The sequence below is a fragment of the Arthrobacter senegalensis genome (assembly GCF_059091765.1).
The window spans coordinates 515050-572397 of the sequence record NZ_JBNHGZ010000001.1 but is presented as its reverse complement, the minus strand read 5'-3'; the positions used below and the strand labels follow the sequence as shown (position 1 = coordinate 572397).

General features: G+C 66.2%; 50 protein-coding genes and 1 tRNA gene (2 of these 51 cut by a window edge). 28 read left to right on the top strand and 23 right to left on the bottom strand.

All coding sequences use genetic code 11. The features are described from left to right. Together AC5RVG_RS02585 and AC5RVG_RS02580 are read right to left on the bottom strand one after the other, a co-directional pair. Positions 1 to 450, bottom strand: partial view of a DUF3090 domain-containing protein gene (locus AC5RVG_RS02585; RefSeq protein WP_494012615.1) — the 5' portion only. The gene continues 102 nt to the left of window position 1, outside the view; only the first 450 of its 552 coding nucleotides appear in the window; it begins with the start codon at positions 448 to 450; its stop codon lies off the left edge, out of view. Between the two features lie 24 nt (positions 451 to 474). Further along, a complete protein-coding gene (locus AC5RVG_RS02580; RefSeq protein ID WP_494012614.1) occupies positions 475 to 1167 on the bottom strand; it encodes a histidine phosphatase family protein in 693 nt (230 codons plus the stop codon). Between the two features lie 261 nt (positions 1168 to 1428). Here AC5RVG_RS02580 and AC5RVG_RS02575 point away from each other — a divergent pair, with 261 nt between their 5' ends. Then, positions 1429 to 2088: a Type 1 glutamine amidotransferase-like domain-containing protein gene (locus AC5RVG_RS02575; protein ID WP_494012613.1), complete on the top strand. Its 660-nt coding sequence runs from the start codon at positions 1429 to 1431 to the stop codon at positions 2086 to 2088. A gap of 87 nt (positions 2089 to 2175) precedes the next feature. On the opposite strand, the gene AC5RVG_RS02570 is transcribed toward AC5RVG_RS02575, so the two are convergent. The 10 genes from AC5RVG_RS02570 to torT all read right to left on the bottom strand — a co-directional run bounded on the left by AC5RVG_RS02570 (position 2176) and on the right by torT (position 12624). Further along, positions 2176 to 3501, bottom strand: coding sequence for an aminotransferase family protein (locus AC5RVG_RS02570; protein WP_494012612.1), 1326 nt, complete (start codon positions 3499 to 3501; stop codon positions 2176 to 2178). A gap of 177 nt (positions 3502 to 3678) precedes the next feature. Beyond that, positions 3679 to 3921 carry a biotin/lipoyl-binding carrier protein gene (locus tag AC5RVG_RS02565; RefSeq protein ID WP_494012611.1) on the bottom strand — a complete coding sequence of 81 codons (243 nt, stop codon included), beginning with the start codon at positions 3919 to 3921 and terminating at the stop codon, positions 3679 to 3681. Beyond that, positions 3921 to 4553, bottom strand: a complete 633-nt coding sequence (locus AC5RVG_RS02560) for a GntR family transcriptional regulator (protein ID WP_494000345.1) — start codon at positions 4551 to 4553, stop codon at positions 3921 to 3923. The genes AC5RVG_RS02565 and AC5RVG_RS02560 overlap by 1 nt, the downstream gene beginning before the upstream one ends. A gap of 87 nt (positions 4554 to 4640) precedes the next feature. Next, a complete protein-coding gene (locus AC5RVG_RS02555; RefSeq protein WP_494000344.1) occupies positions 4641 to 5423 on the bottom strand; it encodes a LamB/YcsF family protein in 783 nt (260 codons plus the stop codon). Beyond that, a complete protein-coding gene (locus AC5RVG_RS02550; RefSeq protein ID WP_494012610.1) occupies positions 5423 to 6391 on the bottom strand; it encodes a 5-oxoprolinase/urea amidolyase family protein in 969 nt (322 codons plus the stop codon). Before AC5RVG_RS02550 ends, AC5RVG_RS02555 begins: the two co-directional genes overlap by 1 nt. Before the next feature lie 10 nt (positions 6392 to 6401). After that, the gene (locus AC5RVG_RS02545) at positions 6402 to 7418 is read right to left on the bottom strand and encodes a carboxyltransferase domain-containing protein (protein ID WP_494000342.1); all 1017 of its coding nucleotides are present in this window, start codon (positions 7416 to 7418) and stop codon (positions 6402 to 6404) included. Then, on the bottom strand, positions 7415 to 8821 hold the full coding sequence (locus AC5RVG_RS02540; RefSeq protein ID WP_494012609.1) for an acetyl-CoA carboxylase biotin carboxylase subunit: 1407 nt from the start codon (positions 8819 to 8821) through the stop codon (positions 7415 to 7417). The genes AC5RVG_RS02545 and AC5RVG_RS02540 overlap by 4 nt, the downstream gene beginning before the upstream one ends. Then, entirely contained in the window at positions 8818 to 9879 is a 1062-nt protein-coding gene (locus tag AC5RVG_RS02535; protein WP_494000340.1) for an ABC transporter permease, read from the bottom strand. The genes AC5RVG_RS02540 and AC5RVG_RS02535 overlap by 4 nt, the downstream gene beginning before the upstream one ends. Before the next feature lie 8 nt (positions 9880 to 9887). Next, positions 9888 to 11414 carry a sugar ABC transporter ATP-binding protein gene (locus AC5RVG_RS02530; protein ID WP_494012608.1) on the bottom strand — a complete coding sequence of 509 codons (1527 nt, stop codon included), beginning with the start codon at positions 11412 to 11414 and terminating at the stop codon, positions 9888 to 9890. Between the two features lie 64 nt (positions 11415 to 11478). After that, positions 11479 to 12624 (bottom strand): TMAO reductase system periplasmic protein TorT, encoded by a 1146-nt coding sequence (gene torT, locus AC5RVG_RS02525; protein WP_494000338.1) that lies wholly within the window; start codon positions 12622 to 12624, stop codon positions 11479 to 11481. A 403-nt stretch (positions 12625 to 13027) separates the two neighbouring features. On the opposite strand from torT, the gene AC5RVG_RS02520 reads away from it, so the two are divergent. Beyond that, entirely contained in the window at positions 13028 to 13681 is a 654-nt protein-coding gene (locus tag AC5RVG_RS02520) for a GntR family transcriptional regulator (protein WP_494012996.1), read from the top strand. Positions 13682 to 13785: 104 nt separating this feature from the next. Here the strand turns inward: AC5RVG_RS02520 and AC5RVG_RS02515 are convergent, their stop codons facing one another. The 3 genes from AC5RVG_RS02515 to AC5RVG_RS02505 all read right to left on the bottom strand — a co-directional run bounded on the left by AC5RVG_RS02515 (position 13786) and on the right by AC5RVG_RS02505 (position 19633). After that, positions 13786 to 15276 carry an NAD-dependent succinate-semialdehyde dehydrogenase gene (locus AC5RVG_RS02515; RefSeq protein WP_494012607.1) on the bottom strand — a complete coding sequence of 497 codons (1491 nt, stop codon included), beginning with the start codon at positions 15274 to 15276 and terminating at the stop codon, positions 13786 to 13788. 62 nt (positions 15277 to 15338) lie between these two features. After that, on the bottom strand, positions 15339 to 18353 hold the full coding sequence (locus AC5RVG_RS02510; protein ID WP_494012606.1) for an FAD-binding and (Fe-S)-binding domain-containing protein: 3015 nt from the start codon (positions 18351 to 18353) through the stop codon (positions 15339 to 15341). An 8-nt stretch (positions 18354 to 18361) separates the two neighbouring features. Continuing rightward, positions 18362 to 19633, bottom strand: a complete 1272-nt coding sequence (locus AC5RVG_RS02505) for an aspartate aminotransferase family protein (protein WP_494012605.1) — start codon at positions 19631 to 19633, stop codon at positions 18362 to 18364. A gap of 157 nt (positions 19634 to 19790) precedes the next feature. On the opposite strand from AC5RVG_RS02505, the gene AC5RVG_RS02500 reads away from it, so the two are divergent. Next, the gene (locus tag AC5RVG_RS02500; RefSeq protein ID WP_494012604.1) at positions 19791 to 20405 is read left to right on the top strand and encodes a biotin transporter BioY; all 615 of its coding nucleotides are present in this window, start codon (positions 19791 to 19793) and stop codon (positions 20403 to 20405) included. Positions 20406 to 20543: 138 nt separating this feature from the next. Here AC5RVG_RS02500 and AC5RVG_RS02495 read toward each other — a convergent pair whose 3' ends face one another. Both AC5RVG_RS02495 and arfB read right to left on the bottom strand, forming a co-directional pair. After that, a complete protein-coding gene (locus AC5RVG_RS02495) occupies positions 20544 to 21341 on the bottom strand; it encodes a CPBP family intramembrane glutamic endopeptidase (protein ID WP_494012603.1) in 798 nt (265 codons plus the stop codon). Between the two features lie 127 nt (positions 21342 to 21468). Beyond that, on the bottom strand, positions 21469 to 21909 hold the full coding sequence (gene arfB / locus AC5RVG_RS02490) for an alternative ribosome rescue aminoacyl-tRNA hydrolase ArfB (protein ID WP_494012602.1): 441 nt from the start codon (positions 21907 to 21909) through the stop codon (positions 21469 to 21471). An 84-nt stretch (positions 21910 to 21993) separates the two neighbouring features. Here arfB and AC5RVG_RS02485 point away from each other — a divergent pair, with 84 nt between their 5' ends. The 4 genes from AC5RVG_RS02485 to AC5RVG_RS02470 all read left to right on the top strand — a co-directional run bounded on the left by AC5RVG_RS02485 (position 21994) and on the right by AC5RVG_RS02470 (position 23768). After that, the gene (locus AC5RVG_RS02485; protein WP_494012601.1) at positions 21994 to 22431 is read left to right on the top strand and encodes a VOC family protein; all 438 of its coding nucleotides are present in this window, start codon (positions 21994 to 21996) and stop codon (positions 22429 to 22431) included. Between the two features lie 58 nt (positions 22432 to 22489). Continuing rightward, positions 22490 to 23071: a dihydrofolate reductase family protein gene (locus AC5RVG_RS02480; protein WP_494012600.1), complete on the top strand. Its 582-nt coding sequence runs from the start codon at positions 22490 to 22492 to the stop codon at positions 23069 to 23071. A 2-nt stretch (positions 23072 to 23073) separates the two neighbouring features. Continuing rightward, entirely contained in the window at positions 23074 to 23199 is a 126-nt protein-coding gene (locus AC5RVG_RS02475; RefSeq protein WP_494012599.1) for a hypothetical protein, read from the top strand. A 281-nt stretch (positions 23200 to 23480) separates the two neighbouring features. Beyond that, positions 23481 to 23768, top strand: a complete 288-nt coding sequence (locus AC5RVG_RS02470; protein ID WP_494012598.1) for a hypothetical protein — start codon at positions 23481 to 23483, stop codon at positions 23766 to 23768. A gap of 26 nt (positions 23769 to 23794) precedes the next feature. Here AC5RVG_RS02470 and AC5RVG_RS02465 read toward each other — a convergent pair whose 3' ends face one another. Further along, complete coding sequence (locus AC5RVG_RS02465; RefSeq protein WP_494012597.1) at positions 23795 to 25252, bottom strand: amino acid permease; 1458 nt, start codon at positions 25250 to 25252, stop codon at positions 23795 to 23797. A gap of 341 nt (positions 25253 to 25593) precedes the next feature. Between AC5RVG_RS02465 and fdh the strand changes: the two genes are divergently transcribed. The 3 genes from fdh to nrfD are packed head-to-tail and all read left to right on the top strand — an operon-like array spanning position 25594 to position 30970. Continuing rightward, the gene (fdh, locus tag AC5RVG_RS02460) at positions 25594 to 28896 is read left to right on the top strand and encodes a formate dehydrogenase (protein WP_494012596.1); all 3303 of its coding nucleotides are present in this window, start codon (positions 25594 to 25596) and stop codon (positions 28894 to 28896) included. Further along, complete coding sequence (locus AC5RVG_RS02455; RefSeq protein ID WP_494012595.1) at positions 28893 to 29891, top strand: 4Fe-4S dicluster domain-containing protein; 999 nt, start codon at positions 28893 to 28895, stop codon at positions 29889 to 29891. Before fdh ends, AC5RVG_RS02455 begins: the two co-directional genes overlap by 4 nt. Beyond that, the gene (gene nrfD, locus AC5RVG_RS02450) at positions 29888 to 30970 is read left to right on the top strand and encodes an NrfD/PsrC family molybdoenzyme membrane anchor subunit (protein ID WP_494012594.1); all 1083 of its coding nucleotides are present in this window, start codon (positions 29888 to 29890) and stop codon (positions 30968 to 30970) included. Before AC5RVG_RS02455 ends, nrfD begins: the two co-directional genes overlap by 4 nt. Positions 30971 to 30987: 17 nt before the next feature. Here the strand turns inward: nrfD and selD are convergent, their stop codons facing one another. After that, entirely contained in the window at positions 30988 to 32001 is a 1014-nt protein-coding gene (gene selD, locus AC5RVG_RS02445) for a selenide, water dikinase SelD (RefSeq protein WP_494012593.1), read from the bottom strand. 42 nt (positions 32002 to 32043) lie between these two features. Between selD and AC5RVG_RS02440 the strand changes: the two genes are divergently transcribed. From AC5RVG_RS02440 to AC5RVG_RS02415, 6 genes are all read left to right on the top strand, one after another. Beyond that, positions 32044 to 32138: transfer RNA gene (locus AC5RVG_RS02440), tRNA-Sec, on the top strand. A gap of 34 nt (positions 32139 to 32172) precedes the next feature. Further along, positions 32173 to 33504 carry an L-seryl-tRNA(Sec) selenium transferase gene (gene selA, locus AC5RVG_RS02435; protein WP_494012592.1) on the top strand — a complete coding sequence of 444 codons (1332 nt, stop codon included), beginning with the start codon at positions 32173 to 32175 and terminating at the stop codon, positions 33502 to 33504. A 1-nt stretch (position 33505) separates the two neighbouring features. After that, positions 33506 to 35311, top strand: a complete 1806-nt coding sequence (selB, locus tag AC5RVG_RS02430) for a selenocysteine-specific translation elongation factor (RefSeq protein WP_494012591.1) — start codon at positions 33506 to 33508, stop codon at positions 35309 to 35311. A gap of 381 nt (positions 35312 to 35692) precedes the next feature. Then, positions 35693 to 37480 carry an ABC transporter family substrate-binding protein gene (locus AC5RVG_RS02425; protein WP_494000320.1) on the top strand — a complete coding sequence of 596 codons (1788 nt, stop codon included), beginning with the start codon at positions 35693 to 35695 and terminating at the stop codon, positions 37478 to 37480. Between the two features lie 211 nt (positions 37481 to 37691). Then, positions 37692 to 39233: an ABC transporter permease gene (locus AC5RVG_RS02420; RefSeq protein ID WP_494012590.1), complete on the top strand. Its 1542-nt coding sequence runs from the start codon at positions 37692 to 37694 to the stop codon at positions 39231 to 39233. Then, complete coding sequence (locus AC5RVG_RS02415; RefSeq protein ID WP_494000318.1) at positions 39230 to 40258, top strand: ABC transporter permease; 1029 nt, start codon at positions 39230 to 39232, stop codon at positions 40256 to 40258. Before AC5RVG_RS02420 ends, AC5RVG_RS02415 begins: the two co-directional genes overlap by 4 nt. 40 nt (positions 40259 to 40298) lie before the next feature. Here AC5RVG_RS02415 and AC5RVG_RS02410 read toward each other — a convergent pair whose 3' ends face one another. Beyond that, positions 40299 to 40922, bottom strand: a complete 624-nt coding sequence (locus AC5RVG_RS02410; protein ID WP_494012589.1) for a PH domain-containing protein — start codon at positions 40920 to 40922, stop codon at positions 40299 to 40301. A gap of 80 nt (positions 40923 to 41002) precedes the next feature. Here AC5RVG_RS02410 and AC5RVG_RS02405 point away from each other — a divergent pair, with 80 nt between their 5' ends. From AC5RVG_RS02405 to AC5RVG_RS02370, 8 genes are all read left to right on the top strand, one after another. Next, positions 41003 to 42823 carry an ABC transporter ATP-binding protein gene (locus tag AC5RVG_RS02405; RefSeq protein WP_494012588.1) on the top strand — a complete coding sequence of 607 codons (1821 nt, stop codon included), beginning with the start codon at positions 41003 to 41005 and terminating at the stop codon, positions 42821 to 42823. A gap of 131 nt (positions 42824 to 42954) precedes the next feature. After that, entirely contained in the window at positions 42955 to 43491 is a 537-nt protein-coding gene (locus AC5RVG_RS02400; protein ID WP_494012587.1) for a hypothetical protein, read from the top strand. A gap of 267 nt (positions 43492 to 43758) precedes the next feature. After that, positions 43759 to 45405, top strand: a complete 1647-nt coding sequence (locus AC5RVG_RS02395; RefSeq protein ID WP_494012586.1) for a peptide ABC transporter substrate-binding protein — start codon at positions 43759 to 43761, stop codon at positions 45403 to 45405. Between the two features lie 124 nt (positions 45406 to 45529). Continuing rightward, positions 45530 to 46456, top strand: a complete 927-nt coding sequence (locus AC5RVG_RS02390) for an ABC transporter permease (RefSeq protein ID WP_494000313.1) — start codon at positions 45530 to 45532, stop codon at positions 46454 to 46456. Further along, positions 46449 to 47417 carry an ABC transporter permease gene (locus AC5RVG_RS02385; RefSeq protein WP_494000312.1) on the top strand — a complete coding sequence of 323 codons (969 nt, stop codon included), beginning with the start codon at positions 46449 to 46451 and terminating at the stop codon, positions 47415 to 47417. The genes AC5RVG_RS02390 and AC5RVG_RS02385 overlap by 8 nt, the downstream gene beginning before the upstream one ends. Further along, positions 47414 to 49105: a dipeptide ABC transporter ATP-binding protein gene (locus AC5RVG_RS02380; RefSeq protein WP_494012585.1), complete on the top strand. Its 1692-nt coding sequence runs from the start codon at positions 47414 to 47416 to the stop codon at positions 49103 to 49105. The genes AC5RVG_RS02385 and AC5RVG_RS02380 overlap by 4 nt, the downstream gene beginning before the upstream one ends. Before the next feature lie 159 nt (positions 49106 to 49264). Continuing rightward, the gene (gene typA, locus AC5RVG_RS02375; protein ID WP_494012584.1) at positions 49265 to 51187 is read left to right on the top strand and encodes a translational GTPase TypA; all 1923 of its coding nucleotides are present in this window, start codon (positions 49265 to 49267) and stop codon (positions 51185 to 51187) included. Positions 51188 to 51197: 10 nt separating this feature from the next. Continuing rightward, a complete protein-coding gene (locus tag AC5RVG_RS02370) occupies positions 51198 to 51692 on the top strand; it encodes a hypothetical protein (protein ID WP_494012583.1) in 495 nt (164 codons plus the stop codon). 24 nt (positions 51693 to 51716) lie between these two features. On the opposite strand, the gene AC5RVG_RS02365 is transcribed toward AC5RVG_RS02370, so the two are convergent. Then, positions 51717 to 52211, bottom strand: coding sequence for an ArsR/SmtB family transcription factor (locus tag AC5RVG_RS02365; RefSeq protein WP_494012582.1), 495 nt, complete (start codon positions 52209 to 52211; stop codon positions 51717 to 51719). A gap of 68 nt (positions 52212 to 52279) precedes the next feature. Between AC5RVG_RS02365 and AC5RVG_RS02360 the strand changes: the two genes are divergently transcribed. Beyond that, a complete protein-coding gene (locus tag AC5RVG_RS02360; RefSeq protein WP_494012581.1) occupies positions 52280 to 53596 on the top strand; it encodes an MFS transporter in 1317 nt (438 codons plus the stop codon). Here the strand turns inward: AC5RVG_RS02360 and AC5RVG_RS02355 are convergent. After that, positions 53584 to 53832: a putative acetyltransferase gene (locus AC5RVG_RS02355; RefSeq protein WP_494012580.1), complete on the bottom strand. Its 249-nt coding sequence runs from the start codon at positions 53830 to 53832 to the stop codon at positions 53584 to 53586. The two genes, AC5RVG_RS02360 and AC5RVG_RS02355, sit on opposite strands and share 13 nt — an antisense overlap. A 91-nt stretch (positions 53833 to 53923) precedes the next feature. Between AC5RVG_RS02355 and fdxA the strand changes: the two genes are divergently transcribed. The 3 genes from fdxA (at position 53924) to AC5RVG_RS02340 (ending at position 56825) form a co-directional block, all read left to right on the top strand. Beyond that, positions 53924 to 54247: a ferredoxin gene (gene fdxA, locus AC5RVG_RS02350; RefSeq protein ID WP_127511272.1), complete on the top strand. Its 324-nt coding sequence runs from the start codon at positions 53924 to 53926 to the stop codon at positions 54245 to 54247. 5 nt (positions 54248 to 54252) lie between these two features. Continuing rightward, positions 54253 to 55380, top strand: coding sequence for a succinyldiaminopimelate transaminase (dapC, locus tag AC5RVG_RS02345; protein ID WP_494012579.1), 1128 nt, complete (start codon positions 54253 to 54255; stop codon positions 55378 to 55380). Between the two features lie 161 nt (positions 55381 to 55541). Continuing rightward, positions 55542 to 56825 carry a citrate synthase gene (locus AC5RVG_RS02340; RefSeq protein WP_494000304.1) on the top strand — a complete coding sequence of 428 codons (1284 nt, stop codon included), beginning with the start codon at positions 55542 to 55544 and terminating at the stop codon, positions 56823 to 56825. Between the two features lie 66 nt (positions 56826 to 56891). Here AC5RVG_RS02340 and galE read toward each other — a convergent pair whose 3' ends face one another. Then, on the bottom strand, positions 56892 to 57348 hold the 3' end of the coding sequence (gene galE / locus AC5RVG_RS02335; RefSeq protein WP_494012578.1) for a UDP-glucose 4-epimerase GalE. It continues 557 nt past the right edge of the window; only the last 457 of its 1014 coding nucleotides appear in the window; the start codon falls outside the window, past its right edge; it ends in the stop codon at positions 56892 to 56894.

The following is a 57348-nucleotide window of genomic DNA, read 5'->3' as shown; positions in this document are numbered from 1 at the left end:
GGTGAATGCGCGGGCGGTGCCGACCGGCATGCGCACCAGCAGCATTTCGGCCGCCTGAGCCCCGCCCTCATCAAGCGATTCGTCGTCGTCGGCATCGACGTCGGTGATGGCGTGGGCCTCTATCACGACCTGCGCGGTTGTCGGGTCCCAACCTAAGCTCATGGAGCCGGTGCGAAACTGCTCCTGAACTGGCTCGAGCTGGTCGTTGTCAACGAGTTCAGTGGGAGTACTCGCGGGAACGCTGAAGGGGTTGCCTTCGAGGGCCATGAGCTGGTCGAGAATTTCGTCGATCTTCTCTGCGAGCAGGGCCGACTGCTGTTTCTCCAGGGTAATACTCACGATCTGCGTCGCCGCACGCACCTGCAGATAGAACGTACGCGCCCCCGGAAGGCCTATGGTGCCAACGACGACCCGATCGGGCCAGGCGAACTCGTGAACACGTGCAGGCATGTCAGTATTTTAGGCACATGAGGTTCATGGCTCCTGCTGCCCTGCACCGCCGCCCACCGGCGCATCGGCAGAGCGGATGCCGTTCGACAGCCACGACAGATCACCGGCGTCGGTGTTGGTCGCGTAGACGCTTGGCCGACTGACGCCGTAACGCACGATTGATACGGACCCCGGGCCCACGGTGATTCGCTGGAACAGGTCAAGGTGCATGCCAAGCGCGTCGGCGAGGATCGACTTGATAATGTCGCCGTGACTCACCGCCACCCACACGGCCCCTGGCCCGTACTCCGTCTCGAAGGCTGCATCGTGGCGTCGAATCGCTGCCACCGACCGAGCCTGCATCGAGGCCAGGGATTCACCGCCGGGAAAGACGACGGCGGACGGCTGCGACTGCACGACCGGCCACAATTCCTCGGTCTCAAGATCACTGATCGTGCGGCCCTGCCACTCGCCGTAATCGCATTCGGTGAGATCGAGGTCGACCGGCGCGTGCGGCGACCCAGCCTGGCGATCGAGGATGAACTGCGCGGTCTGCCGACAACGCTCCAGAGGGCTCGACACCACCCCGACTGCGGGCACCGCTGCGAGCCGGTCTCCGGTCAGCGCCGCCTGATCGCGCCCGACCTGGTCGAGGCAGACGCCGTCGGCACGACCGGCCAGCAGTCCGGTGGCATTGGCTGTGGTGCGGCCGTGCCGCACGAGGATGACTGTCGCCATCCACCCAGCCTAACCACCCGTTCAACTACGGTGTGAACCGCAGAGGGTCGCGCGTCGAACAGACCAATCACGCTTTCATGAAGGGACAGACCAACCTGAGGTCTGCGTCCACGTCGAACTGTGGACAAAGTTTGACTGGGTGTGTACCTATTGAAGGTCCGGGCAGCAGACGGGCGTTCTTACCGGATCTGTCGGTGAGTTCCAGCCGGTTCCCACGGCTCCGGGCTCATTCACCATCCACGCGGGGACTCTGGAGGCACGTTGAAGCTCTTGCTGACTTCTGGCGGCGTGACGAACCCGAGCATTCACTCTGCGCTCGTGCAGCTTCTCGACAAGCCGGTGTCGCAGTGCCGCGCCCTGATCGTCCCGACAGCGCAGTGGGGTCACCCGCTGTGCGGACCGGCATCGGTGCGGAACCTCCTGGCCGCCGAGAATGACTTCCGTCATTTATCCGGCCTGGGCTGGGCGTCGCTCGGGGTTCTCGAGCTTACCGCGCTGCCCACCATTGGCGCGGATCGGTGGGTCCCGTGGCTTCGGGAGGCCGACGTGCTCTTGGTCGACGGCGGCGAGGCGACGTACCTGTCCCACTGGGTGCGGGAGTCCGGGCTGGCCGAACTGCTCCCGTCACTTCCCGACATGGTGTGGGTGGGAGTGAGTGCCGGAAGCATGGTGATGACGCCCCGGATCGGGGAAGTCTTCGTTGAGTGGCCGTCCGCTCCGGATGACCGGACTCTGGGGGTGGTGGAATTTTCAATCTTTCCGCACCTGAACGCTTTCCCGAGCAACACCCTGGCCCACGCAGAGCGGTGGGCCGCCGACATAGGCGCCCCTGCCTACGCCATCGACGAACAGACAGCGATCAAGGTAGTCGACGGCTCCGTCGAGGTGGTTTCCGAAGGACAGTGGAAGAGGTTCGAGTGATAAGTGCCCAGCATTTGTGAGGTCGCGTGGCTTTTGCCCAGCAGGGACGGGACGAACAGGAATTGGCGAAGGACTAACGGTTTAACATCATGTTCCCGACAGCTCTGGTGATGCAGGCCGGGTACTGGTGCGTGCGTCCAGAACCTGCCCGATGGTCTTCGCGATCAAGTGAACGTCCTCGTCGCTCACGACGAATGGCGGGCTGATTTGGAGGGTGTTGCCGCGCAGGGGCCGCACGACGACGCCGTTGTCGATGCATGAGTTGGCCACAGCCTCGGCGTCCGCCTGGTCTGCGAGCTGAACGCCGGCGAGAAATCCAACGCCGCTGCGGATTTCCTGCACGAGAGGATGCGAGGCAAGAGGTGCAAGGGCCTTATCGAGGACGGATTCCAGTTCCAAGGCCCGCGCAACGAGATTTTCGTTCTCGAGGATGTCGAGGTTGGCGTGTGCAACTGCGCAAGCTGTGGCGTGCCCCGAGTACGTCATGCCGTGCCTCGATACGGGGGCGTCCTGTCCCTGATAGAACCGTCCCCAGATCCGGTTGGAGAGGAGGACCCCGCCCAGCGGGGCGTAGCCGGATGTTATTCCTTTGGCCAGCAGAATCATGTCGGGCTCGAGGTGGAACCTTTCGGATGCGAACATTAAGCCTGCCCGGCCGAATCCGGTGATGACTTCATCGACGATCAGAAGAATGTCGTTCTTCCGGGCGATTTGCTGCAGGCCTTCAAGATAACCGGGGGCAGGCGGAATCACCCCACCGGTCCCTATGATTGGCTCGGTGAAGATGGCGGCAATATTCTCCGGCCCGATGTCGTCGACGACTGCCTGTACGCCTTCAAGATCGTTGGTCGGAACGAGGGCCGTCTCGGGGACGAGGGAATCCGTCCCGTAGCCGTCCCTATTGAAATCAAGCCCCGCGATACTGGTGCCAAAGGCGTGGAGCCCGTGGTACGAGTAAGTACGGCTGAGGATGGTTTTCTTGTCCGGTATGCCCTCAAGCTGCCAATGGCGCCGCGCAATCTTGCAGGCCAGGTCGACGGAGTCAGACCCGCCGCTGTTGAAAATTATCTTGGCGTCCGGGATCGGCCCCAGGGCCACGAGCCGGTCGGCGAGGGAGAGTGCCACATCGTTCGAGAACCGGCCAAAAACGTGGTAAGTCTCCAGTTTGCACATCTGGTCATAGGCCGCTTTCGCCACTGATTCCCTGCCGTGGCCGATGTTTGCGTGCCACAGTCCGGCGGTGGCATCCAGCAGGCGCTGGCCGTCCGAGGTGGTCAGGTATGCGCCGTGGCCTTCGGTAATGACGATGCGGCGTTGCAGAACCGAGGGCATGTGCGCCTGGGCGCTCCACAGTGACTCGCCGACGAGCTTGGTAGGGTTTGCCGGATCAAGAACGGTTGCGTCGGTAGCCATTGTTTTCTCCTAGGCAGGCCAATAGGGGTCGATTCCATGTAGAAGACACCGCCGGACTGCCCTGTACCTCGTGGGCAGCCCCCGATTTTGCATCGGTTGCGGGAGTCAGGGGCGGAGCCAGCTTTCGTTCAGGTGAAATTGCACAGGAACATCCGGTTGCGGCATGTGCCGCGCCGGCTAATCGAGGACGGCGAGCAGCTGCCCTTCCGTGACCGCGTCTCCTTCGGACACGGAGATGTCCGCAACAACACCCGATTCGGGCGCTTCAACCGGAATTTCCATTTTCATGGATTCGAGGATCATGATGGTTTCGTCTTCCTCAACAGACGCTCCCGGCGCCACAAGGATTTTCCAAACGTTGGCAGCCAGATCCGACCGTACTTCGCTCAATTTTTGTTCCTCCTCGAATAGCCCGGCCATTAAGGTGTTGTGTTCGTCGTGGACCGGCGGCGCTGGCCCGTGTGGTCCATGTGTTTCTTAATCTGCTCGTCCAGGTCCTCAATGTTTCCTCCTTCCACGTTTGCCAGGAGCTCCTGGTGTTCGGCCGCTATCTCTTCCGGATGGGGATACAGGTTCTCCAGCATCATGAGCGACAGGCGCGTTTCAGTGAGGAGGGTCTGATAGAAAACCGTGAGGCGTTTGTTACCGAGACTCCCGACCAAGACCGTGTGGAACGCCAGGTCCAAGTCGACCAGATCCGACCACGGATGACCTCTTTCCGAGGCTTCCTTCATGTCGACGACGATGCTGCGAAGTTCATCGAAAATCTGTTTCCTTGGATTCTTCGCCAGCTCCTCGGCTGCTGCCTTTTCAACGGAATGGCGGGCGACGGATATGTCATCCATATCCGCCTCGGACAGTTCCAGGACAAAAACCCCGCGGTTGCGTACCCGGTGCAGGAGACCTTCCTGTATGAGCCGCTGCATTGCTTCGCGCACCGGCGATCGGCTGACGTTCAGCTGCCGGGCAAGACTGGTTTCGCGCAGCTGTTGGCCGGGCCTGTAGGCGCCCTTTTCGATCGCGCCCCGCAGCCGGTTGACAATGGTGTCCACCGTCCCGTCGATGAGGATCGGCTCCAGTACAGGCTCACTCAACTCTTGCTCCTACCCATCCGGCGATCAGCTCGATGCACACCGGGATCAGTCCGGTGCCGGCGCCGCGTTTTCGGCTTCCGTCAACGGACGCACAGATATGCCGGCATCCTTCAAGGACTGCCAGACCGTGCGGATAACCTCCACTGAGTTCGGCGCGTCCCCGTGCAGGCAAATGCTTTCCGGGGAGATTTCAAGATCCCGCCCGGAGACGGTGGCTACTTTCCCTTCCCGCACGAACCTGATCGCACGTGAGGAGACGAGTGCCGGGTCCCAAGCGAGCTTTTCCCGCTCGATAAGGAGGTTGCCGGCGTCGTCATAGCCGAGGTCGACAAATCCTTCCTGGACCAACCGGACGCCGTAGCGGGCGGCGAGCTCCGTATGGCGCTTGTCGAAGCAGTAGAGAGGCAGGGAGCTGTCTATTTCGGCGACCGCCGCGATGACAGCTTCGGCCAGCTCTTCGTCCTCCAGCGACATCAGGTACATGACCCCGTGCGGTTTCACATGCGATAGTTTCGCCCCTTCAGCCTCAACAAAGCCCTTCAGGGCGCCAATCTGATACAGCGTGTAGTCCTGAAGCTCTTCTGCTGAGACCGCTATTCGTCGTCGTCCGAAGCCCAGAAGGTCCGGCAGCGCGACGTGCGCCCCGATCTGGAGGCCCTGGTCGACCGCCGCCCGGACGGTGCGGCGCATGGTTCTTGGGTCCCCGGCATGGAAGCCGCAGGCGATGTTGGCGGCGCTGATATAGGGCATGAACTCCTCGTCCGGCGCGAAGCGCCAGCGGCCGTAACCTTCTCCCATGTCGCAGTTGATTTCGATGGCTGTGTTCATTATCCGGTTCCTCCTGCTGCAGACATGAGCATCGAACGTTCCTCATCCAATGCATAGGCGTCGTCGATGGAAATGGGCTTGAACCGGATCCTGTCGGTCCCCGGCCGCATCTGGCCGGTTTTCCATAGGCTCGCCTTCGGCACGACTCCGAAGACGACGAAGCCGCCGGAAGTGGGCCCGTCAGGTCCGAGGATCACGGGAGTGTCACCATTGAGGTTGATTCCGCCGACAGGGTAGCCGGTGTCGAGGATGTTGGATGGATGTCCGCCGGCAATCCCGCCGTCGGGCCGGGCCCACTGCAACCTCACCGGGTCCAGCCTGATACCGGTACGGTTTGAATTCTGGTCAACCGTCCAAGAGCGAGCAAAGAAGTTTTGTACGTCCGTTTCCGTAAAGAACTCGGGTGAGGCAAATGGCCCTGGCACTACTTCCAGTTCCCAGTCGTGCCGATACTCGGGGATCCGTTCCTGCGGCAGTTCCGCTACGGATGAGGTATCCGAGCTTCCGATGTCCAGGACGTCTCCCTTGACGAGCGCCCGTCCTTCCACCCCTCCGAGTGAACCCATGGTGTAGGTGGACCGGGAACCGAGGATTTGGGGGACATCGATTCCTCCTCTTACCGCCAGATAAAACCTGAACCCGGATGACGCCAAACCAATTTTCAGTTCCGCACCCGCGGGAACGTCAACGGCAGCCCATTGTGGCACCGGGCTTCCGTCGACGGTCACTTCACCTGCGGCGCCGGTTACGGCCACCGTGGCGGGGGACCGGAACCGGAATTTGGTCTTGCCCAGTGTGATTTCCAGGCCGGCAGCGTCGGGGCTGTTGCCGACGGCGACATTGCCGAGCCGGAACGCGAAATCATCCATCGGACCGGCGGGGAAATAACCGCGTGACAGCATTCCGATTCGTCCAGGCCAGTCCTGGACGGTTGTCTGGATGCCGGGTTGCGCAACTTCAATGGACATATGTGGCTCCTCACGGGACGGCGGTTGCGGCGGCAGCGGTGTCCCGCTTGGCGGTGAAGTCTGCGGCCTCGGCCACGAGCGAAGCGCACCAGGCGTTATAGCCGGCGACGTCAAAGTCTTCGTCCTGTATGTCGTAGACGTATTCGCCCCGGTGCACGGCTTCGAAGGAATCGGTCAGTTCCTGCTCGGAAACGGCATGGAATCTGACCCGGTCGCAGGGGCGCAGCAGCAGAGGCGACTGGGCGAAAGCAGGGTTGCGCTGTTGGATGTCGTAAACGGGCAGGGTTCTGCCGAGCAGTTGGTATCCGCCAGGCGATTCCACGGGGTAGATCGAGTAGCACGGTCCGCCCAGGCCGATAGCTCCTTCCGCTGTCCAGGTACGGGTCGGGTTGTATTTGGGCGCGAAGAGAACCTTCCGCGGATCCAAAGGAAACGTGAAGGGCAGCCCGGGGAAGAACCCGATGAATCCGACCCAGAGGTCGGTCCCGGTGACGACTTCGACCAGCTCGTCGACGTCCCGAAGCCCGTTGTAGGCGATCGTGTAATCGACGTTGTTATCGTTCATGCAGTTGGGGGCGTCGGAGCGGATGCTGCGCACATAGCGGGCAACGGCTTCCTTGGAGGTCGAATCGTGAAACGCGGCAGGAAGATTCACTCGTCGGCTGGGAAGGACCAGGTTTTCCGTACCGGCTGCGTTGTCATAGGCCTCGTCCAATGCCGAAACGAGGTTCGCCACGTTTGTTTCCGCCGGGTTGTAGGAGAGCAGTATGGAACGGAAACCGGGGGATGTTTCGACCAGTCCAGGTGGGCGGGACCGGTTCACCTCGGTGTTGATGTTGTGGACAAAGAAGTTCAGGTTCAGGTCAAAATGCATGTCACCGAACTCGGCGAGGAGGTAACTGTCGCCGGCGAGGCGGTACGTGAGCGCGGGTTTGCCATCGGTGGCCGCCCGGCGCTCGTAAAGTGCGGACGGGACTCCTGCCCAGCGTTCCGAGATGTACTGTTTGGAAACCTCGTGCGGCTTCATCGTGCGTGCTCCTCCTGACCTGTTTCGCCCCGTGCTTTTGATTCGGCGGCCCGGTGCTGGACTTCGGTCACGATGCCGGTGCTGTAGCGGCCCGACTTGAAGGCCGGATCGTTGAGAAGCATCCGGAAAAATGGAAGGTTGGTTTTTAGCCCGGCCACCTGGAAGGCTTCGACGGCGGATCCGGCACGTGCGAGTGCTTCTTCCCGGTCCTGCCCCCAAACGATGAGTTTTGCCAGGAGCGGATCGTAGGCCGTGGTCACGGTATTGCCGGCTGCATAGCCGCTGTCGACGCGGACACCTTCTCCTGCGGGTTCCGTCCACTCACTGATGAGCCCGGGCGACGGCAGAAAGCGTTGCGGATCTTCGGCATAGATCCGCATCTCGATGGCATGTCCTGTCGGTTGGAGGTTGCCGGCGTCGAAGCTGACGTCCTGGCCGGCGGCTACGCGGAGTTGTTCCTCGACAAGGTCGATGGAGAACACGGCTTCGGTGACAGGATGCTCCACTTGCAGCCGGGTGTTCATCTCCAGGAAAACAAAAGACTGCCGCACTGGATCGACCAGGCATTCGACCGTACCGGCATTGCGGTAACCGACAGCAGTCCCCGCTCTTACCGCGCCGTCCAGCATCCGGGATCTTAGTTCCGGTGTGATGCCCGGCGACGGCGACTCCTCGGCGACCTTCTGGTGACGGCGCTGGACCGAGCAGTCCCGCTCTCCGAGCGCTATCACCTTGCCGCTCGCGAGTCCGAGGATCTGGACCTCGACGTGGCGGGCGTGTTGAATGAACTGTTCAATGAGGATCCGCGAGTCCCCGAAAAAGCGCTCTGCGCGCGACCGTGCAGTGTCGAAGGCTGCCCGCAGGTCTTCGTCATTGTCGGCGACTATCATTCCGATGCCGCCGCCGCCTCCGGATGGTTTAACGATGACCGGGTAGCCGACAGAATTGGCGATCTCTACTGCCTCAGCGGCGTCGCTTACCGGTTCGGCCGATCCTGTCGCCACCGGCACGCCTGCGGCCTGCATCAGGTTGCGGGCGTTGATCTTGTCCGCCACCATGTCCATGGAGTCCGGTGAAGGTCCCACCCACGTGATGCCGCTTTCGATAACCCGCCGGGCGAAGCCGGAATTTTCGGCGAGGAAACCGTAGCCAGGGTGGATGGCCGAAGCCCGGACGGTACGGGCTGCTTCCATCAGTTTGTCGACGTTCAGGTAGGATTCGGCAGGATTGGCCGGACCCAGGGAGAAAAATTCCGAGGCTTCCTTTACGAAGGGCAGCTCTGTGTCCACATCCGAGCAGACGGCGATGGTCCGGATGCCCAGGGCGTTCGCTGTGCGGATGATGCGCCGGGCGATCTCGCCGCGGTTGGTGACCAAGAGGGATTCAAACAACGGCGTGGTCATGACTTGACGACTCCTTTGGCGATGAGGCGCGCCTTGGCCGAGGCACGGAAGCGGTCTGCAAGGACCGCGAGAACGAGCGCCAACCCCAGGGCGATGCTCTGCATGTTCGTATCGAGCCGCATGAAGTTCATTCCGTTGCCCAGCAGCATGATGAAGATGACGCCCAGGACAGTGCCGCCGACGCCGCCGCGGCCGCCCTGGAGCGAGGCGCCGCCGATGACGGCCGCGGTGATGGATTGAAGCGCGAAAGCTCCCCCAAAGGTCGGTTGCCCTGAGCCGCTGCGGGCAGTCAGGAGGTAGGCCGCGATAGAGGACAGAACGGCGCAGATGATGTAGGTGGCAATCAGGTTCCGCCGCACCTGGATGCCCGCGGTTTTTGCTGCCAGGGCATTTCCGCCGATGGCATACAGGTGGCGGCCGAACGTTGTCCATTTCAGTGCGACGAAAACAATCGCCAGGATCGGCAGTGCTACGAGAACCAGGTTGGGTATGCCCAGGGTGAAGCCTGACCCGAGGCCGACTATGTAGTCCCTCGGCAGGCCGGACACGGTGGCGCCCCCGCTGTAGACCAGCGTGATGCCCGTGACGATAGTGGCAGTGGCAAGTGTCACGATGAACGGGTTGACCTTCAGGAAAGCCACGCCGAGGCCGTTGGCCATCCCGACGACCAGTCCGACTGCGATGCAGACGACGAAACCCATGATCATGGACTGGCCTGAGAATTCCGGTATGCCGCCATAGACTTTCTGCATCATCGTGGCAGACACGATGGAAGACAGCGCGACGGTTGCCCCTACGGACAGATCAAATCCGCCCGTTACCAGTACCAGCATCTGTCCCAGGGAAATCAGCAGGAGCGTGACGGATTGCTGGGAGACGGATAGCAGGTTGTCGGGCTGCAGGAAGCGGTCGTTTGCCACGGCAAAGACGACCACCATGACGATCAGCAGCGGCGGCAGCGGTCCGACGCTGCTGAAAAACCTGAGCCAGAACTGGCGGTTTGGTTTCTTGGTACCTCGGACGGCGGTCGCCGGGCCCTTGACTTCGGTTGTTGACATGGCAGTCCTTATGCTGATGCGCCTACTGCATGCCCAAAGGCACCAGCGACAACGGCTTCGTTTGTGATTTGGTTGCCAACGAGCTCGGCCTGAACGCGCCCGCCGTTCATCACATAGACCCGGTCGGCAAGTCCGACGACCTCCTCGAGGTCGGAGGAGACCATGAGGACGCCGGCACCGTCACTGCACAGTTTGCGGAGATTGGCATATATCTCCTGGCGGGCCCCGACATCCACCCCGGAAGTAGGCTCGGCCACCACGAAAACCTTCCGTTCCCGTGTCAGGGCGCGGGCCAGAACGACCTTCTGTTGATTGCCGCCCGACAGGGCCCGGGCCTCGGCAGTTACGGACCGCGGCCGGATATCGAGCCGCTCGGCCAGTGCCTGCGCGAGGGAACGGATCCGTGCTCCGTGGATCAGCCCCAGCGTGCTGTACTTCTTAATCCGGTTGACTTCAAGAGCAATGTTCTCCTGAACGCTGAGGTCAAGCGCAAGGGCTTCCCGCCTGCGGTCCTCCGGCATGAAGCCGATACCCGCCTGGATCATCTGGCGGGGGTTGGGGCGACTGAATTTCCTGCCGTTGACCGAGACGGAACCGCTGGACAGGGGGATGAGACCGAGGACGGCCTTTGCCAGTTCACTTTTGCCCGAACCCACGAGCCCGGCCACGGCGACAATCTCACCCCGACACACCCGCAGGGATGCATGGGCGACCTTGCCGTCGGCCGTGGATGCATCCTCGATCTCCAGCAGGGGTTCGCCCTTGGTTTCGGCCTTTTGCGGATAGACGGCCGCGAGCTCCCGGCCGACCATGTCGGTGATCAACTGCTCTTCGGAAACCTCGTCGAGGGTATGGGTCGAAATGAAGGTGCCGTCCCGCATCACGGTGACCCGGTCGCCCAGGCGTCGGACCTCCTCCATCCGGTGGGTGATGTAGAGAAGCGCCCAGCCCTCGTCCCGGAGCCGGTCTATGATCCGGAAAAGCCGGTCCGCTTCCCGTTCGCTGATGGCGGCCGTGGGCTCATCGAGAAGGAGGATGCCCGGTGTCCCGAGCAGCCCTTTCGTGATCTCCACGAGCTGCTGTTCGGCCCTTGGCAGCGTCCCAACCTCAGCGTCCGGGTCGATGGCTGCCCCAAGCTGGCCGACCTTCTCCCGGGCAATGGCCCGCATCTTGGTGCGGTTCACGAACCCAAAGGTTTTCACCTCACGGCCGAGGAACAGATTCTCGGTGACAGACAGCGTTGGAGCCAAACTGAAATCCTGCAGGACGACGTTGATGCCCAGTTTCCGGGCATTCGCCGGTGAGTGGTGGGCGACGTCCGAGCCGCGGACGGTAATGGTGCCGCTGTCCGGCTGGTAGTTACCGAGGAGGATGTTCACAAGCGTGGATTTTCCCGCGCCGTTCTCGCCCAGCAGGATGTGTACTTCGCCGGGGTAAAGGTCGAGGGACATCCCTTTGAGTGCCCTCACGGGCCCGAAGGTCTTGACGATATTGCCAAGTGCAACGATCGGATGCTGTTCCAATGCCAGCTTCACTCCCTTCAGATGCGAGTGCCCACGAACCGGGAACACACGCGGGGCCCGGCCCCGCGTGGATGGATCAGCTCTTCGGTGTCCAGCTCGTCACCGTCTTGAAGTCCCGCGGCGCGAACATCTCGTTGTAGGGCACGTCGGCGGCGTTCTCCTGGGTGATCATCTTGGGCACCGGTCCGGATGTGGGCGCCTCCAGCTTCTCGCCTTCCAGCATGCGGACGGCTTGGTCAACGGCCATACGTCCCTGGATGGTGGTGAAGTCCGTTGGCGAACCTACGGCGTCGCCGGCCACGATCGCGTCGTACACGGGCGGGATGATGTCGAAGGCGTAGACGTCAACTTTTCCCGTCATGTTGGCGTTCCGCACCGCATTCACACCGGCTTCGGCAGCAATATCAACTCCCACGATGTGGGTGATGTCGGGATGGACCTTGAGGGTGTCCTCAATGAGGTTCTGCTGGATCTCCAGGCCCGGATCGGCGCGCCGCATCTCCGCCATCTTGACGTTGGTTCCTTTGATGGTGTCCTGGAAACCCTTGACTGCCGCATCGGACCATCCGGCGCCTTCCGGCCCGGGGAAGAAACCCACCAAGGCGGGTGACCCCTTGGTGTCATCGATGATGTACTCGGCCGTCGTCACTGCCAGATCATGGAAGCTCACGAGCGCGTGGGAGAAGAGGGGATTGTCCTTGGACTCGGGGCAGTCCGTACCGTTGATGAAGTCCACCACCGGTATTTTCTTTTCCAGCGCGGCGGCCACCTGGGGGCATACGCCCGTTGCGTTGATGGCGCCCAGAACGATCGCGTCGTAGCCGCCGTTGATGCAGTCCTGCATCTGGCTTAGCTGCTTGTCGAGGTTGGTATAGCCTCCAGCCTCGAACATGCTGTACTCAACCTTGTCCCTCTGTGCCTCGATCAGCGTCCCGTAGTTCGTGGCGGCCCAGTAGGAATCCTTCATGTGAGGGAACAGGACGCAGATCTTCCACTGCTTGGTAATTTTGTCGTTTGCAATGGGCTCATAGGTGGTTTCCGTCGTCTTGCCGTTCAGAGCCGTGTTGAGGGCGGGCGTAGTCCAGTTCTCCGCGGAACCGGTGCCCGTGGCTTCCCCGGTCTGCCCGTCTCCGGAGCCTCCCATTGCCCCGCACCCGGTTGCCGCCAAGGTGGCGGCCAGTGCAAGCGCGCCGATGGTGTTGGCTTTCCTGTTCAGCTTCATGTGTTTCTCCCAGCGCCGATAGCCGAAGGCCCGCCCGGCAGAGGCCGATTAAGTCGATTGCCTTTTGTACACAATCTGCAGCGGGTGTTGCCAGCATAGTCCGTGACGGGGATCACATCAACACTTTTCGCGCTGTTTCTCGCATCGCTTGAAGTTCAGTGCTGAAGTACGGCCTGGACCTGCCGCACCTATCGCGAGCGCTTCAGGTCTCGCCGGGCCGGCCGGGGCGGACCCCTGTCAATCGCGCTTTCTTCGCGCCGACCGGCAGGCTTCCGGGCCAACTCCGGGCTACGGAGTAAACTATGCAATTGTCGACTAAAGACATCTGACACGGACAGCGATGGTTATGGGTTCGACCAGAACGAGTTGGTGGGGCTCAATGGCAGCGAGGATGGAAATCAGGATGAAAAGGGGAGTGCTCGACCCGATAGTGCAGGAGTCTACGCCGGCCATTATTGCCCGCCGTATCCGCGATGCAATCGCCCGAGGTGATTTCGCTCCAGGCCTCCAACTCGGTGAAGCCGAGCTTGCCAAAGAACTGGGGGTCAGCCGGGGGCCCCTGCGGGAGGCCATGCAGCGGCTCACCCAGGAAGGGCTGCTCGTCAGTTACCGGAACAGGGGCCTCTTCGTCGTCAGTATGGACGAGGACGATTTTCGGGACATCTACCTGGCCCGAACCGCGGTGGAAGCAGCCGCCATCCGCCGCCTGGTCAGCACAAACCCGGAGGACAGCGCGGCCCAGCTAATGAAAGCCGTGCATGCCATGGAGGATGCGGCGGAAAGCCCCCGCGGCGAAGCCATGACCGAAGCGGACATGAGCTTCCATGCCCTCCTGGTTGAGCTCGCCGGCAGCCCTCGCCTGAAGAAGATGCACGACACTCTCCTGACCGAAACACGGATGTGCCTCAATGCCCTGAAAAGCACGTACGCTACCGCCGACAAGCGCATCGCCGAGCACAAACGCATCGCGGAAGCCATCTCCAAGGGAGATTCAGACCTCGCCGAGAAGCTGATGGCCGAACACATGGAGGACGCACTGATGCGGCTGATCCCCTAGCCGTCCCCTCGGGTTGCGCCAGTGCTCCCTCACCTTCCATATTTCCCGCCGATGAGTGGGGGAGCCATTCGCGAGGCGGCGTCGTGGGACGAGGTTGCCAATCCCTAGACCCGCGGGATGGCCATGTACTTGATCTCCAAAAATTCATCCAAGCCCACGCGCCCGCCCTCGCGGCCCAGACCGGAGGCCTTGATGCCGCCGAACGGCGCCGCCGGATTCGAAACGATGCCCGTGTTAAGGCCGACCATGCCCGACTCCAGACCCTCGCCGACGCGGAAGGCGCGGTCCAGGTCCTGGGTGAACACAAAGCTGGCAAGGCCCCAAGGGGTGTCGTTCGCCCACCGCACCACCTCGTCTTCGGTGTCGAAGGGGATGACTGGCGCCACCGGGCCGAAAATCTCCTCGTTCATCAACGCGGCGTCGGGGCCGACGTCCGCAAGCACTGTTGGGGAGTAGAAGTAGCCGCTGCCCTCCGGGCGGGAGCCGCCGCAGACCACCTTGGCGCCCTTGGAAACGGCGTCGTCCACAAGTTCCTGGACCTTGTTGAGAGCCTTTTCCTCCACGAGCGGGCCGACGTCCGTGCCGCTCACTGCGCCGTCACCGACCTTTAAGGCGCTCAGCCGCTGGGCGAGGCGGACGGAGAAGTCAGCGGCCACGGAGCGCTGCACGAAGATCCGGTTGGCGGCGGTGCAGGCTTCACCCATGTTGCGCATTTTCGCGGCGAAAGCTCCCTCAACGGCGCGGTCCAAGTCCGCGTCATCAAACACAATGAGAGGGGCGTTCCCGCCCAGTTCCATGGAAGAACGCATGACGTTTTTGGCAGCCTGCTCCAATAAGCGGATGCCCACGCCGGTGGACCCGGTGAAGCTAACCTTTCGGGCAATGCCGCTTTCCATCCATGGGGTGACCACCTCGGAGGCTTTGGAGGTCGTGACCAGGTTCAGCACACCCTTGGGCAGGCCAGCCTCTGCCAGGACGTCCGCCAGTGCCAGCGAAGACAGTGGAGTAAGGTTGGCAGGCTTGAAGACCATGGTGCAGCCGGCCGCAATGGCAGGGCCAATCTTCCGGGTGCCCATCGCCAGCGGAAAGTTCCAGGGCGTGACCAAGACGCAGGGTCCAACGGGTTCCTTCGAGACGAGGATGCGGTTCTTGCCGTCGCCGCTGGTGGTCAGATCTCCGCTAATACGGACGGCTTCCTCCGAGAACCAACGGAAGAACTCGGCGGCGTACGCCACCTCGCCTCTTGACTCGGCCAAGGGTTTTCCCATCTCCGTGGTCATAATCAATGCCAGTTCGTCTTGGCGGGCCATGATCAGGTCGAACGCGCGGCGCAGGATTTCGCTGCGCTCCCGGGGCGGGGTCTTGGCCCACTGTTTCTGGACCCGGCCGGCGGTTTCGATCGCCCGGCGCGCGTCTTCGGGGCCCCCGTCGGCGACGCTGGCGATGACTTCCTCGGTGGCAGGATTGACGACATCGAACCGGGCACCGGACGATGCTTCGGTCCACTCCCCGTCAATGTAGAGGTTCGTGCTGACCTTTGCGACGGCGTTGAGCGCCTTTTGTGACGTTCGGGAGCCGGCTGACTGAATGCTCATGAGCGATCCTTTTCTTGGTTGGAGGTGTTGTGGCCGGCGTTGCGTTGGGAAATCAATGCTGCTCATTCGCCGGGGTCCAATAGTTGGGCCAGGTGACGACCCGGCCTGGAGCCATCGATCTGTTTCACCTGCATGGCGCAGGAGAATCCGTCGGTAAGGATCACTGAAGAGGAATCGGTCTGACGCAGGGCCGGGGCCAGCGCTTGCTCGGCAACCAGCATGCTGATGCCGTAGTGGTCCTTCTCGAAGCCGAAGTTTCCGGCCACGCCGCAGCAGCCGGGCGCATCCACCACACTCTTGACGCCCGCGGACCTGAGAGCGGAGCGCTGGACACCGGCTCCGAAGACCGAGTATTCGTGGCAGTGCGTCTGCAGCACCACTTGTTCTGGAAGGGGGCGGGCCGGCGCTGGTTTCCATCCGGCGGTGCACAGCTCGTCGACGTACGTCGCAAAGCTTCGCACGCGGGCGGCAACCCGGCGGGCCCGTTCGGTGTGGACCAGTTCGGGCAGGTCCTTGCGCAGCGCCGCCGCACAACTGGGTTCCACCACCACGATGGGCCGATCGGTCCCGTCATCCAAAGCTTCCGCTGCCGAGGCCATGTGCTTTTTCGCGGTGTCCAGTTGGCCGGTGGAAATCCAGGTCAGGCCGCAGCAGGACTCGGCTGAGCATTCCACGGAGCCCGAGCCGGCCAGGACGCGGGCAGCGGAACCGGCCACCTCCGGCCGGAAGCCGCGGGTGAAGCTGTCCACGAAAAGCACCACGCCGTGTTCATCCGGAGCAAGGCCGCCGCTGTGGTCGGTTGCCGGACCGATGCCGGCGGCTGCTACTTCGCGACGCCACTCGCCGGCTCCGGCGAAACGCGGCATCGCACGCCGGGTGGTCAGCCCGCCCAGGGCGGAGGCGACCTTCGCCAGCGGGGTGGACATCACGGCGTTGACCAGAGGCGCGGAGCGGCCCGTGAGCTTAAGCCAGCGGGGCAGCCAGCCCAGGGAGAAGTGGGACATTGGGCGGAGTCTGCCCTTGTAGTAGTGCGAGAAGAATTCGGACTTGTAGGTGGCCATGTCGACGCCCGTGGGGCAGTCGGTGGAGCAGGCCTTGCAGGACAGACAGAGGTCAAGCGCCTCGCGGACCTCCTCGGACTTCCAGCCTTCCTCCACGGTGTGGGCGCCGCGGACCATGTCCTGGAGTACCCGGGACCGGCCCCGGGTGGAGTCCTTCTCGTCCTTCGTGGCGCGGTAGCTGGGGCACATCACGCCGCCCGCGTCCGTGCGGCACCGTCCCACGCCTATGCAGCTTTGAAGCGCGTGGACCCATGGGTCTGTACCGCTGCCGGTGGAGGTCTCGGGGGTGTCCGTTTCGGCCGTCGCTCCGCCTCCGGCGCTGACCGGGTGCAGGTCGAAGCTCGTGCGCCAATGCCGCTCGGGAATGCCTTGGAGCGCCAGATTGACGTCCAGGGGGTCAGGATCGGTGAGGGATCCGGGATTGAAGATTCTTGCCGGGTCCCAGATGCGCCGGTACGTGGCGAAGGCCGCCAGCAGGCGCGGGGAGTACATCAGGGGCAGCAGTTCCGATCGTGCCCTGCCGTCGCCGTGTTCGCCGGAGAGCGAACCGCCGTGGCGGACCACCAGCCGGGCAGCTTCCTGTGTGAAGTCGCGGAAGACGCGGCGGCCGGCTGGGGTGCGCAGGTCATAGGTGATCCGGATGTGCATGCAGCCGGCACCGAAGTGTCCGTACATTACGCCCGTCAGGTCGTAGCGGCCCAGAAGGTCGCGGAAGTCTGAGAGGTAATCCGCAAGGTTCTCCGGGGCGACTGCAGAGTCTTCCCATCCTGGCCAGGATTCTCCACCCGTGGAGAGCCGCGCTGAGAGCCCGGCGCCGTCTTCGCGGACACGCCAAAGAGCGGCTCGCTCCTGCAGGTCCGGCACGGCGTGCCCATCCACCAAGCGGCCGTTTTCCCTGAGTCGGGCGAGCAGCCGGTCAGCTTCCGCCCGGACCTGGTGCGGATTCCCGCCGTCGAGGTCCACGTACAGCCAGGCTTTGCCTGTGGGCAAACCCGTCACCGAGCCCTTGCCGCGGCGGAAGCGCATGGTGTCCACGATCGCCTCATCGATACCTTCGACGGCAGCCGGGGAGAACTCCAGGATGGTCATGACGTCCCGAGCCGCGTCGACTATGTCCGCATAACCCAGGCACACCAGCAGGGCGCTGGCCGGCTTAGGCACAAGCTTCATCCGGGCGCCGACAATGATGGCGCAGGTCCCCTCGGACCCCGCGAGGGCTCGGGCGATATTGAACCCGTTCTCCGGAAGAAGGTGGGCCAGATGGTAGCCGGAGACTTGACGCCGGATCCGTTCGAGTTCCAGGCGGAACTCGGACAGGTGACTGCGGGCCAAGTCTTTGAAGGAGGCGGTCAGTGCACCCGCACGCGCTGCGGAGTCGCTGTCGCCAGGATCTGTGGCACGCAGCCCGCCGGCCGTGGCCGTCAGGCGCGCGCCGTCCGAAGTGACGACGTCAATCTCCACGACGTGGTCGGAGATCCGGCCGTAGCGAACGGAGTGGTTGCCGCACGCATCATTGCCCAGCGAGCCGCCCACGGTGGCACGGTTCTTGGAGGACGGGTCCGGGGCGAAGGTGAACCGGTCACCGGTGGCCTTCTCGACCTCGTGGGAGAGGACGGCGAGCACGACGCCGGGCTCGACGCTCACGGTGCCCTCCACCTCGTCGATCTCGTGGATCGCGTTCATGTGGCGGGAAAAGTCAAGTATCACGCCTGGGCCCATGGCGTTGCCCGCCATGGACGTCCCGCCGCCGCGCCCGATCAGCGGGGTTGCCGTTTCCCGGCATGCAGCAACGACCGCGAGCACGTCCTCGACCGTCCGGGGGAACACCACGGCAAGCGGGGTTACCCGGTAGTTGGAAGCGTCATAGGAGTATTCCGCTACGCGGCGTGGCGAGCTGTCGGCAGCCACGCCCGCGGATGTCAGGCGTGCAAGCACCGGGGGGAGACCTGCATCCGGTGCGCCTGTTTGGCGGCTGCCCGTTGCCGGGCCTGCGGGGGAGCGAACAGCATCCGTCATAGGTGGGCTCAATATTTCGAGGAAACGGCCGCGGTGACGGTGGCGACGGCGTTTTCGAAGCGTTCGAGGCCGGTGGCGATTTCTTCGGCGGTGACGATAAGGGCGGGGATCAGGCGCACGACATTGCCTGCGGGCCCGCATGTGAGGGTGAGCAGGCCGTGGCGGGTCGTGGCCTGTTGGACTGCTGCCGCGGTGGCGGCGTCGGGGCCGCCGGCTTCGGTGGTGAATTCGATGCCTTGCATCAGGCCCTTGCCGCGGACGTCGCCAATGGCGGGGAAACGGGCCTGGATTTCCTTTAGTCCGGCTTGGAGTTGCTCGCCGCGGATCCGTGAGTTTTCCACCAACCCTTCGTCACGAATGACATCGAGGGTGGCGACGCCGGCGGCGGCAGAGACCGCATTCCCGCCGTAGGTCCCGCCCTGGGACCCGGGCCAGCCCCTGGACATCAGTTCGGTGGAAGCGGCGATTGCGGAGATCGGAAATCCGGAGGCGATGCCCTTCGCAGTGATGAGGATGTCCGGGGTGGCGGCGGAGTACTGGTGCCCCCAGAACTTGCCCATGCGGCCCACGCCTGTCTGGACTTCGTCGAAGATCAGCCGGATGCCGTGCCGGTCGGCACGTTCACGCAGTCCCTCCAGGAACGCCGCCGGGGTGGGCAGATACCCACCCTCGCCGAGGGCCGGTTCGATCAGGAATGCTGCGGTGTCGTTGGGCGCGGTACGGGTTTGCAGCAGGTAGTCCAGTTCCTTCAATGCGAATTCCACGGCCGCTGCCTCATCCCAGCCGTAGCGGTAGGCGTAGGGGAAGGCGGACATGTGCACCCCCGACATCAGCGGGGAGAACCCTGCGGAGAACTTCGTTCCGGCGGTGGTCAGCGACGCCGCCGCAACCGTCCGACCATGGAAACCGCCCTGGAACACTACGAGGTTTGGCCGGCCCGTGGCCATTCTGGCCAAACGGATCGCAGCCTCCACCGCCTCCGATCCGGAATTGGCATAAAACACCGAGTCCAAGCCTTCCGGCAGCACCTCGCCAAGCTTCTCGGTCAACGCCAGCAACGGCTTGTGCATCACCGTCGTGTACTGGGCGTGAATGATCTTTCCCACCTGACCGCGGGCCGCCTCCACTACCCGCGGGTGGCAATGACCCGTGCTCGTCACCCCAATGCCGGTAGTGAAATCAAGGTACGTTTTTCCATCGGTCGCGTAGATCCAACTGCCCAGGGCGTGATCAACTACCAGTGGGGTCGCCTGCTTCAAGAGAGGGCTAAGGGAGGCCATGCGTCCCATGATGCGCGTCACATTATTTTATTGTCAACAATCGTCGATCAAGTTAGTGTCAGAGGTGGGATACCGCGATTTTGAGCGGAGGCACCGCTCAAATCCGCCGGGGTGCCCGCGGTTCTAGATGATTTTCCGCAAAACACTAGGAGCAACCATGAGCACAGCATCAGCCGCCGTTGCGCGACAGGGTGTCCTGGCCGACGCCCTGGTCCCCAGCACCGCCTTGGCCAACACCGCGCTGGTTGTCGGCGGGGCAGGTTTGACCGCCGTCATGGCGCAGCTGGCCGTGCCGCTGTGGCCGGTCCCGATCACCGGCCAGACCCTGGCCGTCCTGCTGGTCGGCAGCACGCTGGGCCCGGTCCGCGGCATGCTGTCGATGGCACTGTACTGGGTGGCCGGCGTGGCCGGCATGCCGGTGTTCAGCGACGCATCCTCCGGCCTGGCCGCCGCCGTTGGCCCGACCGGCGGCTACCTGGTGGGCTTCATCGCCGCCGCGGGGCTGACCGGCTGGCTGGCCAAGCGCAACTGGGACAAGAAGTTCCTGGGCGCCACCGTTTCATTCTTGGCGGGCACCGTGATCACCTTCGTCTTCGGCATGGCCTGGCTGGCCATTTCCCTGGGCGCCGACCTGCAGCAGACGCTCGAGTGGGGCCTGTACCCGTTCATCATCGGCGGCATCGTGAAGTCGCTGATCGCGGCAGCCGCCATGCCGGCAGCGTGGAAGCTGGCGGCCCGACTGCCCGAGAACTTCGGTGACTCTCGCGCCTAAGGGACTCGACCCGCCCGCTTGGAGTGCCCCTGCTCGAGGACGTGATGCCACCTGAGGATACTCGTATCGTGTCCACTTGAATTCCGGGCTCCCTCAATGCTTGTTCCCACAAGACGCCGCCGCTGCGCCCAGTCCAGTTCAGGTGTCGTCCGGGAATGCTGAGTAGCGGTCCGGTCGGGATCCTGTTCGGCGCCCCTTAGCGCGTGCCCCGCTTTGTTGGTAGAGCGCCAGGACGACGGCGAGCATGGCTGCGGCGGCGATCTGCTGCCACTCTCCCTCGAACGCCTTGAGCTTTTCCGAGCCGGAGGCGTTGAAGGACCCGTGAAGGAGGCCGACGATGAGAATGCTTCCGCCCGTGCCCAGATACACCATGCCCGCCAGAAGCCTGAAAATCGGGGCGAAGAGGAACAGGACCGCCCAGTAGAAAAGCACCTCCTGGACGGGTGTCCCCGTAAAGCCTTTGTCCGCGAAGGCGAGGGGGAGGTGTATGAGGGCAAAGGGTAAGGCTGTCAGCAGCGAGCCGGCGATCAGGCCCCACCGCTCCATCAGCCGGTGCTGTACCACGGCGGTCCAGGCCAGTTCCTCCCAGATATTCGCCAGCACAGCCCCGACGAGGATGGCATTGAGGAAATAGTTGCCGGTTTCAGCGGCCCAGCCAGCTTCGGGTTGCCGAAAAGACCCGGTCGCCGCGGCGATCAGCAGGGTCAGCACGGGTATGGCGAGCAGGGCGGCGATATACCAGCCGACGCCTACCCGCCAGCGGACAGCCTGCCGAAAAAGGCCCCGGACCCCCTTCCCGCCGCCTGAGGCTGCGGTCACGAGGACCGCAGTACCCAGCAGGATCAGCAGCTCTGCCAGGAGCCCGGGCACAACGTTGCCCAGCAGAGCGATCGATATCGCCTGCGCCGCCCACGTCAGCCCGATCGCAATGACCACAAAGGCAGTTACCGGATGCCGGGCGATCAGGCGTCCGGCAGGACCTCCGCGGGGAGATGGCGCCGGTTCGGCTCTCGAGGCACCGTTATCCATGCTCACCCCATTCCAAGAGCGCAAAATGGTCAGCTTATTCGGAGTTTGGGCGCCTGCGGTTGCGCTTGGTCTCCGAGCGCAACCGTTTCGATTCGAGCCGGCGGCGCCGCGAGCCAGCCGTGGGCCGGGTTGCCCGTCGGACGACCGGCGGAGTCACCGCGTCCCGCAGGAGTGCGACGAGGCGTTGCCGCGCCGCAGCCCTGTTTTGCCGCTGGGAGCGGTATTCGGAGGCGCTGATGGTGAGCACCGTGCCCGAGATCCTCTCGGAGAGCCTGGCGACGGCGCGTTCGCGCTGGATCTCGCTGAGCGCCGTCGTGGTGCCCAGATCGAGACTGAGCTGCACACGTGAGTCGGCGGTGTTGACGCTCTGGCCGCCGGGGCCCGAGGCTCGGGAGAACTGCTCGACCAGCTCTCCCGCCGGCACCCGGAGGCCTCGGGGCGCGCCGGGTCCCGGGGGCACAAGCAGGTCATCCACACGATTTATTGTGCCGCAACTCCGACGGGGCGCAGCCGGCGGAGGGCTTCTTTTTTGTCCTCCCGGCTCGCTAGCATGTCGCGCATGGCCATCAAACTGGAGAACGTCGGCATCGCCGTTCGGGACCTCGAAGCAGCGATCGCCTTCTTCACCGACCTCGGCCTGACGGTCCTCGGCCGCGACACGGTCAGCGGTGACTGGACCGACACCGCCGTCGGGCTCGATGGCAACCACGCCAACATCGCGATGCTCCAGACCCCGGACGGCCACGGCCGGCTCGAGCTCTTCGAGTACCTCCACCCCGAAGCGATCGAGTCGACGCCCACCCGCCCGAACGAGATCGGCATGCACCGCGTCGCTTTCTCGGTCGACGATTTGGACAAGGCCCTCGAAATAGCCGCGAAACACGGCTGCCGGCCGCTTCGCGGGGTGGCGACTTATGAGGACGCCTATAGGCTCACGTACGTCCGCGGTCCCAGCGGCATCATCGTGATGCTCGCCGAGGAACTGAAGAAGAACTGACCGGTGCCGGTGTCGCCGTGGGAACCCGGCACACCCAGCGTGAAGGGGCGGAACGATCATGGGAACCCTCGCCTTCGTGGCAACAACGTCCATCGACGGCTACGTCGCCGATGCCGACGGCGACTTCCAGTGGACGGGCCCGAGCGATGCCGTGTTTGCCGTTCACCTCGAGCGCATGGCGGAGGTGTCCACCGAGGTGCTCGGGCGGAGAACCTATGCGTTGATGGGGTACTGGGACACCTATCCGGATGGCGAGGACCGTCCTGTGGCTGAGCGGGAGTTCGCCCGGCGCTGGCGGGGCCTGGACAAGGTCGTGGTGTCGTCGACCATGACAGTCGAAGAGCTCACCTCGGACCGGGCACGCATCGTGCCGCGCCTGAGCCTGGTCGAGCTGCAGCGGGTCGTGGAGCGTGCGAAGGGTGTAGTCGAGATCTTCGGGCCCACGGTCGCGGCAGACGCGATCCGTGCGGGCCTGGTTGACGACTTCCGGTTCTTCGTGGTGCCAAAGATGGTGGGCGGAGGTCTGCGCGCCCTGCCCGACGACGTGCACCTCGACCTGCGCCTTACCGAACACAGAATCTTCGACAACGGCATCGCGTACCTGAGATACGTGCCTCGACAACCCGCCAAGGCACGATAAGGATGCTGGACCTGCTGGGGGACGCGGACGTGAAAATCGCCGAGGACGGCACCTGCACCCTGCCCCTCGTGGGGTTCGGCTGCAAGTGGTTGCGCCTGCAGCATCCCGAGGACCGGCGGCTCCCATAGGCCTTCGCGAAGGACGACGGCGACGCGCTTTAGGGCCCGAACACCATCCGTTGTACTGCGCCGCGTGAGCAGGCTGCGGCTGCAAGTAGACCTGCCGCTGACGAAGGGCAAGCATTATTGTTGAGTCCCGGTATTGTCCGCAGGCGCTGAGAGGTGCCTACTGGTGGGAGGAGCCCGAACCAGCGGTATGGCTTGCCGAGGGGTTGTGCACGGCCTCGAAATTGCGCCTCTAATATGCAGCGGCAGGCGGGGCTCCGGCTGATAAACCATTGGAGGTAGCCATGTTCGCACGAGTCAGCACTTACGGAGGCAGCCAGGACACTTCCAGCGGGCCCCCGGAGGATCTCGTCACCCGGGTGCTGGAACTCCCCGGTTGCCGGGGCTTCTATTTCCTGAACGGGAAGGGGAACGGCAAATCTTTATCCATCGCGCTGTACGACACGGAAGAAAACCTGGCTGGAAGTAAGGAAAGGGCGAAGAGTCTCCGCTCTGAGGCAAGCAACTCCCTATCGTTGGAGATCCTCGAAGTCGAAGAGTACGAAGTCGCCACCGCCGAGCTCAACGACTAGCGAGCTCAACGACTAAGCGGCTGCCTTCAGGCGTCGGATGACCCGGGTACGGCCCGGTGGCGCGGGCTGTCCGGGTTCATCAATGAGTGCTTGCGGCTGTAGAACAGGTAGATGGCCAGGCCGATGATCAGCCAGATCACGAAGCGCAGCCAGGTTTCCCAGTGCAGCTGGAGCATCAGGAAGCCGGAGGCCAAGACGCCGAAGGCCGGGACCACCGGCATCCACGGCAGCCGGAAAGTCCGCGGCACCTCGGGACGGGTGCGCCGCAGCACGATGACGGCCACACAAACCACCACGAAGGCGGCCAGGATGCCGATGTTGGTGAGGTCCGCCACGGCCCGGATGGGGAACACTCCGGCCAGCAGCGCCGACGCGATGCCGGCGATCCAGGTCACCCGCTGCGGGGTGCCGTGCCGGTCCGTCGCCGCAAACCAGGACGGCAGCAGCCCGTCGCGGCTCATGGAGAACCACACCCGGGTCACGCCCAGCAGGAAGGTGAGCATCACGGTCAGGATCGAAACAACGGCGAAGGCGGCAATGATCGTGGCCACGACCGGCAGCCCGACCGACTCGAAGGCGGACGCGAACCCCGCGGTGGGGCTGATGTCCCTGTAGTTTTGCATGCCGGTCAGCACCAGGGTGGCCAGCACATAGAGAGTCATCGCGATGGCCAACGACAGCAGGATCGCCTTTGGCATGTGCTTCTTGCCGTCGACGGATTCCTCCGCCGCCGTGCTCATCGCGTCATAGCCGAACACCGCGAAGAACACGGTGGCGGCTCCGGCCAGCACCGGACCGAATCCAGAGGGCATGAACGGGTTGTAGTTGCCCGGGTTCACGAAGAAGAACCCCAGCCCGATGATGAAGAGGATCAGCAGGATCTTCAGCCCCACCGCTATCAGTTCGAACCGGCCGAAGGTGCGGGTCCCGCGGCTGAGGATCCAGGTAATCAGCAGGCAGACCACGATGGCCGGCAGGTTGACCACGCCGCCCTCGACCGTGTCGGCGGTGCCCTCCATCCACGCCGGGACCTGGATGCCGATGCCCTCCATAAACGCGCTGAAATAGCCCGAGATGCCAATGGCGACGACGGCGACGATGGCCGTGTATTCCAGCAGCAGGTCCCAGCCGATGAACCAGCCGATGACCTCCCCCAGGGCCACATAGCCATAGGTGTAGGCCGAACCGGCAAACGGGATCATGCCCGCGAATTCCGCGTACGACAGGGCCGCCGCCGCGCTGGCCAGGCCCGCAATGAGGAAGGAAATGAGCACCGCCGGACCGACCGGAGCCGCCTCGGGGCCGCCGTTGGCCACCAGCCCGGCCAACGTGAAAATGCCGATGCCGATGATCCCGCCGACGCCGATCGCGGTCAGCTGCCACACGCCCAGGCTTTTGGACAGATGGCTTTCCCCGCTCTCCTCCGCCAGCTCCGTGATCGGCTTGCGCCGGAGGAGGGACTGGGAACCGCTCCAAGTAGCCATGCCAGACTCCGATGTTCGCGCCTGCATCTGCGGCCGGAGCCGACGCAAGGGGCGGCTCCGCCCTGCCGATGCCCCGTACGTGTCCGAGTATGGACCGCGCGCTGCCCGCAGGGAATACCTTGCCGGCCCTCACGCGCAAAACCGGCAAACACCGGCCCCGGTCTGGCCCGCGGCGGGTAGCTTCGAGACAGGGACAAGCCGAAGACCGTGGACGAGTACCTGGCGGCGTTCCCCGCAGGCGCCCGCTCGCTGCTGGGGGAGCAGCCTGTGCCCCGGAGCTGCTCCTCCGCCGTCGTCGTTTTCCCCTGTTGTAGAGAAATTGGATGGGTTAGGGTGGGCCCATGTCGCGGTTCAGCTTCCTGGAGTGGCCGGTGGTACGGCAGTTCCGCACGAGTGATTCACTCGGGCGGGGCGAGGCCGTGACCTCGCGGCGGACCCGTGAAATCGCTCCCCGGACGTCCACCGCGGACCGCGTGGTGCAAAGCGTGTGTCCTTACTGCGCGGTGGGCTGCGGCCAGCGTGTCTTCGTCAAGGACGAAAAGGTTGTCCAGATCGAGGGCGACCCGGATTCGCCGATCTCCCGCGGCCGGCTCTGCCCCAAGGGATCCGCCAGCGAGCAGCTGGTCAACGCGCCCGGCCGGCAGACGAGGGTGCTCTACCGGGCGCCCCACGCCAAGGACTGGCAGCACCTTGACCTGGACACCGCCGTCGACATGATTGCCGACAGGTTCCTCGAAGCCCGCCGGAACACATGGCAGCAAAGCGATGAGCACGGCCGGCCGCTCCAGCGGACCATGGGCATCGCCGGGCTGGGCGGGGCGACCCTCGACAACGAAGAGAACTATCTGATCAAGAAACTCTTCACCGCCGCGGGCGCCATCCAGCTCGAGAACCAGGCCCGCATTTGACACTCCGCAACGGTTCCCAGTTTGGGAACCTCGTTCGGACGCGGCGGCGCGACGCAATCGCTGCAGGACATGGCCAACGCCGACTGCATCGTCATCCAGGGCTCCAACATGGCCGAGTGCCATCCCGTGGGCTACCAGTGGGTGACGGAAGCCAGGGCCCGCGGCGCGAAGGTCATCCATGTGGATCCGCGGTTTACCCGCACCAGCGCGGTGGCAGACAGGCACGTGCCCATCCGGGCCGGTTCGGACATCGTGCTGCTGGGCGCCCTGATCAATTACGTGATCAGCAACGATCTGTGGTTCAAGGATTACGTGCGGGCCTATACCAACGCGGCGACCCTGGTGAACCAAGAGTTCCGTGACACCGAGGACCTGGACGGGCTGTTCTCCGGATTCGACCCGGAAACGGGCCAGTACGACCTCGCGTCCTGGGCCTATGAACGGAAGCCGGAGGCAGGAGAAGCCGGCGGCCACGAACACGGCGCCGACACCGCGGACCGGGCGGCCGGGCACCAGTACGGCAGCGGAGGGCCGACCCTGGCCCACCCCGATTTCGAGCAGGACCCCACGCTGGAGCACCCGCGGACCGTGTTCCAGATCCTGAAACGGCACTATGCCCGGTACACCCCGGAAATGGTCCGGGACGCCTGCGGCATTTCCCTGGCGGATTTCGACTACCTGGCGCGGGCGGTCACGGAGAACTCCGGCCGCGACCGGACCACCTGCTTTGCGTATTCCGTCGGCTGGACCCAGCACACCGTGGGCGCGCAGTACATCCGGACCGCGGCGATCCTGCAGCTCCTGCTGGGCAACATGGGGCGGCCGGGCGGGGGAATCATGGCGCTGCGCGGCCATGCCAGCATCCAGGGCTCCACCGACATCCCGACCCTGTTCAACCTGTTGCCCGGCTACCTCCCCATGCCGAAGGCCGAGATGGAGACGTTGCAGGACTACCTCGGCGGCATCGCGTCGCCGGACCAAAAGGGCTACTGGGCCGACGCCGATGCCTACACCATCAGCCTGCTCAAGGCCTGGTGGGGCGACGCGGCCCGTGAGGACTCGGACTGGGGCTACGGCTACCTTCCGCGCATCAACGGCCCGCACGGGACCTACCAGACAGTCATGGGCATGCTGGCCGATGAGGTCGAAGGCTACTTCCTGTTCGGCCAGAACCCCGCGGTCGGATCCGCCAACGGGCGCATGCAGCGCCTTGGCATGTCCCATTTGAAATGGCTGGTGGTGCGCGACCTGAACCTCATCGAGTCGGCGACGTGGTGGAAGGACGGCCCCGAGATCGCCACGGGCGAGCTGCGGACCGAGGACATCGGCACCGAAGTCTTCTTCCTGCCGGCGGCGACGCACGTGGAAAAGGCCGGAACCTTCACGCAGACCCAGCGGCTCCTGCAATGGCGGCACCAGGCCATCCAGCCGCCGGGGGACTGCCGCAGCGAACTGCAGTTCTTCTACGAGCTGGGCCAACGCCTCCGGGCAAAGCTGGCGGATTCGACCGATGAACGGGACCGGCCGCTGCTGGACCTCACGTGGGACTATCCCACCGACGAACACGGCGACCCCGACGGCGAGGCGGTGCTTGCGGAAATCAACGGCCGGCATCTCACCGGTCCCCGCGCCGGCATGCCCCTCTCGTCGTACACCGAGATGCGCCCCGACGGCTCGACCTCGGGAGGATGCTGGATCTACACGGGCGTGTATGCCGACGGCATCAACCACGCCGCCGACCGCAAGCCCGGCCAGGAACAAGGGCCGGTCGCCTCCGAGTGGGGCTGGGCCTGGCCGGCGAACCGGCGGATCCTCTACAACCGCGCGTCGGCGGACCCCGACGGCAAGCCCTGGAGCGAACGCAAGAAGTACGTCTGGTGGGACCCGGAGCAGAACCGGTGGACCGGGGAGGACGTCCCCGATTTCCCGCTGGACCGCGCTCCCGGGAGCAGGCCGGATCCGACGGCCGGCGGCGCCGCCGCGCTGGCCGGAGACGACCCCTTCATCATGCAGGCCGACGGCAAGGGATGGCTGTTCGCGCCCAAGGGCATGGTGGACGGGCCGCTGCCGACCCACTACGAGCCACAGGAATCTCCGGTCGCCAACCCGCTCTACGGGCAGCAGCAGAATCCCGCCCGGCTCACCTTCCCGCGCGCAGACAATCTCAGCGCGCCGAGTGCCAACGTGCCCGGTGCGGACATCTACCCCTTTGTGTTCACCACGTACCGCTTGACCGAACACCACACGGCCGGCGGGATGAGCCGGTGGCTGCCGTACCTCTCGGAGCTGCAGCCGGAGATGTTCTGCGAAGTGTCGCCGGAACTGGCGGCGGAACGCGGCCTGGAACCGTACGGCTGGGCGACGATCGTCTCGCCGCGGGCAGCCATCGAGGCCAAGGTGCTCGTGACCGAACGGATGAAGCCGCTGGTCGTCGGCGGGCGCACGGTGCACCAGATCGGCGTGCCCTACCACTGGGGCGTCGGACAGGAAGCGGTCATCAGCGGGGACGCAGCCAACGATCTGCTGGGCGTGACCCTCGACCCCAACGTACAGATCCAGGAATCCAAGGCCGGATCGTGCGACATCCTCCCGGGCCGGCGTCCCCGGGGCCCGGAACTGCTCGCCCTGGTCGCCGAATACCAGGCCCGCGCCGGGGTGACGCCCGAGACCGGCAGCGACAAGATCACCCACCCCGGCCCCGTGCCGGGCGATGACACCACGAGGGAAGGCTCATGAACCGGCTGACCGAAGCGCCCGGGGACATTCCGCACACCGGACACCCGCGCAAGGGCTTCTTCACGGACACCTCGATCTGCATTGGCTGCAAGGCGTGCGAGGTGGCCTGCAAGGAATGGAACCGCAATCCCGCCGACCCGCAGCACGAGCTGCTGCAGTCCTCCTACGACAACACCGGCTCGCTGGGAGCCGACACGTGGCGCCACGTCGCCTTCGTCGAGCAGGACCGCGGGCGGATCGAAAAGGCGCGCGACTCCGGGCGCGCACTCGTCAGCCTCGGCATGCCCGGCATCGGCCCGCCGGGAAGCGCGGCTGCAGCAGGGAAGCCTCCGGGCCTGGATACCACGCCCCCCGATACGCCCGATTTCCGCTGGCTGATGTCCTCGGATGTGTGCAAGCACTGCACCAACGCCGGGTGCTTGGACGTGTGCCCCACCGGTGCGCTGTTCCGCACCGAGCACGGCACCGTGGTGGTGCAGGACGACGTCTGCAACGGTTGCGGCACCTGCGTCGCGGGATGCCCGTTCGGCGTGATCGAACGGCGCAGCGACGGCACGGCAGGACCGAAGACACAGCGCGACTTCACCCCGGGGGAACAGGCCCCGACCCGCAACGTCGGTGTCGCCCAGAAGTGCACGCTGTGCTACGACCGGATCACCGACGGCCAGACGCCGGCCTGCGCCCAGGCGTGTCCCACGACGTCGATCAAGTACGGCGAGCGTGAGGAAATGGTGGCCACCGCGAAGCAGCGGGTAGCAGAACTCCACTCGCAGGGGCTGACCGAGGCACGCCTCTACGGGGCCAACGATGCCGACGGCGTGGGCGGCACCGGTTCCGTGTTCCTGCTGCTCGACGAACCGGAGGTGTACGGGCTGCCGCCGGACCCGCGGGTGCCCACGGCGGACCTGCCGCGCATGTTCAAACGGGCCGGCATCGCCGCGGCCGGCATGTTGGCCGCGGCCACGGCCGCCTTCCTGACGGGAGGCCGCGGGTGACCGTCTCGGACTTCGACAGCTACCGCCCGCCCGAGCCGCCGCGCCGGGACCGGCACGGCAGCAAGCGGCGCCGCGCCGGGACCGGAGACGGCTCGGGCGAAATGCCGGTGGTGCCGGAGGCACGGTTCGCCTCCTACTACGGCCGGCCGGTGGTCAAGCCGCCGCCGTGGGGAGACCCGATAGCCCTCTACCTCTTCCTGGGCGGCGTGGCCGGCGGCTCGGCGCTGCTCGGACTCGGCGGGCAATTGACGGGCCGGCGTGCGCTGTGCCGCAACAGCCGCCTGTCCGCCCTCACGGCAGTCGGGTTCGGTGCCGTGGCGCTGATCGAAGACCTGGGCCGGCCCGAGCGGTTCCTCAACATGCTGCGCACCATCAAGCCCACCTCGCCCATGAGCCTGGGCTCCTGGATCCTCGCCGCCTTCAGCGCCGGTGCCGGGATTTCCGCGGCGTCCGAAATCGACCGCCTGACCGGCTCCCGGCTGCCGCTGGGGCCGCTGCGCCCGGTGCTGCGCGCGCTCGAGGGCCCGGCCGGCGCAGGGGCCGCGGTGTTCGCGGCACCGCTCTCCGCCTACACCGCGGTTCTCTTGTCGGACACCGCGAACCCGACCTGGAATGCCGGGCGGGACAACCTGCCCTTCGTTTTCGTCAGTTCTGCCAGCCTCGCCGCGGCCGGTCTTGCCATGATCACGACCCCCGTCCGCGAAGCCGGGCCCGCCCGGGCGCTCGCGGTCCTGGGCGTCGCCGGTGAGGTCATCGCCACCCGGGCCCTGGAACGCGGCATGGACCCGGTGGCCGCAGAACCCCTCCACGAGGGTGCCCCCGGGCAAATGCTCAAGTGGAGCGAACGGCTGGCCGTCGCCGCCGGCGTGGGGGCGCTCGCCGTCGGCAGGCACAGGCCGGCGGCCGCGGCCTGTGGCACGGCGCTGCTGGCCGCCTCGGCGCTGACGCGGTTCGGCATTCTGCGTGCCGGCACCCGCTCGGCGGAGGATCCCCGCTACACGATCGAACCGCAGAAGAACCGGCTCGCGGCCCGGCGCCGCGCGGGCACCGTCCACGACTCGATCACGACCGCCGGCTAAGCCGGCCGGCCGCGGATCTAGCGCACCTCGATCCCGGGTCCCGGAACGGTCTGCCCCACCACCGGGTGCCCGGGCAGTTCCCCGACCACGAGCAATCCGCCGGAAGTCTGCGCGTCGGCCAGCAGCAGCAGGTCATCCTCCGTGATGCCTGCCCCCGGCCGCAGGTGCGGGCGGACCCATTCGAGGTTGCGCCGGGTGCCGCCGGAGATGTAGCCGTCCCGCAGCGCCTCCCGCGCGCCGGCGACGAGCGGCACGGCCTTCCGGTCGATGACCGCACCCACGCCGGAGGCGCGGCACATCTTGTAGAGGTGCCCGAGGAGGCCGAACCCGGTGACGTCGGTCGCCGCGCGGACGCCGCCGCGCACCGCCGCGTCCGCGGCCTCCCGGTTCAGCTGCGTCATCACCGCCACCGCCTCATCGAAGACCTCCCCGGTCCTCTTGTGCCGGTTGTTGAGCAGACCGAGGCCGATCGGCTTGGTGAGCGTGAGGGGCAGCCCGGGCCGGGCCGCGTCATTGCGCATCAGCTTGCCGGGATCGGCGATGCCGGTCACCGCCATCCCGTACTTCGGTTCCGGGTCGTCCACCGAGTGCCCGCCCGTCACCGGACAGCCCGCCCCGGACCCCACGGCGAGCCCGCCCCGCAGCACCTCGGTCAGCAGTTCCATCGGCAGGACGTCACGGGGCCAGCCGACCAGGTTGATCGCGCTGACCGGACGGCCGCCCATGGCATAGATGTCCGAGAGGGCGTTCGCCGCCGCGATCCGGCCCCAGTCATACGCGTCGTCGACCACGGGAGGGAAGAAGTCCGCCGTCGAGAGCACCGCGAGGTCCCCGCCGACCCGCACGGCGGAGGCGTCGTCGCCCTCGTCGAGCCCCACCAGGACGTCGGGGTTGGTTTGGCCGGTCAGGCCGCGGACCACGTCCTCGAGCTCGCCGGGCGGAATCTTGCAGGCGCACCCTCCGCCGTGTGCATATCCCGTGAGCCGGACTGCTGCTGCGGACTCTTCTGCGACGCCGGTGATCCCGTTCATGGTCACAGCATAGGAGCGGCGGGCCGGTGTTACCATGCTCGTGGAGGCGTCCGGGTCCTGGTGGGCCCCCCGGTCTTCAAAACCGGTGAGGCCGAGTACCTCGGCCTGGCGGGTTCGATTCCCGTCCGCTTCCGCCAGCTGCACAGCTGAAGGTGACCCGGAAGGAGGGCCGTGGGCCAGAACGACCCGCGCCGGCACATTCCGCGCACCGACCAGCTGCTCGCCCACCCGGAACTTCTCCACGCACGCGTGCGCCTCGGCGACGACGTCATCCGTTCCACCGTCAGGGAGGTGCAGGACCAGGCGCGCCGCGGCGACCTTGCCCCGGAAGACGTCGAGGCGACGGTTCTGACCGCGGTGGCTTCCCGCACGGCCAGCTCGTTGCGGCCGGTGCTGAACGCCACCGGCGTCATCGTCCACACGAATCTGGGACGCGCTCCGCTCTCCGCGTCCGCACGCCAGGCGGTGCTGTCGGCGGCCGGCTATGTCGACGTCGAGATGGATCTGCCGACCGGCGGACGGTCCCGGCGCGGGGCCGGTGCGCGGCAGGCTTTGCTGGACGCCTGCCCGGCCGCCGAGGAAGCGCTGGTGGTCAACAACGGCGCCGCGGCCCTGGTGCTGGCCACTACCGCCCTGGCCGGGTCCCGCGAAGTGGTCATCAGTCGCGGCGAGCTCGTCGAGATCGGGGCCGGCTTCAGGCTTCCCGAGCTGATTGAATCGACCGGTGCCCGGCTGCGCGAGGTGGGCACCACCAACCGGACGCACCTGGAGGACTACGCCTCGGCGATCGGCGCGCAGACCGGCTGCCTGCTCAAGGTGCACCCGAGCAATTTCCGGGTCAGCGGGTTCACCGCGGACGTCGGCATCGGCCGGCTCCGGTCCCTGGCCGAGGAACACCGGATCCCGCTGGTCGTGGATCTGGGCAGCGGCCTGCTCCAACCAGACCCGGTGCTGCCCCGGGAACCGGACATCTCCGGTGCGCTCGCCGCCGGCGCCGACGTCGTCATCGCCAGCGGTGACAAGCTTTTCGGCGGCCCCCAGGCGGGACTGCTTTTGGGCCGGGCCGCGGTCATCACCCGGCTGGCCCGCCATCCGCTCGCGCGGGCGATGCGGGCAGACAAACTGACGCTGGCCGCGGTGGAGGCGACGCTCACCGGAGAACAGTCGCCGGTGGCGGCGGCCCTGCACGCCGATCCCGGCCGGCTGCGGCAGCGCACGGAGCGCCTGGCGGCCAGCGCCGGCGGCCGTGTGGTGGAGCACGACGGCAGGGTCGGCGGCGGGGGAGCGCCCGGGGTGCCGCTGCCCGGGTGGGCCGTCCGGCTGCCCGAAGGGGCCGCCCGACGGCTGCGGACGGGCGACCCCGTGGTGTTGCCCCGGGTCCACCGCGGTGCGTGCCTGGTGGACCTGCGCTGCGTGCCCGAGGCCGACGACGAGCGGCTCGCCGCCGCCGTGCGCTCGGCGCTGGCGCATATCGACGACCAGCAGCGAACCACGGGCTCCTGACATGTTCGTGGTGGCCACCGCGGGACACGTCGATCACGGCAAAAGCACCCTCGTGCGCGCGCTCACCGGAATGGAGCCCGACCGCTGGGCCGAGGAACGGCGCCGCGGCCTGACCATCGACCTGGGTTTTGCCTGGACCGTGCTCCCGTCGGGCAGGGACGTGGCGCTCGTGGACGTGCCCGGGCACGAGAAGTTCCTGGGCAATATGCTGGCCGGGCTCGGCCCCGTTCCCGCCGTGTGTTTCGTCGTCGCCGCGGACGAAGGCTGGCAGGCCCAATCCAGCGACCACCGGGACGCCGTCGCGGCGCTGGGCATCAACCACGGGCTGGTGGTGCTGACCCGCAGCGACCGCGCCCCGGGCCGGGCCGACGAGGTCCTCGCGCGGGTGCGGGCGGAGCTGGCGGGCACCGGGCTGCGCGACGCGCCGGCGGTCGCCGTGTCCGCGGTCACGGGAGCCGGCCTCGACGAGCTGCGCAAGGTACTGGATACGACCCTGTCCTCCCTCCCCGCAACCGACCCCTCGGGCCGCGTGCGGTTGTGGATCGACCGATCCTTCACGATCAGCGGCGCGGGAACGGTAGTGACCGGAACGCTGACAGCCGGCTGCCTGGCCGTGGGCGACCGCTTGCAGCTCGCGGGCCACGGCAGCCTCCGGCCGGTGTCGGTCCGGGGCCTGCACAGCCGCAACGAAGCCTTTCCGACCATTGGTCCGAGCAACCGGGTCGGCGTCAATGTGCGCGGCATGGCCGCCGGCGGCATCCGTCGCGGCGACGTCCTCCTGTCCGAAGACGCCTGGCTCCTCGTGGACGGCATCGACGTCCGCCGCACGATGGGCGCGGCGTTCCCCGACGGGCCGCGGCACCTGCTCGCCCACATCGGCACCGCAGCCGTGCCGTGCCGGGTGCGCCCGTTCAACGAGGACCACGCCCGGCTGACCCTCGACTGGCGGCTCCCGCTCGCGGTCGGGGACCGCCTGGTGCTGCGGGCCGACGGCAGCCGGTCGGTGCTGGCCGGAGTCCAAGTCCTCGACGTCGACCCGCCCGCGCTCGACCGCCGCGGGGACAGCGCCAGGCGCGCCGAAAGCCTGACGGCGATGCCTCCCGCCGGCGACGCGCTCATCGAGGTGGCCCGCCGTGGTGCCGTCCGCAGTGAACACCTCCGCCGGATGGGCGTCTCGGCGCCCAACAAGGTCCCCGGCGACGTCCGGGCGTTCGGCGAGTGGTGGGTGCACGCAACCGTCTTCGACGACTGGCGGCGGCGGCTTCGGGCCGCAGTGCTGGAACTGGGGGAGCGGGACCCGCTGGCGGCCGGCCTCTCCCGCGGAGCCGCCGTTGACCTGCTCGGACCGGCAGGAAACGCGGTTCTCGACGCGGCCGTCCGGGAGGCCGGGCTGGAACAGGTCGGCGGATACGTCCGGCTGCCAGGCCGGCACGGCGGCCTCGGCGCCGCCGAGGACGCGGTCAGCACGCTGGAGCGCCGCCTCAGATCCGAACCCTTCGCCGCCCCCGAAGCCCACGACCTGAGGGCCCTGGGTCTCGGCAACCGTGAACTCGCCGCCGCCGAACGCAGCGGGCGCCTGCTCCGGTTTGCCGGCGGGGTTGTGCTGCTTCCGCAGGCGCCCGCCCTGGCGATGCGGGAACTGGCCCGCCTGCCCGAGCCCTTCACGGCCAGTGAGGCACGCCGGGCTCTGGGCACCACCAGGCGGGTGGTCATCCCGCTGCTCGAACACCTCGACGCACGTGGTTGGACACGACGGCTCGACTCCGGCCAGCGGACCCTCGTGCGGCGGGCCCAATCGACGGGCTAAGGGGCCGCGGCGGTCGGCGACCCGGACACGAATCGGTTAGCCGCCGATAACTGAAACTTGTCTGAGGCAACCGTTTCCGGCGGTGCCCCCAGCCCTCCAACAGGCCGGGATCGCCGTGTTTCCGGGCATCCGGCCCCGACTCCCGCCCGGGGTCAAAGTTTTCGCCCCGTGGCGGCCCGTGGTTTTAAGGTTGCATCTCGGTAACAACCGGATATGAAGCGAAGTTTTTATACCCAAGCCGAGGGGTTCCGGTTTACGCTCTATTGCGTGTGAGACATGCCACGTTCGGCGGGAAGCTCGTTGAACTTCAGGCGACGCGGTCTATGTCCGTCCCCTGCAGCACTGCAGGGGACCTTCCAAAGACAGAAACAAGGAGGCGGAATGCGTTTCGGACGTACTTCCAAAGCTATCGGGGTCGCGGCTGTTGCAGCCCTGGCCCTGAGCGCCTGCGCGACTTCGGGTGGCGGAAATTCCCCCGAGGGCACAGGCGATTCCACCGCGGCTGGAGCCGGTGGTTCCATCAGCGTCGCTGAAGTGAACGCCTTCAGCTCCTTCAACTCGGACACGGCCGTCGGCAACGTCGATATCAACTCGAAGATCTCGTACCTGACCCACGCGGACTTCAACTACATCGACAACGAACTCAACGTGGTCAAGAACGAAGAATTCGGCACCTACGAGAAGGTCAGCGAAGACCCGCTGACCATCAAGTACACGGTCAACGAGGGCGTCGCTTGGTCGGACGGCAACCCGGTCGACGCCGGCGACCTGCTGCTCGCCTGGGCCGTCTACTCCGGCCATTTCGACGATGCCACCTACAACGACGAGGGTGAAGTCGACAAGGGCACTGCCTACTTCTCCTACGCCGGCGACACCTCCGGCCTGGGCCTGACCGACAAGCCCGAGATCAGCGACGACGGCCGCTCCATTACGCTGAAGTACTCCAAGCCGTTCGCCGACTGGGAGATCTCCTACGGTGTCCTGGACAGCCCGGCCCACGTGGTGGCCGAGAAGGCCGGACTGGCAGACGAGCAGGCACTGGTCGACCTGATCAGCGAGAGCCCCAAGGGCAACCCGGACAAGCCGGCCGAGAACAAAGAGCTCAAGGCCGTCGCCGATTTCTGGAACACCGGTTTCGACAGCAAGACCCTCCCGTCGGACGCCAGCCTCTACCTCTCCACCGGCCCGTTCATCGTGGACAGCATCACTCCTGATCAGTCCATGACCCTGGTACGCAACGAGGCCTACGAATTCGGACCGATGCCGAACGTGGAGGAAATCACCATCCGCTACATCGGCGCCGCTCCCGATCAGGTCCAGGCGCTGAAGAACGGCGAAGTGGACATCATCGCCCCGCAGGCGTCCGCCGACACCGTGGAACTGCTCGAAGGGCTGGAGGGCGTGACCGTCAACCGCGGCGAGCAGCTCTCCTATGACCACATCGACCTGAACTTCTCGGGCGTCTTCAAGGAAGCCAACGTCCGCGAAGCGTTCATGAAGGCCGTGCCGCGCAAGGCCATCGTCGACCGCCTGATGGCTCCGCTGGATCCGGAGGCCAAGCCGCTGGATTCCCAGTTCTTCGTGCCGGCGCAGGCCGGGTACGAGGACTCCGCCGCCAACAACGGCTCCGAGAACTACCAGGAAGCCGACATCGAGGGTGCCAAGGAGCTGCTGGCCGGCGCCACGCCCGAGGTCCGGATTATGTACAACAAGGACAACCCCAACCGCGTGGACGCCTTCACGCTGATCGAGGAATCCGCCTCCAAGGCCGGCTTCAAGATCGTCGACGGCGGCCTGGGCGGCTCCGACTGGGGCTCGGCCCTGGGCGGCGGCACCTACGATGCCACCATCTTCGGCTGGATCTCCCCGGGCGTGGGCGTCAGCGGCGTGCCGCAGATCTTCCGCACCAAGGCCGACTCCAACTACAACGGTTTCTCGAGCAAGGAAGCCGACGCCCTGATGGACGAGCTGATCGTCACCACGGAGCCGGAGAAGCAGGACGAACTCATCAAGCAGATCGACAAGATCGTCTGGGATTCGTTCTACGGCCTGCCGCTGTTCCAGCCGGTCGGCATCGATGCCTACAACAGCGACCGCATCGACGGTGTGAAGTACATGCCGAACCAGACCGGCGTCTGGTGGAACTTCTGGGAGTGGAAGGTTAAGTAACCGCCCCGCCTGTTCCTCGGCAGATAGCATGCAAGGCGTCGGGACCTTGAGTACCACGGTCCCGGCGCCTTGCGCCATTTACCACCGGATTTGCCCGCATAAGTGATTGGGATTTCCCAAATTCCGCTCGTGTGTAACCTGCATTACACTCACTGTGAAAATGCCGGATCCACAAGATCCGCAGACACATACCAACGAGGTTAAAAACGCTATGGTGACCTACATTGTACGGCGGTTATTCACCGCCGTGCTCATTCTCCTAGGTGCCTCTTTCCTGGTCTATCAGTTGACGGCGCTGTCGGGTGATCCCCTGCACGACCTCCGGGAAAGCAATGCCGCGAACAAGGAGCAGCTCATGCAGCAGCGCATCGCGCTGCTCGACCTGGGCACACCGGCACCCATCCGGTACTTCGGCTGGCTGGCAGGCGCCGCCAAGTGCGTCGTCCCGTTCGTGGCGCAGTGCGACCTGGGCTATGCCGTCAACGGCCAGCCGGTCACCGTCGAACTGGGCCGGGCCATGGGCATGACCATTCTGCTGGTCACGGCGGCAACAGTCCTCGCCATCATCATTGGAGTTTCCCTGGGCATTGTTTCGGCACTGCGCCAGTACAGCGCCCTGGATTACGGCATCACCTTCATGGCGTTCCTATTCTTTTCACTTCCCGTTTTCTGGGTAGCCGTCCTGCTGAAAGAATTCGGTGCCATTGGATTCAATAACTTCCTGAAAAACCCCGACATACCGCTGCAATCCATCCTCATCATCGGGTTGGTCAGCGCGGCCGTGTGGTTCGTCTGCGCCAACGGCAGCTACAAACGGAAATTGGGCGCCGCCGGAATCGGTTTCCTGCTGGCTGCCGCAGTGTTCTGGGGTCTGTCGGTCACCCAGTGGTTCAAGACTCCCGGGCTCGGCCTGGTGGTTATCGCCATCAGCGGCGTCGGCATCGCCTTCGGCATCACCCTGCTGGCCGCGGGCCTGAAGAACCGCAAGGCGCTCTACTCTGCGCTCATCAGCGTCGGCATCGGCGTGATCATCTACTTCCCGATCCAGCCGCTCCTCGCCCAGGCCACCGGGCTGATGATCTTCCTGCTGGCCCTTGCCGCCGTCCTGGTCGGGCTCGCGGTCGGCTGGTTGATGGGCGGCTATGACCGCCGCCAGAGCATGAATGCCGCGGCGATAACCTCCTTCCTGGTCGGATGCCTCATCGCGCTCGACCGCTTCATGCAGGCATGGCCCGCCTACTTCACCAACGGGCGTGTCAACCAGCGGCCCATCGCCACCATCGGCTCGGAAACGCCGAACCTGAAGGGCGACTACTGGGTCCACGGCCTCGACACGTTCACCCACCTGCTGCTGCCCACCGTCGCGCTGCTGCTGATTTCCCTGGCGTCGTACAGCCGCTACTCGCGGTCGTCAATGTTGGAGATCATGAACATGGACTACATACGCACCGCCCGGGCCAAGGGCCTGGGCGAGCGCACCGTGGTCATGCGCCACGCGTTCCGCAACGCGCTGATTCCGATCGCCACGATCGTCGCCTTCGACATCGGCGGGCTGATCGGCGGCGCGGTGATCACCGAGCAGGTGTTCGCGTTCGCCGGCATGGGGCAGCTGTTTATCCAGGCGCTGCAAAGGGTCGACCCGAATCCGGTGATGGGTGTCTTCCTCATCACCGGCATCCTGGCACTGGTCTTCAACCTTGTCGCGGACCTGGTCTACTCCGCGCTTGATCCGCGAGTGAGGGTAAAGGCATGAGCGCCACAGCAACGAAACCCGTCGCAGCCACCAACGAGAACAAGGCCGGCCTCAGCCAGGGCCAGATCGTCCGCAGGCGCTTCATCGGCAATACGGCTGCCGTCGTCAGCCTGGTGGTCTTTGGCCTGATCCTGCTGATCGCCTATTCGTCCAGCGGGATGTTCGGCCTGCCCGGCTGGTGGAAGTACACGCACAACGGCGTCAACGACATGGTGAACTCGGGAGCGCCCACCCTGCAACTGTTCCCCTTCAGCCTGGGCGAACATCCGTTCGGACAGGACCGGCTGGGCCGCGATACTTTCGCCCAGACCATGCGCGGCATACAGATCTCCGTGGCGGTAATGTTCATCATCGGCCTGGTCGGCGGCGCCATCGGGGTGGTCATCGGCGCACTCGCCGGCTACTTCCGCGGCTGGGTCGAAGCGGTGCTGATGCGGCTGACCGACGTCGTCATCGTCATCCCGCTGATCATCATCGCGGCGGTGCTCGGCCAGGTCGCCGGGCGGGCCGTCGGGCCCGGCATCCAGCCGTATTTCCTGGGCCTGTTCGTCGGCTGCGTGATCTGGACCGGCCTGGCCCGACTGGTCCGGGCGGAATTCCTGTCCCTGCGCGAGCGCGAATTCGTCGACGCCGCACGGATCGCCGGCGCCTCCAGCGCCCGGATCATCTTCAAGCACATCCTGCCTAATGCCGTGGGCGTCATCATCGTCTCGGTGACCCTGAGCATGTCGGCGGCGATCCTGCTGGAGACCAGCCTGTCCTACCTGGGCCTGGGCGTGAAGGCACCGGACGTCTCGCTGGGCCTGCTGATCAGCCAGAACCAGGAAGCGTTCCAGACCCGCCCGTGGCTGTTCTGGTGGCCGGGCATGTTCATCGTGGCCATCTGCCTGTGCATCAACTTCATCGGCGACGGACTGCGCGACGCGTTCGACCCGCGGCAGAAGAAGTTCAATGCCAAGCGGGCGAAGGCGGCAGCGGTTTCCGCGCACCCCGAGACCGGAACCACCGCGACGACGGGTGTCTAGGATGGGCACCCGTCGCCTGCCCGGCCCCGTGAGGCCCGGCTCAGCGGGCCAGCGTTACGACGCTGAGTACCGCGAGCGCCGTCCCGACGGCGAGGACCGCCCAGTTCGGTGTCCGTCCCACCGGGACGTTGTCGGCATCTCCGATGCTGATGCTGCCAGCAGCCAGCAGCTCCGCCCAGCGCTTGCGGACGTAGTACGCGGCTGCCCCGGAATCGGTGTTCGCGAGATCGCCGGGGCGGACCGACTGCGCCGGCCCGTAGGTGGTCTCCGGAAGCCCCTGGACGTGATCGGCGCGGGCGCGGTGGACGCCGAACATGCCGGGAGCCGGTGCCGCCCACGAGGTGTACTTGCGGCGCGGGGTAACCAACGTCAGCGCATACTTGGTGTCCACCGTCGCCAGGGCTCCCCAGGGCACGGAGACGGTCCGCACGGGGTTGCGCAACACCACGCCGTCGTCGCCGATAACGACGGCGGGATACCAGGCCAGCCACCAGGTCAGATAGGCAATAGCGAGCAGCGGCCAGGAGTCGAGCAGGCTGCCCGGGCCGTGCGTCAGCACCGAGGACGCCAGGCTGACCGCCACGATCGCCCAGACGCTTCCCGTGAACCAGGTCGCGGAGCGCGGACGGAAGACCGTGGTGCCGGCGGCAGCAGACGTTGTCATGCCCCCATAGTTTCAGGACCGGGTACCGGTTCTCCAGTAGCCACAACCAACTGCGACAGGTTGGAAGGGAAAGACCAGCTATGACTGAAATCATCGATCCGACGCTGCCGGCAGGAAAACTGGAGACGGCCGGCGGAACACCACCCGTCCTGGAGGTCACCAACCTCAGCGTGGATTTTGGCGTGGACAAGGAGTGGGTGCCGGCCGCGATTGGCCTCACCTACGATGTCAAGGCCGGCGAGGTCCTGGCGATCGTGGGCGAATCCGGTTCCGGCAAGAGCGCCAGCTCGATGGCGTTGCTGGGCCTGCTCCCGGCCAACAGCCGTGCCACCGGAAGCGTCAAGCTCAACGGCCGGGAGATCCTGGGCCTCAGCAGCGCCAAGCTCCGGCAGGTGCGCGGCAAGGACGTCGCCGTGATCTTCCAGGAACCCATGACGGCGATGAACCCGGTGTACACCATCGGGTTCCAGATCGTGGAAACGCTGCGGCTGCACTATGCCATCTCGCCCAGCGAGGCGAAGAAGCGGGCACTGCGGCTGCTGGAGCTCGTCGAGCTGCCCGACCCGGAAAAGGCCTTCCGGTCCTACCCGCACCAGCTGTCCGGCGGCCAGCGCCAGCGCGCCATGATCGCGCAGTCGCTCTCCTGCGACCCCAAACTGCTGATCGCCGATGAGCCCACCACCGCCCTGGACGTTACCGTCCAGGCCGAAATCCTGGACCTGATGCGCAACCTGCGCAACAAACTGGACAGCGCCATCGTGCTGATCACCCACGACATGGGCGTGGTCGCCGACCTGGCCGACAAGATCGCCGTGATGCGCCGCGGCCGCATCGTGGAGGCCGGCACCGCGTTGGAAATCTTCAAGAACCCCCGGCACGAATACACGCAGGCCTTGCTGGCCGCCGTGCCGCACCTGGGCGGGCGCCCCGAGGACGGAACGGAAGTCGACCTCACGGCGGCGCTGGCCGCCGCCACCGGGGTCTCGCTGAGCATCGACGAGACCGAGCTGCAGCGGCGCGAACGCGAAAACGCCGAAGCCCTGGCGCACTCACGCCATGAATCGGCCAAGGGCGACCCCGTGCTCCAGCTGACCAATGTGGCCATCGAATATCCCAAACAGGGCCGGGTGCCCGCCTTCCGCGCCGTGGAGGGGGCCAACCTGTCCATCTATCCGGGACAGGTGGTCGGGCTGGTCGGAGAATCCGGATCGGGCAAGACCACGATCGGCCGCGCCGCCGTGGGACTGCTGCCCGTCGCGGAGGGCTCCCTGCGGGTGGTGGGCCACGAGATCGCCGGCGCCCGGCCCAAGCAACTGCACGCGCTGCGCCGCCACGTGGGCATGGTGTTCCAGGACCCGTCGTCCTCGCTGAACCCCCGGCTGCCGATCGGAGAGAGCATCGGCGAACCGATGTACCTCGCCGGTGTCGCCAAGGGTGCCGCCCTGCAGCGGAAGATCGAGGCGCTGCTGGACCAGGTGGAGCTGCCGCGCGCGTACCGCAACCGCTATCCGCACGAACTCTCCGGTGGCCAGAAGCAGCGCGTGGGCATCGCCCGGGCACTGTCGCTGGAGCCGAAGCTGATGGTGGCGGACGAACCCACCTCCGCGCTGGACGTGTCGGTCCAGGCCACCGTGCTGGACCTGTTCCAGAACCTGCAACAGGAACTGGGCTTCGCCTGCCTGTTCGTCACCCACGACCTGGCTGTCATCGACGTGCTCGCGGACCGCATTTGCGTGATGCGCCACGGCCGGATCGTTGAGCAGGGCACCCGGGACGAGATCCTGCGCAACCCGCAGGAACTGTACACCCAGCGGCTGCTGGCGGCAGTGCCGTTGCCCGATCCGGAAAAGCAGCGCGAGCGCCGCGAGCTGCGCGCCCAGCTGCTGGCCGCCGGCGACTGACAGACCGGCAAGCCCGCCATCCACGGGCCCGGGCCCCCGCCCATGATGAAATGGCGGCAGGGGCTTGGCCGCCCCTGGCCGGTGCGCTGCCGCGACGGTGCCGCCGGCCATCGCGCAATCCAGGAGGTTTAGTGGTACGCAGCATGAATATCGAGGCGATCGAAAAGGGCATCGGCGTCAGCTGGGCCGAGGTGGAGGAGTACCTGGCCGGAATCGGCGCCAAGGAACTCAGCCACAAGGAGATCGCCGCTGCCTTGCACGAGTCGGGGCTCGCGAACGGCTGGTGGGCGCAGACGGCCACCGTCGCCTACGAACAGCAGATCGGCCGGCGCCAGCCCGGCCAGGACTGCGACGGGGAGTTCCAAACCTCGGTGAGCAAGACCGTCACCGGAAGCATGGATGAGGCGCGGAACAAGTGGGTGGCCGTGGTGGGTGCGGCGGAGGAATTCTCGGGCATCGCGGTCACCCGCGGACCCGAGTTGAGCGACACCGCCAAGTGGCGGTACTGGCGCTGCGGCTTGGCCGACGGCTCCCGGGTCAGCGTGCATATTTATGAGAAGCCTTCGGGCAAGTCCTCGGTGGGAGTGCAGCATGAACGGCTCGAGTCGACCGAGCAGCTCGACCACTGGCGTGCCTACTGGAAAGCGAAGCTCGCCGAGCTGTCCTGAGCGGACCGAGACCGGTCCGTTGCCGTCGCCCCGGTAGGGTTCGTGGCCGTGTCGGTCCCGGCACACCGGCCCGGAAACCTGGGCAGCGGCCGCGTTAGCACCTCTTTTCACCAAATCGCAACCCAATTGGAAGCAAGGCCTGTTATCAGCGTCACAGTTGGCGCCTATGCTGGTGCCACCTGAGCCCGCGCGGCTGAGATCCATGCCGGCGCGGAAAGGTCCGGCGTCACAAGCCGCCGGATGGAGCACGGTACCTGAGGAGGCGGCATGCGTTTCGCTCGAACATCCCGACTGGTTGGACTGGCCGCCGCGGCAGCGCTCGCGGTCACGGCCTGTGGGGGCGGCGGTGGCGGCGGCGGCGGCGGCACGGAGGCCGGCGGCGGCAATGCCGAGGCGGTGATCACGGCCAACAGCACCGAGCCGCAGAACCCGCTGGTCCCCACCAACACCAACGAGGTCGGCGGCGGCCGCGTGGTTGACCTCATCTTCGAGGGGCTGATCAGCTACGATCCCGAGGGCAAACCGGTCAACGAGGTGGCGGAATCCATCGAGACCGAGGACTCGCAAAATTACACGATCACCCTGAAGCCGGACCAGACGTTCACCAACGGCGACCCTGTCACCTCCAGCTCCTTCGTGGACGCCTGGAACTACGGTGCCGCCGTCGAGAACGCCCAGCTGAGTGCCTATTTCTTCGAAAGCATCGAAGGATACGACGAGGTCAGCTCCGAGGGCGCGACCACGAAGGAGATGTCCGGGCTCAAGGTCGTCGATGACACGACCTTCACCGTGGCCTTGAGCCAGCCCGAATCCGACTGGCCGTTGCGCCTGGGCTACACGGCCTTCGTGCCGCTGCCGCCCGTGGCCTTCGAGGACATGGAGGCCTTCGGGGAGAACCCGGTCGGGAACGGTCCCTACATGCTGGGCGGCGACGGCGCGTGGCAGCACGACGTGCAGATTGAGCTGGTGCCGAACCCGGACTACCAGGGCACCCGGACCCCGCAGAACGGCGGGATCACCTTTAAGTTCTATTCGTCCTTTGAGGCGGCCTACCAGGACCTGCTCTCGGACAACCTGGACGTGCTCGACACCATCCCGCCGAGCGCGCTGGCAAACTTCAAGACCGACCTCGGCGAGGGCCGCTGGCTGGAAAAGCCGTATGCCGGCAACCAGACCATCGTCATTCCCCAGTACCTGGACGAATGGACCGGCGAGGCCGGGCAGCTGCGGCGCCAGGCCATCTCCATGGCGATCAACCGTGACGAGATCACCCAGGTGATCTTCCAGGGCGGCCGGCAGCCGGCCACCGAGTTCACCGCCCCCGTGCTCACCGGCTACAGCGACAGCATCCCGGGCAACGAAGTGCTGCAGTACAACGAGGAGGAGGCCAAGCGGCTGTGGGCGGAAGCCGACAAGATCGAGCCGTGGGGCGACAAGACATTCACCATCGCTTCCAACGCCGACGGCGGCCACAAGGAATGGATCGAAGCAGTCGTTAACGGCCTGAAGAACGTGCTCGGCATCGACGCCCAGTTCGAGTCGTACGCCACCTTCCCCGAGCTGAGGACCAAGGTGACGGCGAAGGAAATGACCGGCGCCGCGCGTGCCGGCTGGCAGGCCGACTACCCGTCGCTGTACAACTTCCTCGGCCCGCTGTACGGCACCGGAGCGGGTTCCAACGACGGCGACTACTCCAACAAGGAATTCGACCAGAAGCTGCGTGACGGGCTGGGGGCGGCCACGCCGGAAGAGGGCAACCAGATCTTCAACGAGGCGCAGGAGATCCTGATGCGGGACCTGCCCGCCATCCCGCTGTGGTACCAGGTCCGGCAGGTCGGCTGGAGTTCCGTCGTCGACAACGTGGACACCGCCTGGAACGGGGTGCCGATCTACCACCGGATCACCGGCAAGTGACCCCGGGCGTTGCGGGGCCTGGCCACGGCCGGGCCCCCGCAACGCGCCCCAGCTCCCGATCCCACCGAGAGGCAGGATTGATGATCCATCACTTGGCGGCACGCCGGGCGCAAGGAGGAAGCTAGTGCTCTGGTACATCTTCCGCCGCTTCCTGCAGATGATCCCGGTGTTCTTCGGCGCCACGTTCCTGGTCTATTTCCTCGTTTTTTCGCTGCCGGGTGATCCCATCCAGGCCCTGTTCGGCGACCGGGCCGTCAACCCCGCGGTGGCCGCCCAGCTCCGGGCGCAGTACAACCTGGACCAGCCGTTCCTCATCCAGTACGTCCTCTACCTGAAAAACCTCGTCACCTTCAATCTCGGCAACGACTTCTCCGGCAGGCCCGTCGCCGAGGTGCTCGCCCAGATCTTCCCGGTCACGGTCAGGCTCGCCATCCTCGCGCTGATCTTCGAAGCCGTCTTCGGCATCCTCTTCGGATTGATCGCCGGGCTGCGGAAGGGCCGGATGTTCGACGGCACCGTGCTGGTCGCCTCGCTGATCGTCATCGCCATCCCGATTTTCGTCCTCGGTTTCGTCCTGCAGTTCCTCGTCGGCGTCAAGCTCGGCTGGGCCAGACCCACGGTCGGCGCCCAGGCTGGCTGGTCCGACCTGATACTCCCCGCCGTCGTGCTGGGCCTGGTGTCGCTGGCCTACGTGCTGCGCCTGACCCGAACCTCCATCATCGAGAACATGAACGCCGACTACGTGCGCACCGCGATGGCCAAGGGATTGTCCCGGCCGCGGGTCGTCGTCGTGCATATCCTGCGGAACTCGATGATCCCGGTCGTGACGTTCCTGGGCGCCGATCTCGGAGCCCTGATGGGCGGGGCCATCGTGACCGAGGGCATCTTCAACGTCCCCGGCGTCGGCCAGCGCCTGTACCAGTCGGTGCTGCGGGGCGAGGGCCCCACCATCGTGTCCATCGTCAGCGTGCTCGTGCTCGTGTACATTCTGGCCAACCTGCTGGTGGACGTGCTCTATGCCTGGCTCGACCCGAGGATCCGTTATGCCTAGAGAACCGCTGGAACGCGACAACCAGGCCATCGAGCATTTCGTGGCGCCCCTGGACGAAACGCCGCTGCTGGCGACCGACAAGGTCGACGAGGATGTCCAGCCGCTGAGCCTGTGGGCCGAAGCCTGGCGGAACCTGCGGAGACAACCGCTCTTCATCATCTCGGCGCTGCTGCTGGTGCTGGTCATCGTCGTGGCGCTCTTCCCGTGGATCTTCACCCAGACGCCGCCGGCGCAAAACTGCCTGCTGGCCAATTCCGACGGCGGACCGGCGCCCGGGCACCCGCTGGGGTTCACCAAGCAGGGCTGCGACGTCTATTCGCGCATCATCTACGGGACCCAGGCGTCGCTGACGGTGGGTATCTTCGCCACGCTCGGCGCCCTGCTGATCGGCGGGACGCTCGGCGCCATCGCCGGGTTCTACGGCGGCTGGCTGGACTCGGTGATCGCCCGGATCGGCGACGTCTTCTTCGCGCTGCCGCTGATCCTGGGCGCCATCATCATCATGCAGTTGCCGTTGTTCCGGGCCAACCGCAACGTCTGGACGGTGGTCATCACGCTGGTGGTCTTCGGCTGGCCGCAGGTGGCCCGCATCACCCGGGGCGCTGTCATTTCCGTGCGGAACGCCGACTTCGTCACGGCGGCCCGGTCGCTGGGCGTCTCCAGGCTCGCCGCCCTGGTCAAGCACGTCATTCCCAACTCGCTGGCGCCCGTCATCGTGGTGGTGACCGTGAACCTGGGCATCTTCATCGTCGCCGAGGCCACCCTGTCCTTTTTGGGCATTGGGCTGCCGCCCGACGTGATGTCCTGGGGCAATGACATCTCCACGGCCCAGGTGTCGCTGCGCTCCAACCCGGCCAGCCTGCTCTGGCCGGCACTGGCGCTGTCGGTCACCGTGCTGAGCTTCATCATGCTCGGCGACGCCCTCCGCGACGCACTTGACCCGAAGGCGAGGAAGCGATGACGCACATCCGCGAAGTCGAGGGCGCCGCGCCCCTGCTGCAGATCAAAGACCTGGCGATTACGTTTCGAACGTCCACCGGCGACGTGGAAGCGGTCAAAGACGCCCACCTGACCGTCATGCCGGGGGAGACCGCGGCGATAGTGGGCGAATCAGGCTCGGGCAAGTCGACCACCGCGCTGGCGGCCATCGGCCTGCTCCCGGAGAACGGCCGGGTCTCCGGCGGGCAGATCGTCTTCGCCGGGGAAGACCTGGCCGGCGCCAGCAGCCAGCGGATCGTGGAACTGCGCGGCAATTCGATCGGCATGGTGCCCCAGGACCCCATGTCCAACCTCAACCCGGTGTGGAAGATCGGCTTCCAGGTCAGGGAAACGCTGCGCGCCAACGGGCTCCGGTCCGATAACGCCGCGGTGGCCAAAGTGCTGGCCGAGGCGGGGTTGCCCGATGCCGCCAGCCGTTCCCGGCAGTTCCCGCACGAGTTTTCCGGCGGCATGCGCCAGCGCGCCCTGATCGCCATCGGCCTGTCGTGCCGGCCGCGGCTGCTGATTGCCGACGAACCCACCTCGGCCCTCGACGTGACGGTGCAGCGCCAGATCCTGGACCACTTGGAATCGATGACCCGGGACCTCGGCACCGCCGTCCTGCTGATCACGCATGACCTGGGCCTGGCCGCCGAACGTGCCCGCAAGGTGGTGGTGATGTACAAGGGCCGGGTGGTGGAGTCGGGTCCTGCCCTGCAGATACTGCAGAACCCGCGCCACCCCTACACCCGGCGGCTGGTCGAGTCCGCGCCGTCCCTGGCCTCGCGGCGGATCCAGTCGGCGAAGGCCGCCGGCATCGAAACCACGGAACTGCTGGCCCCGGTCGGCCAGGAGGCCCAAGCCACGGACAATGTCATCGAGGTCAAGGACCTGACCAAGGTCTTCAAACTGCGCAGCGGGTTTGGGAAGTCCACCGACTTCACCGCCGTGGACAACGTGTCCTTCAATATCAAGCGCGGAACCACGATGGCGGTGGTGGGGGAGTCGGGATCCGGCAAGTCCACGGTGGCAAAGATGGTCCTGAACCTCGAGTCGCCGACCAGCGGCCGCATTGTCTTCGACGGCGTGGACATGACCGGGCTCAACGCCAAGGCCCTGCTGGCCTTCCGTCGGCGGGTCCAGCCGATCTTCCAGGATCCCTACGGATCGCTGGACCCCATGTACAACATCTTCCGCACCATCGAGGAGCCGCTGCGCGTGCACAACATCGGCGACCGCAAGAGCCGCGAAGCCAAGGTCCGGCAGCTGCTGGACCAGGTGGCGCTTCCGGCCTCCGCCATGCGCCGGTTCCCGAACGAGCTCTCCGGGGGCCAGCGCCAACGGGTCGCCATCGCCCGTGCGCTGGCCCTGGATCCCGAGGTCGTGATCTGCGACGAGGCCGTCTCCGCGCTGGACGTGCTGGTCCAGGCCCAGATCCTGGACTTGCTGGCGGGCCTGCAGCAGGACCTGGGGCTGAGCTACCTGTTCATCACGCACGACCTGGCCGTGGTCAGGCAGATCGCCGACCACGTCACCGTGATGGAAAAGGGCAGGGTGGTGGAGGCCGGCACCACGGACGGCGTCTTCGATTCTCCGCAGCAGCGGTACACGCAGGAGCTGCTGGCCGCCATTCCCGGCGCGAGCCTGGAGTTGCCGCCGGAGGTGGCCTGACACGGGATTCCGGCCCCGTCGCCGGCCCGCGGTCCGGGCCCCGTTAGGCCATGAGTGGCGTTGCGGATTACAATGGAGTGCCTACCCGCATCCGGGCACGGCGCTGGCTGTCCGATATTAGGCCCAGGTTCCATGTAATCCACGGAAGAGTAATCCCGCATGTCTGAAACCACCGCATCGACGCAGAGCGCCGTCCGCAGCGACCTTCGCAACGTCGCGATCGTAGCCCACGTCGACCACGGGAAGACCACCCTCGTGGATGCCATGCTGAAGCACACCGGTGCCTTCTCCAGCCACGGCGAAACCGAAGAGCGCGTCATGGACTCCGGGGAACTGGAACGTGAAAAGGGCATCACCATCCTGGCCAAGAACACCACCGTGTTCTACTCCGGTCCGGCCGCCCAGGGCGAGACCATCACCATCAGCGTGATCGACACTCCCGGCCACGCCGACTTCGGCGGCGAGGTGGAGCGCGGCCTGTCCATGGTGGACGGCGTGGTTCTGCTGGTTGACGCTTCCGAGGGCCCGCTGCCGCAGACCCGTTTTGTGCTGCGCAAGGCGCTGGCCGCCAAGCTCCCCGTCATCCTGGTGGTCAACAAGACCGACCGCCCGGACGCCCGCATCGACGCCGTCGTTGCCGAGGCGATGGACCTGCTGCTGGGCCTGGCCTCGGACCTTGCCGACGAAGTCCCCGATCTGGACCTGGACGCCGTCCTCAACGTTCCCGTTGTCTACGCCTCCGGCAAGGCCGGCCGGGCCTCGCTGACCCAGCCCGCCGACGGTACCCTGCCGGAAGACGAGGACCTGGAGCCGCTGTTCGCCACCATCATGGAGCACGTGCCGGCCCCGTCCTATGACCCCGAGGGCGTGCTGCAGGCCCACGTGACCAACCTTGACGCCTCCCCGTTCCTGGGCCGCCTGGCGCTGCTGCGCATCTACAACGGCACCCTGCAGAAGGGGCAGACCGTGGCCTGGGCCCGCCAGGACGGCCAGCTGAAGAACGTCCGGATCTCCGAACTGCTGGCCACCAAGGGACTGACGCGCGTGCCGGCCGAATCCGCCGGCCCGGGCGAGATTGTCGCCGTCGCCGGCATCGAGGACATCACCATCGGCGAGACCCTGACCGACGCCGAGAACCCGCAGCCGCTGCCGCTGATCAAGGTGGACGACCCGGCCATCTCGATGACCATCGGCATCAACACCTCGCCGCTGGCCGGCAAGGTCAAGGGCGCCAAGGTCACCGCCCGCCAGGTCAAGGACCGGCTGGACAAGGAACTGGTGGGCAACGTCTCGCTGAAGGTGCTGCCGACCGAACGCCCGGATGCCTGGGAGGTCCAGGGCCGCGGCGAGCTGGCACTGGCCATCCTGGTGGAGCAGATGCGCCGCGAGGGCTTCGAGCTGACCGTGGGCAAGCCCCAGGTGGTCACCAAGACCATCGACGGCAAGGTGCACGAGCCGATGGAGCACATGACCATCGACGTGCCCGAGGAGTACCTCGGCGCCGTCACGCAGCTGCTGGCCGCCCGCAAGGGCCGGATGGTCAACATGGCCAACCACGGCACCGGCTGGGTCCGGATGGAGTTCATTGTTCCGGCCCGCGGACTGATCGGTTTCCGCACCCGGTTCATGACCGAAACGCGGGGCGCCGGCATCGCCGCGTCCATCTCCGAGGGCTACGAGCCGTGGGCCGGACCGATCGAGTACCGCACCAACGGTTCGATGGTGGCCGACCGGGCCGGCGTGGTCACGCCCTTCGCGATGATCAACCTGCAGGAACGCGGCTCCTTCTTCGTCCAACCCACCTCGGAGGTCTACGAAGGCATGATCGTGGGCGAGAACTCGCGCGCTGACGACATGGACGTGAACATCACCAAGGAGAAGAAGCTCACCAACATGCGTGCCGCTTCCTCCGACAGCTTCGAGAACCTCACCCCGCCGCGGAACCTGACCCTGGAGGAGTCCCTCGAATTCGCCCGCGAGGACGAGTGCGTTGAGGTCACCCCGGAGGCGATCCGCATCCGCAAGGTGGTCCTGGACGCCAACGAGCGGCTCAAGGCCGCCCGTGCGCGCGCCCGGGCATAAACTGGACCCTATGACAGAGCAGAGGCAACCCGCCGGAGACCGCGGCGGGTTGCCTTCCGCTGTTTCCGGGCAGGGCCCCGAACGGCGCGCGGCACGACGGCGGCGTCCCGCCTTCCACGGGTGGGGCACGGCCGTCTTCGGCGCGGTGGCGACGGCGGTCGCGGGCACGGCCCTGCACTCGCAGATTCTCTATGCCGGGGAGTCCGGGTATCCGTGGGGCGCCGCGGCAGCCCTGCTGTTCGCCCTGGCGGTGATGGTCTGGGCCGGACTCAAGATGCACAACGTCCTGATGGCCGGCCTCACGGGCGTCCTCTCCTACGTCCTCGTCGGGCTGATGGCGATGGCTCCCGGCGGCGAGCCGCTGATCGTCACGGGAACCACGGCGGCGGTGGAACTGCCGATCGCCGTGGCGGGCCGGATCTGGATGATCGGGCTGGTTTTCGCCACCATCGCGGCGCTGCTGGCCTGCGCCTGGGCGCTCAAGCCGCGGCGGGCCGGCGCCTGACGGGCCTCGCCCGCGCGCCGGGCGTCAATTCGCCGTCTGGTCCAGATGGTGCGCCATGAAGATTGAGGTAGCGGTCCCGTCCTCGTCGGCGGGCAACATCGCGTATTCCTCGAAGATTGCACGGATCTTCGCCAGCATCTCCTCGCGGTGCGCGTCGTTGAGCTTAATGCCCATCCGCGTGGTTTCGATCTCGTCCGGGGCCAGGCCGTCGATTTCCTGCAGGAAGGTCTCCACCAGCACCGGTGCCGCGTCCGGCATCTTCGCGCCCCAGGACATCCGGGTGGCGCGGTAGGGGACTTCCTTGGCCCCCCGGTTGCCCTTCCGCGGTTCCTCGGCCTCCAGGAAGCCGGTGTTGAGCAGTGTGCGCACGTGGTGCAGCGAGGTGGCCGGATTCAGGCCGAGCAGCTCCGCGATCTCTTTATTGGTCCGGGACCGGTGGAGGCAGAGCCGGAGAATGCGCAGCCTTACCGGGGAGCTGAGCGCCCGCCCGGCGGCTTGCAGGTCCTGATCCGTAGGCATGTCTCCAGCATACGACACCGGGCACCTAATGATTGACTTTCCCCAATCGCTACCCGAGACTGTGACCTGTGACCCAGCTACCCGCGCCCGGGGCCTCCGGAACCGCCCCGGCGGCCGGCGCCGCCCACCCGGGCGGGGCATCGCCGTCGTTATGGCGGGACCGGAACTTCCGCACCTTCTGGTCGGCCCAGGCGCTCAGCCAGGTCGGGGCCCAGATCGGCCAGCTGGCCGTCCCGGTGCTCGCCGTGGCCGTGCTCGGGGCCAGCGAATTCCAGGTGGGTGTCCTCAATGCCAGCGCCACCGCCGCCTTTCTGCTGATCGGGTTGCCGGCGGGGGCCTGGGTGGACCGCTGGCTCAAACGGCGGGTCATGATCACGGCCGACCTGGTCCGTGCGGCCGCGATGCTGTCCGTGCCGCTGCTGTGGTGGGCGGGCGTGCTGCAGATGTGGCACCTGTACGCGGTGGCGGCCGTGATCGGCTGCGCAACGGTGTTCTTCGACGTGGCCTACCAGAGCTACATCCCGGTCCTGGTGCGCGGCGACCAGGTGTCGTCGGCGAACTCCAAGCTGGAGAGCACCGCGCAGCTGGCGAGGATGGGCGGACCCGCCGCGGGCGGCGGCCTGCTGCAGGTGATGGCGGCTCCGCTGCTGTTCCTGGCGGATACGCTCGGCTACCTGTTCTCGGCCCTGTTCCTGGTCCGCACCTCGGACCGGGAAATGCCTGCTCCGCGGCACGGCCGGAGGCCGCTCGCGGTGGAAATCCGGGAAGGGCTCGGCTTCGTGGTCCGGCACCCGCTGATCAGCCGGATAGCCGCGTGCACGGGCCTGACAAATTTCTTCGCCGGACTGGCCTTCACGCTGTTTCCCATCCTGGTGCTGCGCGAACTGGGTCTGGGCCCGGCCGCGCTGGGGCTGGTCTACTCGGTCGCCGCGGCCGGCGGGCTGCTGGGAGCGGTGGCGGCGCCCCGGCTGGCGAAGCTGACCGGCGAGGGGGCCCTGATTCCGCTGGCCAGCGTTGCCTCGGCGGTCTTCCTGGCGGCGATGCCGTTGTCGGTGCTGATGCCGGACTCCGCCTCGGCACTGTTCCTGCTGATCGTCGGCGAGGCCGGCGTCTCCTTCTGCTCCCTGGTCTACAACGTGATGCAGGTGACGATGCGCCAGCGGGTCTGCCCGCCGCGGCTGCTCGGGAGGATGAACGCGTCGATCCGCTTCGCGGTGTACGGTGTGTTGCCGCTCTCCGGGCTGCTGGCGGGCCTGCTCGGCGGAACCATCGGGTTGGTGCCTACCCTGTGGATCGGTGCGGCCGGGTCCGCGCTTGCCGCGGCGCCGGTGCTGTTCTCGCCCCTGTGGGCCCTGCGGAAACTGCCGGACAGCTACGAGGGCTGACCGCCGGCCCGCGGGCGGCGTCGCGGCGGGGCGGGCGGCACCTGCTTGGCCGCGGCCACGGCCGGCAACGGGACGACGACGTCTCCGCGCCTGGTGCCTACCGTGCAGCTGTCGGCGTCGACGGCCCGCAGTTCGCCGAGCACGTCGGTGAAGCCGCCCTCGATCCGGTACCGAACCACCACGCGCGTTCCCGGTGCTGCTGCGGCCAGGAACGCGGCGGGGGTAGCGGGTATCACGTGACCATCTTAGGCGGGCCGCGCCCGGCTGGGGAGATAATGGTCCCAACGGATACGCTAGTGGGAACTGTTCAGAAAGGTGCTGACGGACGTGACGTACGTAATCGCACAGCCGTGCGTGGATGTAAAAGACAAGGCATGTATCGAAGAATGCCCGGTGGACTGTATCTACGAAGGCGAACGGTCCCTGTACATCCACCCGGATGAGTGTGTCGATTGCGGCGCCTGCGAACCGGTCTGCCCGGTCGAAGCCATCTACTACGAGGATGACACCCCCGAGGAGTGGGCGGACTACTACAAGGCCAACGTGGAGTTCTTCGACGATCTGGGTTCCCCGGGCGGTGCCGCCAAGCTGGGCAACACCCACAAGGACCACCCGCTGATCGCCGCGCTGCCGCCGCAGAACCAAGACTGAACTCGATGAGTCCTTTCGGCCTGCAGCTGCCGGAATACCCGTGGGACGCCATGGCGCCCTACGCGCAAAAAGCGGCCGGGCACCCCGGCGGCGCGGTGAACCTGTCCATCGGCACGCCGGTTGACTCCACTCCGGCCGTCGTCCGGGAGGCCCTGGCCGCGGCCGCCGATGCCCCGGGCTACCCCACGACCCACGGCACCGCCGAACTTCGGGAAGCGATCACGGATTGGTTCGGCCGCCGTCGCAACGTTCCCGGCCTGGATCCGGAAGCGGTCATGCCCACCGTCGGTTCCAAGGAGCTGGTCGCCTGGCTGCCCACCTTGCTGGGACTCGGGGCGGGCGACGTGGTGGTGCGCCCCGTCGTGGCGTATCCGACCTACGACATCGGCGCCATCCTCGCCGGCGCAACCCCGGTGGCGGCGGACAACCTGGCGGACCTGGATGCGCAGACCAGGAGCCGGGTGAAACTGGTGTGGGTCAACTCGCCGGGCAACCCGACGGGCATTGTCCGGGACCGGGCAGAGCTGCGCACCCTGGTGGAGGACGCCCGCGGCCTGGGCGCCGTGGTCGCTTCCGACGAATGCTACGCGGAGCTGGGCTGGGGCGCCTGGGACACCGCCCGCGGCGGGCAGGCCGTGCCGAGCGTGCTGGACCCGTACGTCGCGCAGGGCTCGCACGAGGGCCTGCTGTGCGCATACTCGCTCAGCAAGCAGTCAAACCTTGCCGGGTACCGTGCCGCGTTCCTGGCCGGCGACCCGGCGCTGATGCCGAACATCATCAACAGCCGCAAGCATGCCGGCATGATCGTGCCGTTCCCGGTCCAGGCCGCGATGCTCGCCGCCCTGCGCGATGACGCCCACGTCCAGGAGCAGAAGGACCTGTACCGGAGCCGGCGCGAGCGGCTGTTGCCGGCGCTGGAGAATTTCGGCGTGCAGATCCGCCATTCCGAGGCCGGGCTGTACCTGTGGGGGAGCGCGGGGGAAGATACATGGACCACCGTGGGCCGTCTGGCCGAGCTGGGCATCGTCACCGGACCCGGCGTGTTCTATGGCGAGGCCGGCAACGGCCACATCCGGGTGGCGCTGACCGGCAGCGACGAACGGATCGACGCCGCCGTCGAGCGGCTTTCCTGACCCGGCCCGGCAGCGCCTGACTGTGGATATGAACAAAAATATATGTCGCGGATTAGATATATCCGTGACTCTACGGGTAGCGTTTTACCCGAGTATGTGCATGCTCAGTGCCACAAGCGCCCGGCGTGCCGTAAGCTTCTAAACCTCCTGAAGGGGACTCAATGACTGAGCAGACCGGTGCCAAGCTGCACTTCGATGGCGGCGAACTCGAACTCCCACGGCTCAAGGCCGCCGAAGGCAACGACGGTTACGACGTATCCAAACTGCTGAAGCAGACCGGCGCGGTCACCTTCGACCCGGGGTTCATGAACACGGCGGCGACCACCTCGGCCATCACCTACATCGACGGCGACGCCGGTGTGCTCCGCTACCGCGGCTATCCGATCGAGCAGTTGGCCGAGCACTCGAGTTTCCTCGAAGTGTCCTACCTGCTGATCTACGGCGAACTGCCCACCCCCACCGAACTGGAGGAGTTCGACCACAAGATCCGCCGCCACACCCTGCTGCACGAAGAACTCAAGGGCTTCTTCGGCGGGTTCCCGCGCGACGCGCACCCGATGCCGGTGCTCTCCTCGGCGGTCAGCGCGCTGTCCACCTTCTACCAGGACTCGCTGGACCCGTTCGATGACAAGCAGGTGGAGCTCTCCACCATCCGCCTGATGGCGAAGCTGCCGGTGATCGCCGCCTACGCGCACAAGAAGTCGATCGGCCAGGCACTGCTCTACCCGGACAACTCCATGAACCTGGTGGAGAACTTCCTGCGCCTGAGCTTCGGCCTGCCCGCCGAGCCCTACGAACTGGACCCGACGGTGGTCAAGGCCCTGGACCTGCTGCTCATCCTGCACGCTGACCACGAGCAGAACTGCTCCACGTCCACCGTGCGCCTGGTGGGCAGCTCCAACGCCAACATGTTCGCGTCCGTCTCGGCCGGCATCAACGCGCTGTTCGGCCCGCTCCACGGCGGCGCCAACGAGGCGGTGCTGAACATGCTCCGCCAGATCCAGGCCAGCGGCCAGGAGCCGGAGCAGTTCATGGAGAAGGTCAAGAACAAGGAAGAAGGCGTGCGCCTGATGGGCTTCGGGCACCGCGTCTACAAGAACTACGATCCGCGCGCCCGCCTGGTCAAGGCCACCGCGCACGAGATCCTGGGCAAGCTCGGCGGCAACGACGAGCTGCTGGATATCGCCATGCGCCTGGAAGAGAAGGCGCTGGCGGACGACTACTTCATCGAGCGCAAGCTGTACCCGAACGTGGACTTCTACACCGGCCTGATCTACAAGGCCATGGGCTTCCCGGAGAAGATGTTCACGGTGCTGTTCGCCATCGGGCGCCTGCCCGGCTGGATCGCCCAGTGGCGGGAAATGATCAAGGACCCGCAGACCAAGATCGGCCGCCCGCGGCAGCTGTACACGGGCGCGCAGGAGCGCGAGTACCCGGCCCGCTAGTACGACGGCGGAGCACGCCATAACGCCGACGGCCCCCGGAGCGATCCGGGGGCCGTTCGTTTTGCTTCAGCCGGCGTAGCCGTTCGGGTTGTTCTTCTGCCAGCGCCAGTGGTCTTCGCACATCTGCTCGAGGTTCTTGACCGCCGACCAGCCGAGCTCGGCCAGCGCGGCGGAAGGGTCGGCATAGCTGATGGCGGCGTCTCCGGGGCGCCGGTCGGTCAGCTCGTAGGGGATGTCGAATCCCGCGGCCTTGCCGAACGCGGCGAGCACCTCCAGCACGGAGGAGCCCTTGCCGGTGCCCAGGTTCCACCGGCGCACTCCGGGCCGGCCGGCGATGAAGTCCAGGGCCGCCAGGTGTCCGGCGGCCAGGTCCATGACATGGATGTAGTCGCGCACGCCGGTACCGTCCGGCGTCGGGTAGTCGCTGCCGAAGACCCGGACCTTGTCCCGGCGGCCCACGGCCACCTGCGCCACGAACGGCAGCAGGTTGTTGGGCACACCCGTCGGGTCTTCGCCGATCCGC

Coding starts and splice junctions, on each gene's coding strand:
- AC5RVG_RS02580 (WP_494012614.1), bottom strand. CDS start 1,167: ATGGCGACAGTCATCCTCGTGCGGCACGGCCGCACCACAGCCAATGCC.
- AC5RVG_RS02570 (WP_494012612.1), bottom strand. CDS start 3,501: ATGGCTACCGACGCAACCGTTCTTGATCCGGCAAACCCTACCAAGCTC.
- AC5RVG_RS02565 (WP_494012611.1), bottom strand. CDS start 3,921: ATGGCCGGGCTATTCGAGGAGGAACAAAAATTGAGCGAAGTACGGTCG.
- AC5RVG_RS02555 (WP_494000344.1), bottom strand. CDS start 5,423: ATGAACACAGCCATCGAAATCAACTGCGACATGGGAGAAGGTTACGGC.
- AC5RVG_RS02550 (WP_494012610.1), bottom strand. CDS start 6,391: ATGTCCATTGAAGTTGCGCAACCCGGCATCCAGACAACCGTCCAGGAC.
- AC5RVG_RS02545 (WP_494000342.1), bottom strand. CDS start 7,418: ATGAAGCCGCACGAGGTTTCCAAACAGTACATCTCGGAACGCTGGGCA.
- AC5RVG_RS02540 (WP_494012609.1), bottom strand. CDS start 8,821: ATGACCACGCCGTTGTTTGAATCCCTCTTGGTCACCAACCGCGGCGAG.
- AC5RVG_RS02535 (WP_494000340.1), bottom strand. CDS start 9,879: ATGTCAACAACCGAAGTCAAGGGCCCGGCGACCGCCGTCCGAGGTACC.
- torT (WP_494000338.1), bottom strand. CDS start 12,624: ATGAAGCTGAACAGGAAAGCCAACACCATCGGCGCGCTTGCACTGGCC.
- AC5RVG_RS02520 (WP_494012996.1), top strand. CDS start 13,028: ATGAAAAGGGGAGTGCTCGACCCGATAGTGCAGGAGTCTACGCCGGCC.
- AC5RVG_RS02515 (WP_494012607.1), bottom strand. CDS start 15,276: ATGAGCATTCAGTCAGCCGGCTCCCGAACGTCACAAAAGGCGCTCAAC.
- AC5RVG_RS02510 (WP_494012606.1), bottom strand. CDS start 18,353: ATGACGGATGCTGTTCGCTCCCCCGCAGGCCCGGCAACGGGCAGCCGC.
- AC5RVG_RS02505 (WP_494012605.1), bottom strand. CDS start 19,633: ATGGCCTCCCTTAGCCCTCTCTTGAAGCAGGCGACCCCACTGGTAGTT.
- AC5RVG_RS02500 (WP_494012604.1), top strand. CDS start 19,791: ATGAGCACAGCATCAGCCGCCGTTGCGCGACAGGGTGTCCTGGCCGAC.
- AC5RVG_RS02485 (WP_494012601.1), top strand. CDS start 21,994: ATGGCCATCAAACTGGAGAACGTCGGCATCGCCGTTCGGGACCTCGAA.
- AC5RVG_RS02480 (WP_494012600.1), top strand. CDS start 22,490: ATGGGAACCCTCGCCTTCGTGGCAACAACGTCCATCGACGGCTACGTC.
- AC5RVG_RS02475 (WP_494012599.1), top strand. CDS start 23,074: ATGCTGGACCTGCTGGGGGACGCGGACGTGAAAATCGCCGAGGACGGC.
- AC5RVG_RS02470 (WP_494012598.1), top strand. CDS start 23,481: ATGTTCGCACGAGTCAGCACTTACGGAGGCAGCCAGGACACTTCCAGC.
- AC5RVG_RS02465 (WP_494012597.1), bottom strand. CDS start 25,252: ATGGCTACTTGGAGCGGTTCCCAGTCCCTCCTCCGGCGCAAGCCGATC.
- AC5RVG_RS02455 (WP_494012595.1), top strand. CDS start 28,893: ATGAACCGGCTGACCGAAGCGCCCGGGGACATTCCGCACACCGGACAC.
- selD (WP_494012593.1), bottom strand. CDS start 32,001: ATGAACGGGATCACCGGCGTCGCAGAAGAGTCCGCAGCAGCAGTCCGG.
- selB (WP_494012591.1), top strand. CDS start 33,506: ATGTTCGTGGTGGCCACCGCGGGACACGTCGATCACGGCAAAAGCACC.
- AC5RVG_RS02425 (WP_494000320.1), top strand. CDS start 35,693: ATGCGTTTCGGACGTACTTCCAAAGCTATCGGGGTCGCGGCTGTTGCA.
- AC5RVG_RS02420 (WP_494012590.1), top strand. CDS start 37,692: ATGGTGACCTACATTGTACGGCGGTTATTCACCGCCGTGCTCATTCTC.
- AC5RVG_RS02415 (WP_494000318.1), top strand. CDS start 39,230: ATGAGCGCCACAGCAACGAAACCCGTCGCAGCCACCAACGAGAACAAG.
- AC5RVG_RS02410 (WP_494012589.1), bottom strand. CDS start 40,922: ATGACAACGTCTGCTGCCGCCGGCACCACGGTCTTCCGTCCGCGCTCC.
- AC5RVG_RS02405 (WP_494012588.1), top strand. CDS start 41,003: ATGACTGAAATCATCGATCCGACGCTGCCGGCAGGAAAACTGGAGACG.
- AC5RVG_RS02395 (WP_494012586.1), top strand. CDS start 43,759: ATGCGTTTCGCTCGAACATCCCGACTGGTTGGACTGGCCGCCGCGGCA.
- AC5RVG_RS02385 (WP_494000312.1), top strand. CDS start 46,449: ATGCCTAGAGAACCGCTGGAACGCGACAACCAGGCCATCGAGCATTTC.
- AC5RVG_RS02380 (WP_494012585.1), top strand. CDS start 47,414: ATGACGCACATCCGCGAAGTCGAGGGCGCCGCGCCCCTGCTGCAGATC.
- typA (WP_494012584.1), top strand. CDS start 49,265: ATGTCTGAAACCACCGCATCGACGCAGAGCGCCGTCCGCAGCGACCTT.
- AC5RVG_RS02370 (WP_494012583.1), top strand. CDS start 51,198: ATGACAGAGCAGAGGCAACCCGCCGGAGACCGCGGCGGGTTGCCTTCC.
- AC5RVG_RS02365 (WP_494012582.1), bottom strand. CDS start 52,211: ATGCCTACGGATCAGGACCTGCAAGCCGCCGGGCGGGCGCTCAGCTCC.
- dapC (WP_494012579.1), top strand. CDS start 54,253: ATGAGTCCTTTCGGCCTGCAGCTGCCGGAATACCCGTGGGACGCCATG.
- AC5RVG_RS02340 (WP_494000304.1), top strand. CDS start 55,542: ATGACTGAGCAGACCGGTGCCAAGCTGCACTTCGATGGCGGCGAACTC.